The sequence below is a fragment of the Exiguobacterium sp. s152 genome (assembly GCF_018618335.1).
Taxonomy (GTDB): domain Bacteria; phylum Bacillota; class Bacilli; order Exiguobacteriales; family Exiguobacteriaceae; genus Exiguobacterium; species Exiguobacterium chiriqhucha.
In genome coordinates, this window is sequence record NZ_JACSLX010000001.1 from 685,797 (window position 1) to 740,400 (window position 54,604).

At 51.7% G+C, this 54,604-nt stretch carries 63 protein-coding genes, 1 pseudogene and 1 other annotated feature (2 of these 65 only partly in view); of the genes and pseudogenes, 22 read left to right on the forward strand and 42 right to left on the reverse strand.

All coding sequences use genetic code 11. The features are described from left to right. The 5 genes and pseudogenes from KNP72_RS03500 to KNP72_RS03520 all read right to left on the reverse strand — a co-directional run. On the reverse strand, positions 1–603 hold the 5' end (the start) of the coding sequence (locus tag KNP72_RS03500; protein ID WP_214718103.1) for a glycosyltransferase family 4 protein. 1,014 nt of this gene lie to the left of the window's left edge; the window shows 603 of its 1,617 coding nt (coding positions 1–603); it begins with the start codon at positions 601–603; the stop codon falls past the left edge of the window. After that, positions 596–2,248 (reverse strand): glycosyltransferase family 4 protein, encoded by a 1,653-nt coding sequence (locus tag KNP72_RS03505; protein ID WP_214832139.1) that lies wholly within the window; start codon positions 2,246–2,248, stop codon positions 596–598. Before KNP72_RS03505 ends, KNP72_RS03500 begins: the two co-directional genes overlap by 8 nt. A gap of 37 nt (positions 2,249–2,285) precedes the next feature. Next, a pseudogene (gene tagH, locus KNP72_RS03510) lies at positions 2,286–3,071 on the reverse strand (teichoic acids export ABC transporter ATP-binding subunit TagH); the annotation flags it as partial. 17 nt (positions 3,072–3,088) lie between these two features. Then, the gene (locus KNP72_RS03515) at positions 3,089–3,895 is read right to left on the reverse strand and encodes an ABC transporter permease (protein WP_214718109.1); all 807 of its coding nucleotides are present in this window, start codon (positions 3,893–3,895) and stop codon (positions 3,089–3,091) included. A gap of 94 nt (positions 3,896–3,989) precedes the next feature. Then, a complete protein-coding gene (locus tag KNP72_RS03520; protein WP_214832140.1) occupies positions 3,990–5,279 on the reverse strand; it encodes a nucleotide sugar dehydrogenase in 1,290 nt (429 codons plus the stop codon). A 353-nt stretch (positions 5,280–5,632) separates the two neighbouring features. Here KNP72_RS03520 and galU point away from each other — a divergent pair, with 353 nt between their 5' ends. Together galU and wecB are read left to right on the forward strand one after the other, a co-directional pair. After that, the gene (galU, locus tag KNP72_RS03525; protein WP_214718114.1) at positions 5,633–6,565 is read left to right on the forward strand and encodes a UTP--glucose-1-phosphate uridylyltransferase GalU; all 933 of its coding nucleotides are present in this window, start codon (positions 5,633–5,635) and stop codon (positions 6,563–6,565) included. A 4-nt stretch (positions 6,566–6,569) separates the two neighbouring features. Beyond that, positions 6,570–7,679, forward strand: a complete 1,110-nt coding sequence (gene wecB, locus KNP72_RS03530; RefSeq protein ID WP_214832141.1) for a non-hydrolyzing UDP-N-acetylglucosamine 2-epimerase — start codon at positions 6,570–6,572, stop codon at positions 7,677–7,679. Positions 7,680–7,723: 44 nt separating this feature from the next. Here the strand turns inward: wecB and KNP72_RS03535 are convergent, their stop codons facing one another. Next, positions 7,724–8,098, reverse strand: coding sequence for a nuclear transport factor 2 family protein (locus KNP72_RS03535; protein ID WP_214718118.1), 375 nt, complete (start codon positions 8,096–8,098; stop codon positions 7,724–7,726). Between the two features lie 199 nt (positions 8,099–8,297). Next, positions 8,298–8,520: a binding site (T-box leader), on the forward strand. Between the two features lie 54 nt (positions 8,521–8,574). Between KNP72_RS03535 and trpE the strand changes: the two genes are divergently transcribed. Both trpE and KNP72_RS03545 read left to right on the forward strand, forming a co-directional pair. Next, positions 8,575–9,906 (forward strand): anthranilate synthase component I, encoded by a 1,332-nt coding sequence (trpE, locus tag KNP72_RS03540; protein ID WP_214832143.1) that lies wholly within the window; start codon positions 8,575–8,577, stop codon positions 9,904–9,906. Then, positions 9,903–10,481 carry an anthranilate synthase component II gene (locus KNP72_RS03545; RefSeq protein ID WP_214718122.1) on the forward strand — a complete coding sequence of 193 codons (579 nt, stop codon included), beginning with the start codon at positions 9,903–9,905 and terminating at the stop codon, positions 10,479–10,481. The genes trpE and KNP72_RS03545 overlap by 4 nt, the downstream gene beginning before the upstream one ends. A gap of 3 nt (positions 10,482–10,484) precedes the next feature. Here the strand turns inward: KNP72_RS03545 and KNP72_RS03550 are convergent, their stop codons facing one another. The 7 genes from KNP72_RS03550 to KNP72_RS03580 form a co-directional block, all read right to left on the reverse strand. After that, positions 10,485–10,997: a dihydropteridine reductase gene (locus KNP72_RS03550; RefSeq protein ID WP_214832145.1), complete on the reverse strand. Its 513-nt coding sequence runs from the start codon at positions 10,995–10,997 to the stop codon at positions 10,485–10,487. Between the two features lie 17 nt (positions 10,998–11,014). Beyond that, a complete protein-coding gene (locus KNP72_RS03555) occupies positions 11,015–11,767 on the reverse strand; it encodes an iron ABC transporter ATP-binding protein (protein ID WP_021066414.1) in 753 nt (250 codons plus the stop codon). After that, positions 11,764–12,840 (reverse strand): iron chelate uptake ABC transporter family permease subunit, encoded by a 1,077-nt coding sequence (locus KNP72_RS03560; protein ID WP_214832146.1) that lies wholly within the window; start codon positions 12,838–12,840, stop codon positions 11,764–11,766. Before KNP72_RS03560 ends, KNP72_RS03555 begins: the two co-directional genes overlap by 4 nt. Further along, entirely contained in the window at positions 12,837–13,829 is a 993-nt protein-coding gene (locus KNP72_RS03565) for an ABC transporter permease (RefSeq protein WP_251128832.1), read from the reverse strand. Before KNP72_RS03565 ends, KNP72_RS03560 begins: the two co-directional genes overlap by 4 nt. 24 nt (positions 13,830–13,853) lie before the next feature. Continuing rightward, positions 13,854–14,855, reverse strand: coding sequence for a siderophore ABC transporter substrate-binding protein (locus KNP72_RS03570; RefSeq protein ID WP_214832148.1), 1,002 nt, complete (start codon positions 14,853–14,855; stop codon positions 13,854–13,856). Positions 14,856–15,148: 293 nt separating this feature from the next. Further along, positions 15,149–15,439 (reverse strand): hypothetical protein, encoded by a 291-nt coding sequence (locus tag KNP72_RS03575; protein ID WP_214832149.1) that lies wholly within the window; start codon positions 15,437–15,439, stop codon positions 15,149–15,151. Continuing rightward, positions 15,436–16,008 (reverse strand): zinc dependent phospholipase C family protein, encoded by a 573-nt coding sequence (locus tag KNP72_RS03580; protein WP_214832150.1) that lies wholly within the window; start codon positions 16,006–16,008, stop codon positions 15,436–15,438. The genes KNP72_RS03575 and KNP72_RS03580 overlap by 4 nt, the downstream gene beginning before the upstream one ends. 111 nt (positions 16,009–16,119) lie before the next feature. Here KNP72_RS03580 and KNP72_RS03585 point away from each other — a divergent pair, with 111 nt between their 5' ends. From KNP72_RS03585 to KNP72_RS03605, 5 genes are all read left to right on the forward strand, one after another. Further along, positions 16,120–16,647 carry a TetR/AcrR family transcriptional regulator gene (locus tag KNP72_RS03585; protein WP_214832151.1) on the forward strand — a complete coding sequence of 176 codons (528 nt, stop codon included), beginning with the start codon at positions 16,120–16,122 and terminating at the stop codon, positions 16,645–16,647. Position 16,648: 1 nt separating this feature from the next. Beyond that, complete coding sequence (locus KNP72_RS03590; RefSeq protein ID WP_214710875.1) at positions 16,649–16,957, forward strand: DMT family transporter; 309 nt, start codon at positions 16,649–16,651, stop codon at positions 16,955–16,957. An 11-nt stretch (positions 16,958–16,968) separates the two neighbouring features. Then, positions 16,969–17,310, forward strand: coding sequence for a DMT family transporter (locus tag KNP72_RS03595; protein ID WP_214826582.1), 342 nt, complete (start codon positions 16,969–16,971; stop codon positions 17,308–17,310). A gap of 111 nt (positions 17,311–17,421) precedes the next feature. Next, positions 17,422–17,646 carry a hypothetical protein gene (locus KNP72_RS15815; RefSeq protein ID WP_251128833.1) on the forward strand — a complete coding sequence of 75 codons (225 nt, stop codon included), beginning with the start codon at positions 17,422–17,424 and terminating at the stop codon, positions 17,644–17,646. 135 nt (positions 17,647–17,781) lie between these two features. After that, a complete protein-coding gene (locus tag KNP72_RS03605) occupies positions 17,782–18,291 on the forward strand; it encodes a hypothetical protein (RefSeq protein WP_214832153.1) in 510 nt (169 codons plus the stop codon). Positions 18,292–18,326: 35 nt separating this feature from the next. Here KNP72_RS03605 and KNP72_RS03610 read toward each other — a convergent pair whose 3' ends face one another. From KNP72_RS03610 to KNP72_RS03635, 6 genes are all read right to left on the reverse strand, one after another. After that, positions 18,327–18,689 (reverse strand): VOC family protein, encoded by a 363-nt coding sequence (locus KNP72_RS03610; protein WP_138858932.1) that lies wholly within the window; start codon positions 18,687–18,689, stop codon positions 18,327–18,329. After that, a complete protein-coding gene (locus KNP72_RS03615; RefSeq protein ID WP_214751501.1) occupies positions 18,686–19,459 on the reverse strand; it encodes an ABC transporter permease in 774 nt (257 codons plus the stop codon). The genes KNP72_RS03610 and KNP72_RS03615 overlap by 4 nt, the downstream gene beginning before the upstream one ends. Then, a complete protein-coding gene (locus KNP72_RS03620) occupies positions 19,456–20,160 on the reverse strand; it encodes an ABC transporter ATP-binding protein (protein ID WP_214718158.1) in 705 nt (234 codons plus the stop codon). Before KNP72_RS03620 ends, KNP72_RS03615 begins: the two co-directional genes overlap by 4 nt. A gap of 15 nt (positions 20,161–20,175) precedes the next feature. Further along, positions 20,176–20,709 carry a GNAT family N-acetyltransferase gene (locus KNP72_RS03625; RefSeq protein WP_214832274.1) on the reverse strand — a complete coding sequence of 178 codons (534 nt, stop codon included), beginning with the start codon at positions 20,707–20,709 and terminating at the stop codon, positions 20,176–20,178. Next, positions 20,709–20,927 carry a DUF6440 family protein gene (locus KNP72_RS03630; protein WP_058764442.1) on the reverse strand — a complete coding sequence of 73 codons (219 nt, stop codon included), beginning with the start codon at positions 20,925–20,927 and terminating at the stop codon, positions 20,709–20,711. Before KNP72_RS03630 ends, KNP72_RS03625 begins: the two co-directional genes overlap by 1 nt. 131 nt (positions 20,928–21,058) lie before the next feature. Next, on the reverse strand, positions 21,059–21,391 hold the full coding sequence (locus KNP72_RS03635) for a GntR family transcriptional regulator (protein WP_251128866.1): 333 nt from the start codon (positions 21,389–21,391) through the stop codon (positions 21,059–21,061). Positions 21,392–21,447: 56 nt separating this feature from the next. Between KNP72_RS03635 and KNP72_RS16010 the strand changes: the two genes are divergently transcribed. Both KNP72_RS16010 and KNP72_RS03645 read left to right on the forward strand, forming a co-directional pair. Next, entirely contained in the window at positions 21,448–21,609 is a 162-nt protein-coding gene (locus tag KNP72_RS16010) for a hypothetical protein (protein ID WP_215188179.1), read from the forward strand. Beyond that, positions 21,534–21,707: a family 4 glycosyl hydrolase gene (locus KNP72_RS03645; RefSeq protein WP_214832275.1), complete on the forward strand. Its 174-nt coding sequence runs from the start codon at positions 21,534–21,536 to the stop codon at positions 21,705–21,707. Before KNP72_RS16010 ends, KNP72_RS03645 begins: the two co-directional genes overlap by 76 nt. Positions 21,708–22,019: 312 nt before the next feature. Here KNP72_RS03645 and KNP72_RS03650 read toward each other — a convergent pair whose 3' ends face one another. Then, the gene (locus tag KNP72_RS03650; protein ID WP_214800989.1) at positions 22,020–22,580 is read right to left on the reverse strand and encodes an AAA family ATPase; all 561 of its coding nucleotides are present in this window, start codon (positions 22,578–22,580) and stop codon (positions 22,020–22,022) included. 260 nt (positions 22,581–22,840) lie between these two features. Here KNP72_RS03650 and KNP72_RS03655 point away from each other — a divergent pair, with 260 nt between their 5' ends. Beyond that, a complete protein-coding gene (locus KNP72_RS03655) occupies positions 22,841–24,070 on the forward strand; it encodes a hypothetical protein (RefSeq protein WP_214832155.1) in 1,230 nt (409 codons plus the stop codon). Positions 24,071–24,081: 11 nt separating this feature from the next. Here the strand turns inward: KNP72_RS03655 and KNP72_RS03660 are convergent, their stop codons facing one another. Together KNP72_RS03660 and KNP72_RS03665 are read right to left on the reverse strand one after the other, a co-directional pair. Beyond that, complete coding sequence (locus KNP72_RS03660) at positions 24,082–24,246, reverse strand: hypothetical protein (RefSeq protein ID WP_214718166.1); 165 nt, start codon at positions 24,244–24,246, stop codon at positions 24,082–24,084. 19 nt (positions 24,247–24,265) lie between these two features. Beyond that, entirely contained in the window at positions 24,266–24,493 is a 228-nt protein-coding gene (locus tag KNP72_RS03665) for a DUF3221 domain-containing protein (RefSeq protein ID WP_214832157.1), read from the reverse strand. 125 nt (positions 24,494–24,618) lie between these two features. On the opposite strand from KNP72_RS03665, the gene KNP72_RS03670 reads away from it, so the two are divergent. Further along, positions 24,619–25,503 carry a tetratricopeptide repeat protein gene (locus tag KNP72_RS03670; protein WP_021066381.1) on the forward strand — a complete coding sequence of 295 codons (885 nt, stop codon included), beginning with the start codon at positions 24,619–24,621 and terminating at the stop codon, positions 25,501–25,503. Positions 25,504–25,574: 71 nt separating this feature from the next. On the opposite strand, the gene KNP72_RS03675 is transcribed toward KNP72_RS03670, so the two are convergent. From KNP72_RS03675 to KNP72_RS03710, 8 genes are all read right to left on the reverse strand, one after another. Then, entirely contained in the window at positions 25,575–26,321 is a 747-nt protein-coding gene (locus tag KNP72_RS03675; protein ID WP_214832159.1) for an SDR family NAD(P)-dependent oxidoreductase, read from the reverse strand. Positions 26,322–26,445: 124 nt separating this feature from the next. Then, the gene (locus KNP72_RS03680; protein WP_214832161.1) at positions 26,446–28,149 is read right to left on the reverse strand and encodes a methyl-accepting chemotaxis protein; all 1,704 of its coding nucleotides are present in this window, start codon (positions 28,147–28,149) and stop codon (positions 26,446–26,448) included. A 188-nt stretch (positions 28,150–28,337) separates the two neighbouring features. Next, complete coding sequence (locus KNP72_RS03685) at positions 28,338–30,161, reverse strand: methyl-accepting chemotaxis protein (RefSeq protein ID WP_214832163.1); 1,824 nt, start codon at positions 30,159–30,161, stop codon at positions 28,338–28,340. 120 nt (positions 30,162–30,281) lie between these two features. Then, complete coding sequence (locus KNP72_RS03690) at positions 30,282–33,023, reverse strand: hypothetical protein (protein WP_214832165.1); 2,742 nt, start codon at positions 33,021–33,023, stop codon at positions 30,282–30,284. A gap of 114 nt (positions 33,024–33,137) precedes the next feature. Further along, positions 33,138–33,350, reverse strand: a complete 213-nt coding sequence (locus KNP72_RS03695; protein ID WP_021066376.1) for a DUF2922 domain-containing protein — start codon at positions 33,348–33,350, stop codon at positions 33,138–33,140. A 29-nt stretch (positions 33,351–33,379) separates the two neighbouring features. Next, positions 33,380–33,592 carry a hypothetical protein gene (locus KNP72_RS03700; protein WP_021066375.1) on the reverse strand — a complete coding sequence of 71 codons (213 nt, stop codon included), beginning with the start codon at positions 33,590–33,592 and terminating at the stop codon, positions 33,380–33,382. 26 nt (positions 33,593–33,618) lie between these two features. Then, positions 33,619–33,759, reverse strand: coding sequence for a YvrJ family protein (locus KNP72_RS03705; protein WP_021066374.1), 141 nt, complete (start codon positions 33,757–33,759; stop codon positions 33,619–33,621). Positions 33,760–33,827: 68 nt separating this feature from the next. Then, positions 33,828–34,040 carry a hypothetical protein gene (locus KNP72_RS03710; RefSeq protein ID WP_029594867.1) on the reverse strand — a complete coding sequence of 71 codons (213 nt, stop codon included), beginning with the start codon at positions 34,038–34,040 and terminating at the stop codon, positions 33,828–33,830. A 320-nt stretch (positions 34,041–34,360) separates the two neighbouring features. On the opposite strand from KNP72_RS03710, the gene KNP72_RS03715 reads away from it, so the two are divergent. Beyond that, positions 34,361–34,801 (forward strand): MerR family transcriptional regulator, encoded by a 441-nt coding sequence (locus KNP72_RS03715; protein ID WP_021066372.1) that lies wholly within the window; start codon positions 34,361–34,363, stop codon positions 34,799–34,801. Between the two features lie 29 nt (positions 34,802–34,830). Here KNP72_RS03715 and KNP72_RS03720 read toward each other — a convergent pair whose 3' ends face one another. From KNP72_RS03720 to KNP72_RS03735, 4 genes are all read right to left on the reverse strand, one after another. Continuing rightward, on the reverse strand, positions 34,831–35,586 hold the full coding sequence (locus KNP72_RS03720; RefSeq protein ID WP_214832168.1) for a Fic family protein: 756 nt from the start codon (positions 35,584–35,586) through the stop codon (positions 34,831–34,833). A gap of 153 nt (positions 35,587–35,739) precedes the next feature. After that, the gene (locus KNP72_RS03725) at positions 35,740–36,084 is read right to left on the reverse strand and encodes a YxeA family protein (protein WP_214832170.1); all 345 of its coding nucleotides are present in this window, start codon (positions 36,082–36,084) and stop codon (positions 35,740–35,742) included. Positions 36,085–36,097: 13 nt separating this feature from the next. After that, positions 36,098–37,885 carry an ABC transporter permease gene (locus KNP72_RS03730; protein WP_214832172.1) on the reverse strand — a complete coding sequence of 596 codons (1,788 nt, stop codon included), beginning with the start codon at positions 37,883–37,885 and terminating at the stop codon, positions 36,098–36,100. Continuing rightward, positions 37,872–38,495 (reverse strand): ABC transporter ATP-binding protein, encoded by a 624-nt coding sequence (locus KNP72_RS03735; RefSeq protein WP_214832174.1) that lies wholly within the window; start codon positions 38,493–38,495, stop codon positions 37,872–37,874. Before KNP72_RS03735 ends, KNP72_RS03730 begins: the two co-directional genes overlap by 14 nt. A gap of 124 nt (positions 38,496–38,619) precedes the next feature. On the opposite strand from KNP72_RS03735, the gene KNP72_RS15820 reads away from it, so the two are divergent. Beyond that, positions 38,620–38,811: a sensor histidine kinase gene (locus KNP72_RS15820; RefSeq protein WP_286038317.1), complete on the forward strand. Its 192-nt coding sequence runs from the start codon at positions 38,620–38,622 to the stop codon at positions 38,809–38,811. A 13-nt stretch (positions 38,812–38,824) separates the two neighbouring features. On the opposite strand, the gene KNP72_RS03745 is transcribed toward KNP72_RS15820, so the two are convergent. Next, the gene (locus KNP72_RS03745) at positions 38,825–40,678 is read right to left on the reverse strand and encodes a sensor domain-containing phosphodiesterase (RefSeq protein WP_214832176.1); all 1,854 of its coding nucleotides are present in this window, start codon (positions 40,676–40,678) and stop codon (positions 38,825–38,827) included. Between the two features lie 279 nt (positions 40,679–40,957). Between KNP72_RS03745 and KNP72_RS03750 the strand changes: the two genes are divergently transcribed. Both KNP72_RS03750 and KNP72_RS03755 read left to right on the forward strand, forming a co-directional pair. After that, positions 40,958–42,562 carry a C40 family peptidase gene (locus tag KNP72_RS03750; protein WP_251128834.1) on the forward strand — a complete coding sequence of 535 codons (1,605 nt, stop codon included), beginning with the start codon at positions 40,958–40,960 and terminating at the stop codon, positions 42,560–42,562. A gap of 115 nt (positions 42,563–42,677) precedes the next feature. Next, a complete protein-coding gene (locus tag KNP72_RS03755; RefSeq protein WP_214832178.1) occupies positions 42,678–45,386 on the forward strand; it encodes an EAL domain-containing protein in 2,709 nt (902 codons plus the stop codon). Between the two features lie 32 nt (positions 45,387–45,418). Here the strand turns inward: KNP72_RS03755 and KNP72_RS03760 are convergent, their stop codons facing one another. Together KNP72_RS03760 and KNP72_RS03765 are read right to left on the reverse strand one after the other, a co-directional pair. Continuing rightward, positions 45,419–45,685 (reverse strand): hypothetical protein, encoded by a 267-nt coding sequence (locus KNP72_RS03760; RefSeq protein ID WP_214718193.1) that lies wholly within the window; start codon positions 45,683–45,685, stop codon positions 45,419–45,421. Then, complete coding sequence (locus KNP72_RS03765; protein WP_214832179.1) at positions 45,682–46,410, reverse strand: DUF3784 domain-containing protein; 729 nt, start codon at positions 46,408–46,410, stop codon at positions 45,682–45,684. The genes KNP72_RS03760 and KNP72_RS03765 overlap by 4 nt, the downstream gene beginning before the upstream one ends. A gap of 107 nt (positions 46,411–46,517) precedes the next feature. On the opposite strand from KNP72_RS03765, the gene KNP72_RS03770 reads away from it, so the two are divergent. Further along, complete coding sequence (locus tag KNP72_RS03770; protein ID WP_214832182.1) at positions 46,518–46,991, forward strand: DinB family protein; 474 nt, start codon at positions 46,518–46,520, stop codon at positions 46,989–46,991. Positions 46,992–47,025: 34 nt separating this feature from the next. On the opposite strand, the gene KNP72_RS03775 is transcribed toward KNP72_RS03770, so the two are convergent. Beyond that, on the reverse strand, positions 47,026–48,267 hold the full coding sequence (locus KNP72_RS03775) for a UDP-glucose dehydrogenase family protein (protein WP_214832184.1): 1,242 nt from the start codon (positions 48,265–48,267) through the stop codon (positions 47,026–47,028). A gap of 126 nt (positions 48,268–48,393) precedes the next feature. Between KNP72_RS03775 and KNP72_RS03780 the strand changes: the two genes are divergently transcribed. The 4 genes from KNP72_RS03780 (at position 48,394) to KNP72_RS03795 (ending at position 51,309) form a co-directional block, all read left to right on the forward strand. Further along, positions 48,394–48,639, forward strand: a complete 246-nt coding sequence (locus KNP72_RS03780) for a hypothetical protein (RefSeq protein ID WP_214832186.1) — start codon at positions 48,394–48,396, stop codon at positions 48,637–48,639. A 119-nt stretch (positions 48,640–48,758) separates the two neighbouring features. Beyond that, the gene (gene pgaC / locus KNP72_RS03785) at positions 48,759–50,018 is read left to right on the forward strand and encodes a poly-beta-1,6-N-acetyl-D-glucosamine synthase (protein ID WP_214832188.1); all 1,260 of its coding nucleotides are present in this window, start codon (positions 48,759–48,761) and stop codon (positions 50,016–50,018) included. Next, entirely contained in the window at positions 49,976–50,455 is a 480-nt protein-coding gene (gene pgaD, locus KNP72_RS03790; RefSeq protein ID WP_214832190.1) for a poly-beta-1,6-N-acetyl-D-glucosamine biosynthesis protein PgaD, read from the forward strand. The genes pgaC and pgaD overlap by 43 nt, the downstream gene beginning before the upstream one ends. Beyond that, a complete protein-coding gene (locus KNP72_RS03795; protein ID WP_214832192.1) occupies positions 50,455–51,309 on the forward strand; it encodes a polysaccharide deacetylase family protein in 855 nt (284 codons plus the stop codon). The genes pgaD and KNP72_RS03795 overlap by 1 nt, the downstream gene beginning before the upstream one ends. Positions 51,310–51,343: 34 nt before the next feature. Here the strand turns inward: KNP72_RS03795 and KNP72_RS03800 are convergent, their stop codons facing one another. The 4 genes from KNP72_RS03800 to rfbA form a co-directional block, all read right to left on the reverse strand. Then, on the reverse strand, positions 51,344–51,988 hold the full coding sequence (locus KNP72_RS03800) for a thioredoxin domain-containing protein (protein ID WP_214832194.1): 645 nt from the start codon (positions 51,986–51,988) through the stop codon (positions 51,344–51,346). A gap of 138 nt (positions 51,989–52,126) precedes the next feature. Then, positions 52,127–52,753 carry a sugar transferase gene (locus tag KNP72_RS03805; protein WP_214832195.1) on the reverse strand — a complete coding sequence of 209 codons (627 nt, stop codon included), beginning with the start codon at positions 52,751–52,753 and terminating at the stop codon, positions 52,127–52,129. A gap of 11 nt (positions 52,754–52,764) precedes the next feature. Continuing rightward, positions 52,765–53,823 (reverse strand): dTDP-glucose 4,6-dehydratase, encoded by a 1,059-nt coding sequence (rfbB, locus tag KNP72_RS03810; RefSeq protein ID WP_214832196.1) that lies wholly within the window; start codon positions 53,821–53,823, stop codon positions 52,765–52,767. Further along, positions 53,729–54,604, reverse strand: the 3' portion of a protein-coding gene (gene rfbA, locus KNP72_RS03815) for a glucose-1-phosphate thymidylyltransferase RfbA (RefSeq protein WP_214718222.1). Its footprint extends 96 nt past the window's final position; the window shows 876 of its 972 coding nt (coding positions 97–972); the start codon falls outside the window, past its right edge; the stop codon is at positions 53,729–53,731. Before rfbA ends, rfbB begins: the two co-directional genes overlap by 95 nt.

The following is a 54,604-nucleotide window of genomic DNA, read 5'->3' on the forward strand; positions in this document are numbered from 1 at the left end:
GAAGGCAAATACATCTACCGGAAGTTGATCTTCTTGGTATGATTTCACACGGCGATGTACGAAGCCATTGCGATAAAGGTTTTCTGCATTCGGATAGATGTTCGTCAAAACTAGATAACGTTCTTCCGTATTACTCAAGTTCATTCGTTTTGGAATAACAAGTTGTTCATATTCTTTATAGTTTGCAATCCAACGCAATTCAAGATCTTCAATCGAAATCATACCTTGTCCGCTTACCCGCAAGGCCATCTTGATTTTGTTAGTCCAAACAGGAATATGAATAACACCAGTCTCACCAAATTTAATACGGCGCACATGTTTTTTTTCCCCAGCGTCGTTATAGAAAATGTACTGCATGGTCGCTTCAACATTTCCTTCTTTTCTACCCGTAAAAGTAACTAGAAGTTCACGCTGATTCTCAGGAGGTGTGATGGTCGCAGATTCATCTTCTTTAAAAGCTCCATATGCTTCAAAGTGAAGATAGCGATGTGGTACTTTATTCGAACAGTTAATATATACATTCAAAGAATCCGATTTAGAATTGTACATTTCGACTTCTGTTCCTTTGACAATCCAATTCGATGCGTTCTGATATTTATTCATGTAATCCACCCGTTCCATCTGTCATATGTTTCTCTCGTAACGCTTTTGTAAGTCGCGAGACTTCCTCTGACAAGAAAATAACGTCTTTCATATACATATCTAAATCTTCATAAGACTCAGAGTTATCGACTTTGTGAGCAGCGTTCATGATGGCTTCGTCCATTTCTATTTTCGATTCATCATTTCCTAACCGGTTAATCAAGAAGAGATATTCCTGTGATAAAACAGCCAATCTTGATTTATAAAAACGGATTTGCTCTCGAACTTCACGTGGGGTCATATAAAATAATGGTATTTTTTTCTCATTCCAAAGTTTATCACTCAATTGAACATACATCGATTCGAATGTAAAACGCTTAGCCACTTCAAACATTCGTTTTGCAGCCATCTCATAAATTTCAGGATTTTCGACTGCAAGCAAAATGTTTGCCACAACCTCTTCATCTGAATTCGCATAGAGTGGGTAGTCGTCTCCAAATAATCTTGTGTGCATATCAGACTTGTTAAAGATGACTGGCTTGCCTAAAATAGCGTACTCTAGCACTTTTGTAGATAATTCTAATGAGTCATCAAGCTCATGCGAACGATAACTAATTCCAATATCTGATTCTAAAATCAGCTTTTGTGACTCTTCGCGTGAAACGCCACCAATCCATTTGACACCCGGTGTTATTTCAAGCAATTGTGTAACGTCTTCTTTAAAGTTCTCATTTACTTTCGAATCATTAAATTTGTCACCCGCAATGTTAAATGTAATCTTTGGAAGACGCTGACGAATAGTTGGGAATAATTCCAACAGTTCTTGAGACATCCATAGATCAGCGAATTTACCGGCGTAAACAAGAGATGGTTGATTTGAAATTTTAAATGTAGGCTTCAATTCCTCATTCATTGGAATCATTGGATTCAACACATAAACCTTGTCTTTGGCAAAAGGGAACAATTCAATTAAGAATTCTCTCATCTCTTCTGTCTGACATAAAAATCGATTACAGTGCAACAAGACCGACTGTAAATCTTCAAACTCTTGAACTGAGAATTCCTCCATTGAATGTGGGAAGTCAGTCAAATATACCCACATTTTCTTCATTAAGTGTGGATGTTTCAAGAGCGCTTTAATAACAGGATAACCTCGAACAATACAGAAATCGTAATCTTTTTCATTGAAACAATGTTGAATTACCGTTGGTGCGTAACCAGGACTAATATCCTTACGCTTATACCATCTTGCAGTACCTAGCTGCTCACGATGCTTTTCAGCAAACGGATCAATAATTTGTACATTATCTAATTCATATAAAGGTTTTAGTAAACGATCATTATAAACGTGCGTTTTCAAAAGTAAATCTGTTTGAATATTTTCTCCTACCGAGAGCATCCGTGCGACAGACGTCGCCCATACTGCCGAACCGTCTAATAAGTTTAAGTTGACGTTTCCGTAAATTAAAACTTTTAGCTGTTTTGTATCAAGTGAATGATAATTCGTAAGATTCAATTCACCTGCATCTATTGTCATTTGCGCTGATCGCGAAGTCTCTAGCGCATATTTCATTACAGATTTATAATCAATATTTGGAATCAACTTTGCGTTGTTGCGAACACGCTGTGCCGTCTTTCTAATCTTATCGCTTGGAAACTTAAGCATTTACGCTACTCCCTTTATCCTTTGACTTTTTAACAGTTTGATATTGAGTTTGTAACATTTTCTCGCGATACTCTTTCCGTTCTTCCGGAGTCCATCGCTTATAACGAGTTAAAAAATTCCCGTAATTATCTAGCACTTCTTTCGAATCACCATATTCACGGATGACCCCATATTCTAACCACAATACTTTTGTACAGAAGCTTCGAACTTGTGCAATGGAGTGACTGACAAAGACGATTGTTTTGCCTTCTTCTTTAAACTCATTCATTTTATCTAAACACTTATCAGTAAATGTTTGGTCCCCTACGGATAAAGCTTCGTCGATTACCAAAATATTTGGATTGATATGAACTGAAATCGCAAAGCCGAGTCGAGATTTCATACCGCTCGAATAATTTTTAACAGGTTGATCAATAAATCTACCAATGTCAGCAAATTCGATAATATCAGGTTCAAGTTCTTTAATTCGTTTTGGAGTTAGACCTAACATCAGTCCTTTTAATTCAATGTTATCTCTACCGCTTAAGTTCCCATTCAGTCCAGATGAGATTGCAACTAGTGAAACATCTCCATCTGTTTTGATTTCTCCATAAGAAGGTTGTGTGACACCTGAAATGAGATTCGATAAAGTCGATTTCCCAGAACCGTTAACACCGACAAGACCTAATACTTCGCCTTTCGGAAGTTCAAATGAAATGTCATTAAGAGCCACAAATCGCTCTCCATACCCTCCTGGAATGACCAGGTCTAAAAATTTATCTTTCGAGTTTTTATATATTTTGAAATGCTTTGAAACATGCTCAACTTTAATTGCATAGCTCATTTAAATTCACCTTATCTTTACAAGTAGTCTGTAAACGAGTCACGGAACTTCACGTGTAACGCCGCCGCAATCAATAAAATGATTGCAACAAATGACCAAAAATACAACATGTATCCTGGATGTTCCCAGAACCAATGATGATAAAAGAACGTGTTTCTATATCCTTCAATGACGTAGTTGATTGGATTCAACTGTAAAATGGGTCTGATGACTTCCGGCATAGTCGTCAATGGCCATAAAATTGGAGTTACATAAAATAACATCCTCACCATCGACTGCAGAAGACTTTGAAAATCTCGCGCCAAGGTTGAAAATGTTGAAAAGAGTAGTGCAAATGCATAGCTCAATAAGAAGGTAGCCACCAAATAATATGGTAACTGCAAAATATAAATCGAAAATTGAATATCGTAACCAATCAAAACGACTGCGATAATCAATAAAATAAATGCGTGTTCAATAAAGAACGTCAACATCACGTAAGATGGGATAATACTCATAGGGAAGTTCATCTTTGATACTAAATTTAATCTTGCATAAATGGAGTTAGACCCTTGTACAAACGCTTTACTTACGAAGAACCAAAGCGAGATTCCGACAATCATCCAAGGTAAGAACGGGACACCATCCACGTCATTCCCCGAACGTAACCCAATTCCAAATACAAACCAGTATACAGCAATTTGGAACAATGGATTTAAAAACTCCCATACAATTCCTAAGTAGTGATTTGAGTACTGCGATTTTGTTTCATATCGCGCAAGTCTACCTACCATATATATGTTATCAACGTGTTCCTTTAACACTTTTTTAAATGATTGAAACATAATTCAACGAATCCTCTCCATAATCGAAGTAAAGTAGAAATGCCTCTATACAAATTAAAATTGTACAGAGGCACTCCTAACCGTCTTGAATTGATTAGATTAACTCCGCAACATTTGTGTACTTGTAAAGATTGCCGTAGTTAACCACTTCAACCTTACTATCTGTATCCTCTTTTACAATGTTTCGTGTATCGAAAATACGAGGTGTGTTCATAGTTGCCGTTAATTCATTAAAGTTAAGTTGTTTGAACTCGTTATGATCGACTAACACCAATACCAAATCCGCTCCCGTTAGTGCTTGTTCCGAAGACACAAGGTCAAACTTGTCAGAAATTGAGCGTTCAACATGCGGATCGTGAACTTCAACGTTCACACCACGCTCAATCAACAAGTCGATTATTTCGACCGCTGGACTTTCACGCATATCGTCGACGTTTCCTTTATATGTTACGCCAAATGCAGCAATTTTAGGATTCTCGATTCCTTCAACCAATTTTTGAGCGTGTGTTGCTACATAATCTGGCATTGAAACGTTCGTGTCACGTGACAGTTTGATGATTTTAGCAAGTTCAGGTTGCTTAGCAACGATGAAGTAAGGATCAACAGCTAGACAATGACCACCAACGCCCGGACCGGGACTATGAAGATTTACACGTGGATGTTTGTTAGCCATTTCAATAACATCCAATACGTTAATATCAAGAGCATTGCATACTTTTGCTAATTCGTTAGCTAAAGCAATGTTGACATCTCTAAATGTGTTTTCCATTAATTTTGACATTTCTGCAGTTTTCGCGTCTGTTTGAATAATCTCGCCTTCAACAAACGTACGATATATTTCAGCGCCTTTTTCTGCACATGTTGAAGTAATCCCTCCAACAATGCGGTTATTGTGAACAAGCTCATGCAAAATTTGACCTGGTAGTACGCGTTCAGGACAATGTACCAAATATACATCTTCCCCTACAACGAAACCGGCTTCTTCTACTAATGGTTTTACAAAGTCATCCATTGTTCGTGGAGCAATTGTAGATTCCACGATAATGACGTTCCCTTTTTGAACAACTGGTAGCACACGACGTGTTGCATCCAATACGTATGTCAGGTCACACGATTTATTTTCGTCGTCATTATTCGGTGTAGGTACCGCAATGATAAAAGCATCAGCCGGTTCAACATCGAGCGAGGCGCGGAATTTACCTGATGCTACCACTTCTTTAACAACTTCACCTAAACCAGGTTCTTCAATATGAATTTCCCCGCGGTTTAATTTATCTACAACTGATTGATGAATATCAATACCTACTACGTCTGTACCGTACTTCGCAAAAACAGCAGAAGTCGGTAAACCGATATATCCGAGTCCAATTGTACAGAGTTTCATGTTTTTTCCTCCACCTTAAACTTTACTCACTTACTTTTCATGATTATATATTATTACTAAACTAAGCCATTACTAAAGCACCCTAATCATTCTGTGTTAGGAAGATTGAAAAGATTTAGTAAAGACAAACAAGCAGAATTATACTATTGTTTGTGTACTAATTTCAAGCTTATCCATCTAGATCGACACTCACCCGGATGTTTACGAGCACAGACGTAAGTCTAATATGTTTTTATAATGTAGTCAAATTACATAATGACTACATTTTTATCAACTTCATGAATAATAAAATTGGTTTATGCTATGATGATTTGTGTTGAACATTTAATTCTTTGATTAAAAGGAGATTCTTTATGAAAAAGATTAGAAAAGCTATTATTCCGGCAGCCGGACTTGGCACACGCTTTCTACCAGCAACGAAAGCAACACCAAAAGAGATGCTTCCAATTCTCACAAAACCAACTATTCAATATATTGTCGAAGAAGCAGTCGCTTCAGGAATCGAACAAATCATTATCGTCACCGGTCGTAATAAACGTGCAATAGAAGATCACTTCGATTCTAATCCAGAACTTGAAAGTCAACTTCGCGCAAAAGAAAAGTATGATTTACTTGAAAAAGTACAAGCGTCTTCTCAACTAGCTGAAATTCATTATATTCGCCAACAAGAACCAAAAGGTTTAGGACATGCGATTTGGAGTGCACGTCACTTTATCGGGGACGAACCCTTTGCAGTATTACTTGGTGACGATTTAATCGTATCTGAAAAGCCAGGTCTTCAACAATTGATTGAGCAGTACGAGAAAACAGAATCTGCTGTCATCGGTGTTCAGGAAGTGCCTGATGATCAGACACATCGTTATGGAGTTATTAATCCACTAACGAGTGATGGTAGACTCTATGATGTTAAAGGATTTGTTGAGAAACCAGCTCCAGGAACTTCACCATCAAATTTAGCGATTGTGGGTCGATATGTACTAACTCCTCAAATTTTCCGATTCTTAGAAAGACAAGAGGTTGGCGCAGGCGGTGAAATTCAATTGACGGACGCAATCAATTACTTAAACGGTATTCAACGCGTATTCGCTTATAACTTTGAAGGGAAGCGCTTTGACGTTGGAGAAAAATTGGGCTACGTCGAAACAACACTCGCATTTGCTTTGCAAGATGAATCTATTCACGATGAACTTGCACCAATCCTTACAAAGTATTTAAAAGAAGAATTTTCACGTGAACAATTGGCAGATTTTATTAAAGAATTATCAGCGAACGAAGAGGGAGAATGAGAACATGATTAAAGTAATGACTGTTTTTGGTACGCGACCAGAAGCCATTAAAATGGCGCCTCTCGTGCTTGAACTAAAGAAACACCCTGAGATTGAGCCAATTGTGGTTGTAACTGCACAACATCGTCAAATGCTTGATCAAGTGCTTAAACTGTTTAAAATTACTCCTGACTATGACTTGAACATTATGCAGAGTGGCCAAACTTTATTTGACGTCACTGCAAAAGTATTAAAAGGAATGGGAGAAATTATCTCAGACGTGAAACCAGATATCGTTCTTGTTCATGGAGATACGACCACAACATTTGCCTCTTCACTCGCTGCCTTTTATAATCAGACGGCTGTCGGTCATGTTGAAGCTGGTTTAAGAACTAATAATAAATATTCTCCATTTCCAGAGGAACTAAATCGGCAGGCGACTGGAATAATGAGCGATTTACACTTTGCACCGACAGACGATTCAAAAAACAACCTTTTAAAAGAAGGGAAAGCAAATGAAGTTATTTTCGTAACGGGCAACACAGCCATCGATGCATTACAAACGACCGTTTCAGAAGACTACTCACATCCTCTACTAGATGCAATCAAACAATCTGAACGTAAACTAGTTCTTTTAACCGCTCACCGTCGTGAAAACTTAGGTGAACCTATGAAGAATATTTTTAGAGCGGTTAAGCGTCTAATCGAACGTCATGATGACATTGAAGTGGTTTACCCAGTTCATATGAATCCTATCGTGCGTGATGCAGCTAACGAAATCTTGCATGATGTCAATCGCGTTCATTTAATTGAACCATTAGATGTGTTTGACTTCCACAACTTTGCTGCCTCATCGCACATTATTTTGACGGATTCCGGCGGTGTTCAAGAAGAAGCACCTTCCCTTGGAGTGCCGGTTCTAGTACTTCGTGATACAACCGAACGACCAGAAGGGGTAGCAGCAGGTACATTGAAACTCGCTGGAACAGATGAAAATAACATTTTCAATCTCTCTCACCAATTATTAACGGATACTACTTTCTATGATTCTATGGCAAAAGCATCAAATCCATACGGTGATGGTACAGCTTCTAAACAAATTACGGAGCACATCGTCCGCTATTTTCCAAAGTAAACGTGAAATATAAAAACTTCCGCCAATAAAAACGGCGGAAGTTTTTATATTTCATTTATCATCGTCGCCTGGCCACCTTGCCAAAGCCACGTATCTTCTTGTTTCACATAGACATGCAGCACCCAGAACCGGCCTTCGTAAGCGTTCGTTCCAAGAATGAAATGCTCTTCAAGCAACAGTTGCACGAGGGCGATTTCGCCCGCCACCGTCTCGTCGAAAGTGACCGTATCCTGTGCGATCCACTGGACCGACGCTGGGTCGACGAACTGGTCTAAAAATGTTTCTTTATCGAACTGACGTCCGCTCGAGTCGACGTAACGAAACTCGTCATTCATGATGCCGCGCATCGCGTCAAGGTCTCCCTTGACTTGAAGTGCGGCCCGTTCGTCAGAAAGTTGTTTTAAGTTGATGGTTTCCATTGATTGATGTACCTACCTTTCGCGTCCATCATATCATACTCATAGGCCAGAGTCGTCCGCTTCGATATCCAATAGAAATAAGTTTCCATCCTCATTTTGATGAAACCATATTATTAACTAATTCTCTCTTTACTCCGATTCACAGTTCGCATCTTGACATTCTGACTTCAGCCCGTTAAAGTAACGATAACATTCATACGAACTCGCGATGAGAAAGAAGAGTAGCGTGAAGATTCGTCTCCAGAAAGCCGGTGGTCGATGCGAACCGGTGACGTGTCTCACGTGAATGGGCTTTTGAGCGTTCAGACCGATACGTAGGCTCTGACGGGTCCTCCCGTTACCGAGGATAGTGAATGATTGTTCGCGATGAGTGGGGGGAGCTCCCCCAACGAAGGTGGCACCACGGGTCCCCCGTCCTTCATGTCTTTTTAGACATGTCGGGCGGGGGACTTTTTTTATTTCAAGGAGGAGATCACATGAAACAACTTATCATCAACGGCGACGAACTGACGCCAGTGGCCATCTTTCATCGATTAGAGGGCGAACGGAAAGTACTGCTCGAGAGCCGCGCCGAAGGGAAGCATGGCCGTTACTCGATTATCGCCTCTAGTCCGGTCGAGACGATTCGCGCCAACGGCAACGAAGTGACCGACGCATCCGGCACGATGCACACGGACGACCCGCTTGCCTTGTTATCAGAACTGGTTTCGCGAGACACGCCGGATGCCCCCTATCCGTTCATCGGTGGTGCCGTCGGTTATATCGGTTATGACATGCAACGCGTCTATGAACCGATCCCGAACACACCTAGCGAGACTCGCGGTTTGCCGGACGCCTTGTTCCAACGATATGAGACGGTCGTTCTCTATGATCACGTCGAGGAGCAGGTCATCGTGATCGACACCGGGGATGATGATGCTGAGAAGCGACTCCACCACGTCAAACTGGCACTCGAGACGGCGAAGACACACGAGCTCGCCCCTGTCGTCCGCACGAGTGAACGCGTATTGACTGGCAAGGATGAGTTCGTCGAACGCGTCTTGCAGGCGAAAGAAGCCATCCTCGCCGGTGAGGTGTTCCAGCTCGTCTTGTCCCAACGGATCGATGCGACGTTCACCGGCGACCCGTTCCACTTCTATCGGACGCTCCGGAAACAGAACCCGAGTCCGTACTTGTTCTATATCGATCTGGGCGAGGCAATCGTCCTCGGGGCGTCCCCGGAGAGTCTCGTTCGCGTCGAGGGCAATCGCGTCTCGACGAATCCTATTGCGGGCACGCGCCCCCGCGGCAAGACAATCGAAGAAGACGTGAGTCACGCCGCTGATCTCATTCAAGACGAGAAAGAACTCGCCGAGCACCGGATGCTGCTCGATCTCGGCCGCAACGACATCGGCCGGGTCGCCAAAGTCGGCTCGGTCACAATTCCGAAACAGATGGAAATCGAACGCTTCAAAAACGTCATGCATCTCGTCTCCGAGGTCGAAGGCGAGCTCCGTGACGACTTGAATCCGATTGATGCGTTACGCGCCTGTCTCCCGGCCGGTACCGTCTCCGGCGCCCCGAAGATTCGGGCGATGCAGCTGATTGACGAATTGGAGACGGTGAAACGCGAAGTATATGCCGGGGCCGTCGGCTATCTCGACGTCCGGGGCGGCTATGATTTCGCTCTCGCTATCCGGACTATGGTCGTACAAGGGGATACGGCCTACGTCCAAGCGGGCGCCGGTATCGTCTACGATTCGGACCCGGTGTCAGAATATGAAGAGACGTTGCATAAAGCCAAATCTCTTTTGGAGGTGTTCGCATGATTCTACTCATCGATAATTACGACTCGTTCACGTACAACGTGTATCAAGATGTCGCCCGGTTCAGCGACGTCTTGGTCGTCCGCAATGATGAACTGACAATCGAGGCGATACGCGCCCTCAACCCAGCCGGCATCATTATTTCCCCAGGTCCAGGTGGTCCGGCCGACGCCGGTGTCTCGCTCGACGTCGTCCGCTCTTTGTCTGGCACCATCCCCATCCTCGGTGTCTGTCTCGGACATCAAGTCATCGCCGAAGCGTTCGGGGGGACAGTCGGACGGGCCGAACAAGTCATGCATGGGAAGACGTCCGTGATCGAGACAATACCGAGCGTCTTGTTCGATGGGAATCCGAGCGAGGTCATGCGCTATCATTCGCTCGTCGTCTTGGAGACGGATCTCATCGTGACCGCTCGCACGACGGACGGTGTCATCATGGCACTCGAGCATCCCGAACACCCGACATATGGCGTCCAGTACCATCCCGAGTCGATTGGTACACCGGACGGACGCGACCTGTTCGAGCGCTTCGTTGAGATTTGCCATACAAAAAGACCGAGGAACGTATCCTCGGTCTGAGTGTCAGGCTTTCAGGAAATCTTCAAATTGAAAGTCATGCTTGTCGAGCATGATTTGATCGGGCGTGACACCGCTTTGACGCAACGCGGCAATCGTCGCATGCAAGAAATCATCGCTGCCGACCACATAAAACAGCCCATTCCGGTCTGCCGCTAGTGCCTCGACCTTCTGGTAATAGTCTGGACGACTGTCGACAAACTCAGCCGTAAAGGCGTCTGTTGACGCGAATACATCGTTAAACAGATATTCTTTCGACGAGTCGACGTTCAACGAGTGGAGGTGCGGCACACCTTCCCCGTTCGCCAAATACGCGAGCACGAGCGGGCGGAACGTCGAAATCGACATATGGCGAATCAACGTCCGGTTCGGTCGATCTTCCTTGTTAAATCCCTCGAGCGCGAAGTGTGTGTGCGCCCCTTCTTCCCATGTGAAGCCAGCCGGTAGCTCAAGCTTGAACGTGTAGGTGTCTTTTGATTCCTCCACGACTTGTTGAATCGGTGTCCAGTAAATCTGCATCGAATCCCACCCTTTCTTTAATAGACTGCGATTGGCCCATATGGCCCTTGAATAATCTCCAGTTTCGTCTCGAATATGTCAGATAGGATGTCTGCATCCATAATCTCCTCGACCGTACCGAAGGCGGCGATGTTCCCGTCTTTCATCGCACAGATGCGGTCCGAATATTTCGCTGCGAAGTTGATGTCATGGAGCACCGTGACGATTGTCCGTCCGAACTCGTCAGCGACGTGGCGCAAGTACTCCATCATCTGGACCGATCGAGCGATATCGAGGTTATTGAGTGGCTCATCGAGGAGCACGTATTCCGTCTCCTGACAGAGCACCATCGCGACGTACGCCCGTTGGCGCTGTCCACCCGACAATTCATCGAGATAGCGATGCTCGAGCGACGTCAAGTCGAGGAAGTCGATATATTTCGAGATAATCCGTTCATCCTCTTGCGTCAACCGCCCTTTTGAGTACGGGAAGCGTCCGAAGCCCGCGAGCTGACGGACGGTGAGACGCGTCACGAAATGGTTCTCTTGCCGTAAGATTGTGACGATTTTCGCCAAGTCTTTCGATTTCGCGCTCGACACGTCCAGGCCGGCGACATGGATTTGACCTTCATCCAAGTCGAGTAAACGGCCAATCATCATGAGCGTCGTCGATTTCCCAGCCCCGTTCGGTCCAATCAACGACGTGAATCCAGCTTTCGGGATGTCGAGATTGATCGGTCCGATTTGGACGTCATCCGTATATGTTTTTTGTACTTGTTCAAGTTGAATCATAATGACCTCTTCCGTAAAATCACCGCTAAGAAAATCACGCCGCCGAACAGTTCGATGATGACGGACACGACACTCGGTGTATTGAGAATGTGATACATAAAGAAATACGCGCTCGTCAGAACGAAGAAACCAAGCGCGAACGCCAGCGGAAACACGTACTTATGATCGTACGTCGCCGCCACTTGATAGCTGAGCGTCGCCACCAAGAATCCGAAGAACGTCAACGGTCCAATCAGCGCCGTCGATACCGACATGAGGAGCGAGATTAAGACGAGCGTAAAGATGACGCTCCGGCGATGGTTCACTCCGAACGATGTCGCCACGTCTTTCCCGAGTGCGACGACGTTCAAGCGATTGGAGAAGCTATACAATAAGATCCCGACGACAATCACGATCGGGATGACAATCGGGAAGTAGGCGGCATCGGCATTCATCACCGAACCGAACAGACGGGCCTGCAGAACGTCGAACTCGGACGGCGCGAGCATGCGGCGCATGAACGAGGACACCGAGTTCAAGCCGGTCCCGATGATAATGCCGATGAGAAGCATGAGTTGCAGATTGCCATATTTCCCTGACAAGAGCCAGCCATACAAGAGCAGACTCATGAGCACCATGAGGCCCACCTGAGTCAAAAAGGCACCGGTTCCCGAAAAACCGATTAACGCCCCTGCACCGAAGAAGAAAATCATGCTTGTCTGAATCGTCGAGTAGAGTGCGTCGAACCCGAGTAACGATGGCGTGATGATCCGGTTGTTCGTCACCGAATGAAACGCGACTGTCGCCATGCTTTGACAGAGCGCGGCAATCGCCATCGTGATGACGGCGACGACCCGACGCTCGACGACCGGGACGAACGACGGCGAGTCGAACGGGACCGGATTGTTATAGACGAGCAATCCGAACGCACAGAGCAATCCTCCGATGATGAAGAAGGCAAGGAATAGCCAGTAGCGGCGCTGTTCTCGTTTCGAACGGAACGCCGTCGCACACCGTTCTTCTGTATGCACGGATCGACCATCGACATCATACGCTTCCCGTGGCTTCGTCTTATTTTCAATAAGTGTGCTCATCGTACCCCTCCCGTCTTCCGTTGTCTCATGAGAATCGCGATGAACACGATTGATCCGACCGTCCCGAGAATGAGTGATACCGGCAATTCGAACGGCATGATGATCGTCCGCGAAATCAAATCGCTGACGAGGACCGTTCCCATCCCGATGACGCATACCCACGGCAAGTTGCTGCGCAGGTCATCCCCGCGAAACATCGAAACGATGTTCGGAACGATGAGCCCGAGAAACGGCAGATTGCCGATGACCGTCGCCACGACCCCGACCGCGAGTGCAATCAGTCCCGTCGCAATCAAGATGAGGCGGTTGTAGTTGACGCCGAGGCTCGTCGCGATGTCTTCTCCGAGTCCAGCGAGCGTCAAGCGATTCGCAAGGATGAAAATGAAGAACGTGACGAGGATGATGAGCCACAAGTATTCATAACGTCCGATCTGCACCGATGCGTACGACCCGACGAACCAACCTTCAATCGTCTGGCTTGCTTGAAAGAATAGACCGAGAAACGTTGACACGGCCGAGACGACCGCCCCGAGCATGAGTCCGATAATCGGGACAATCAACGACGATCGAAGTTTGACCGAGCGCAGAAACCAGAAGAAGACCATCGTTCCGATGAACGAAAAGACGATCGCCCCCGTCATCCGCATCATGAGCGTCGGAGCCGGGACGAGCAGATACACAGCGAGCAGGCCGAGTCCCGCCCATTCGAGTGTCCCGGTCGTCGTCGGTTCGACGAGACGGTTTTGCGTGATCAGTTGCATGACCAGTCCCGACATCGCCATGGCGGCACCGGTTAACATGATTGCAATCGTACGCGGGACGCGGGTGATCCAAAACATGTCCGACCCACCTTCTTGACGAATGTCATAGACGCCGGTCACGAGCGAAAGGCCCGCCAATATGAACACCACAAGCATTGCTACGATAAAGGACTTCGTCCATATGTTAGAAAAGGAGGGCTGAGACATTGTCTCAACCCTTGCTGTCATTGGTTTTTGCACAACGTGACTCCCTTATTTCGAAAGCGCGGCTGCGATGTCGTTGAATAGTTCAGAATAAGTTTGAATCGACTCGTTGATGTACGTATCGTTCGGCGCATACACGATTTTTTCGTCTGTCACGGCTTTCGTTTTTTGGAGTGCCGGTGCGTTATCAATCACGTCCGCTGCAGGTACAGCGTCTTCCATGCTTGAAATCGCCGCATCACGGTCGAGGACGAGCAACCAGTCCGGGTCACTCTCAGCAATCGCTTCGACCGAAACCTCATCCCCTTGGTGGTCACCTGTCGTTTTCGCTACTTCGAGGGCAGGTGTCCAGCCAAAGATGTCATACATCGGTCCGAAGACACGACCTGTGTTCGGCGCCGAGAAGCCGATATCGCCACCTGAAACGATGACTGACATCACTTTATCTTCACCGTTGTATGCTGTTTTCACACTGTCGATCGATGCTTCGAAGCTCGCGATGAGCTCATCTGCTTCTGTTTCTTTTTCAAAGATTTGGCCGAGTGAACGTGTCGTCGTCTCAAAGCCTTCCACCAAGATTTCTCCTGGCGTGCCCGCATCTTCGGGAAGTTCGATGTCCAAGTTGATGACGGCTGCTTCTGGGACTAATTTTTTAATGTCTTCGTAGTAGTCGGCGAATCGTTGTCCGACGATGACGACATCCGGATCCACACCGGCGATCGCTTCTAAGTTCGGCTCATTGTGCATCCCGACGTCTACGATGTCTTTATCATTTTTATAAGGCAAGTCCGCTGGAATCAATCCGATTGGTGCCGCGACCAAGTCGATTCCCCAATCTGAGAGCGTCTCGAACGTTCGGTTGTCGAGCGCGACGACCTTCTCCGGATTGACCGGTACGTCGATTGTTCCATGTGCGTCTGTGATTTCAACTGTCTTCGGTGCCGTCTCGGCTTCCGCACTTCCTGCGTCTTTCGTTTCGTCCGTGCTACCGCATGCGGCTAGCGTCAAGACGAGTGATGTGAGCATAACTGCTGCTTTCCATTTCCCCATTCTTTCCATCTCCCTATGTATCTGTTTTTGAATGACGACCTTCTCAGTGAGTCCGCGACTAGTCCACGTTTCTGCTCTATGTAAGGAATACTGATGCTTTCTCACTGATAATGATTATCATTGTCGTTTTCATTGAGAAGCATAACAAACAAAAATAGGTTGCGCAATGCCAAATTTTCAAATTGGAAATGGAAATATTATTCTTTCTATCTAATGCCAACAAAAAAAGAAAGCGGAACGCCTGTCCACTTTCTAAGCAAATAGAGTTCATTCGGTCACTCTCATTTGTCCGATTACGCTTCCGAAATCCCGTTAGCGAGCACCAACAAAAAAATCCAAATCGATAGCGGCACAATCAATCCAAGATTCCCGACGAGACTGAACACACGCACCGTCTTGTCTTTTGAGAACAGGCCCCAAATCAATGTGGCAATCAGGGCGACATCTAGGACAATGTAGACCCATATGGCCGTAATCAAGTTCAAATCCGGGAAAAAGCGGCCGTTCACAGTGAACAGCGCCATGATTGTCAAAATAGAAAGTCCAAACGTCACGTAAAGCGGTGCATAACGTCGTTGAATCATATAATCACCCCACTCTTCTGTTGGACCATCTGTCGACATCGAAGGATGCACGTCTCGACGTAGCCATCGAACTGGTGTGGCAAAAACATCGTGTACGTCCCTTCCTCTTTCGCCTTCGCATCTTGCTTGATTTTGAGGATGAGTGCCAGCAGCTCGCCTTGTGCGGCATTGGTTAACACGTCGAAATCGAAGGCGTCCAATCGCTGGACTAAACGAGCGTTATATGAATCAAAATCGGCATAATACATCGCCTGCTTTTCTGGGTCTTTCGTAATGACTTGCTTGAGCCAGGCTTTATAAAACCCCTGCAACCAAATCTCGTCCGCGACGAGATGGCAATAATAGCCGAGGCGGAACGATTGATTCTCGTCCGCACTGTCCACCCAATATTGATCAAGGTCGATCCGTCTTGTCATATCCTCATGCTGTCCCGCGTAATAGTGGGTGTTTTGTTTAGACGTCGTCGCATCGGGCGCAAGATTTCCCAACAAAAAAGCCGTGCGATCGACATCTGTCAAATGCGCCAACACCTCATTCGCGATGACAAGATGCATCAAATGTGAACCCATCATCCCTTCCCCCTTTTCCTAATTATCCCATTCATGTATTCATCTCGACAACCCAACTCTAGTCTGATACGCTCACTATACTGACCGTTCAGTATAGCAAGGAGGGCACACATGAGTAAAAAACAATTGTTACTGCGGACCGCCGCACAAATCATTCAAACCGAGGGCATTCAACAACTGTCGATGGACCACTTAGCCAAACGCGCCGGTATCACGAAAGGTGGCGTCTTATACCACTTTGAAAGCAAGGCCAACCTGTTGCAGCAGATGAATAGAATGGCGCTCGATGAATTTGAAAATCGGATCGTCCATCATCAAACCGGGTTAGATGGTCCTTATCCGTTCACACGCGCCTACGCCCTCGCGACGCTCGATTATAGCGATGGTGATGCCGACTTGATTGCCGTCTTCATCTCATCACAAGAAGATGCGAGCGGAAAGCTTTGGAACGACGCCGCCAAACGTTGGGATAAACAGTTCGCCGCGGATGGTCCTGACGCTAATCGCGTGCTCGAGCTTCGACTGCTCTGTGACGGGTTTTGGTTCGCGTTGACATATGGCTATAGCGCTGCGTTCAAAAATCGGGCTGCCCGCATCATCCGACAAAAGTGCGACGCGCTGTCAAAAGGAGAATCGTAATATGGGCTTCGTCTATCTCGTCGGTGCCATCGTCTCTGAACTGTTCGGTTCGAGCATGTTGAAGCTGAACGCGACGACTACGAGCCGCCTGCCCGTCCTTGGTGTCGCCTTCGGTTACGTGACGGCATTTTACTTGTTGTCGCTCGCCCTTCTTTCCATCCCACTCAGTTTCGCCTATGCGTTTTGGAGCGGGGTCGGCACGGCAGCGACGGCGCTGATCGGCTTCCTCGTCTTCAAGGAACAAGTCCGGATTCAGACCGTCATGGGCATCGGGCTTGTCATCATCGGGCTCGTCTTGATGAAACTATGAGGAGGGAAATCATGAAATCCTATGGAATCTTACTAGTATCGATTGCATTCGAAGTGCTCGGGACGTCGATGTTGAAGCTGTCGGACGGATTTACCAATCTGTTCCCGAGTCTTGTTCTCTTAATCAGCTTCGCCATCTCGTTCACGTTGATGGGCATCGTCTTGAAGACCATCCCGCTCAGCATTGCCTATAGCGTCTGGGCCGGGCTCGGTACGGTCGCGACCGGGCTGATTGGGGTGTTCGTGTACGGGGAAGTGCTGTCGACCTTGAACAGCATCGGCCTGATTGTCATCGTGCTCGGCGTCATCGTCATGAATCTTGGAAAACGGGAGGAGCAACCACATGCTGGCTGACTTAATCGAACAACAGGAACGGGCATTACTGACGACCGACGTGCGCACATCGTCTGAGCATTTGCGCCGTCTACTCACGGATGTTTTTTTGAAATCGGCAGTTCCGGACGCATGTTATATCGGACGGCATCTGCCGCCACGATGGACCTCGGCGAGATTCAAATCACCCTATCCGACTTCTCACTGGAGACCGTTCAAGACGACGTCGTCCTGGCCACGTATCGGACCGAAGACCACTCCACCGGACGCATCGCCTTGCGCAGTTCGATTTGGGTGAACGTTGATGGCCAATGGAAGATGCGTTTCCATCAAGGGACAATCGTTCCGCCTTCTTGAAACTAAATCGTCACCTCAAAAGGGAGTGTCCCAATCGACACTCCCTTTCGTCGTACCTGATTCATTTTTGTACACACCCATCATGTTCATTTTGCTTATAATCAACCCATCCGATGAGATGAAAGGATGATGAACATGGATCAACAAACAAAAAAGCAATGGCTTCAATCCGTACGTCCGAGGCGTTCCGTAGACGAACAGCTGGCCATCAAGGCATCCCGGGAAGCGAAATTGACGTTCGAGCCGACCATCCCGCTCGATGCCATCCGTAAAAAACGACCAACCATCACCGTCACGTTCACGGTCGGCGGCTTCGGCGTCCATAACGAGTCCACCATCACGTTTTTTGAAGATGGCGCGGTCAAACGAGAAGTCATCTGGCGTGAAGAGTTCGACTTAAGCACGGCGATTCCCCATTCCGGTTGGTACAACGAAACAGATGCTTTCCGCGTCCATGAGCGATTCGTGTCGCTCGTCTCACATCGCTGGCCTGAAGTATTCGAGGAAAAAGGGTACTTCACGATGGACGGGACACAATGGAACTTCACTGTGAACCGTCACGGCAAACTGTTGCATCAGCATGGGGGTAGCAACGCCTATCCTTCCAATTGGAAAGCTGTCATCGAACTGTTCGGCATCTCTTGAACGAAAAAAGAGCACCCACAGCGGGCACTCTCCATTCAGAGGGCTTGAATCATCTCGACTCGATTGCCGAACGGGTCGCGGAACTCGAACCGGTCGAATCCAGGAATCGGGATACCCGTGAGCCGCTCAATCCCTTCCGCCTCGAGCTTCTGTCCCCATTCCGCCAAATCGGTCACGGCGTAGGCGACGTGTCCTTTCGTCGACAGTCGGTCAACCCCGTCCTCGGTCCCGACGTGGACGCTACGGTCGCCGACCTCGAGCCAAAACCCGCCCCGTCCTTGAAGTGACACCGGCTTCTCGATTTCTGGAAGACCGAGCACGCCGCAATAAAATGCACGGGCACGGGCTTCCTCCCCTTTCGGAATCGTGATTTGCACGTGATGGATGCCTTGAATCATGTCGTTTTCCCCTTTCGATACGTCAACCCGACGAACTGAAGTTTTTGGTTGAACAGGCGCGGATACGCGAGATAGCCGACCATGACCGCCGAGATGGATGCGGTCGTCAAGATGAGGAACAAGATGAGCAATTGATAGAGCACCGCCTCCATCGGGTCGGCCCCGCCGATGATGAGACCGCTCATCATACCCGGGAGTTGGACGAGCCCCATCGTCTTCTGCGCCTCGACCGTCGGAATCATGCTCGTGCGGATAGCGCTCTTCAAACTGCGCTCGATCGCTGCTTTCGGTGTGCCGCCGAACGACAAGATGAGCTCAATCACTTCATCGCTCCGCTCGACCTCGTCTTTGAACTTGTTCAAGAACAGGAGCGACAACACCATACAGTTCCCGATGACCATGCCGCTGATCGGGATGACTTTCTCCGGCTCGAACGGGATGATGCCGAGCCCGAGCATGAGGCCCATCGTCAGCGTCTCGACCGTGACGAGCGTGAGCAGAATCATCCATGTGATGCCGGGGATGCCGTCCCCTTTCTTGATAATGTTCTGCGTCGCCGCCCCAATCATCAACAGAATCATGAGCAGCATGAACACCGGACTGTCGCTCTCGAAGACGAACGTCAAAATGTAGCCGATGATGAGCAACTGAACAATCGACCGCACCGTCGCAATCAAGATGTCGCGTTCGAGCCCGAGTTTTAAGAACAGTGCCAAACCGAGCGGGATGGCGACAAAAATCAATGAGGTCATCAGTTCGATGAACGTCATAGCTCTTCCCCCCTCACGAAACGACCAATCATCGGGTTGTCGGACTCGTCGATGAACGTCGCGTCGCCGAATTCAATCAATTCCCCGTTTCGCAAGAACCACATGTCATCACTGACTCGCCGGGCCTGATCCAAGTCGTGCGTGATCCAGACGACAGTGACCCCGAAGTCTTTTTGCAGTCTCACAATCAACCGCTCAATCTCTTTCACGGTCCGATAGTCGAGGCTCGCCGTAATCTCGTCCAACAACAGCACGTCCGGCTTGTTGACGAGCGTCCGGGCAATGGCGACACGACTCCGTTCCCCGCCCGACAACGTTTTGATCGGTTGGTCGAGCGAGATGCCACCCAAGTCGACTTTCTGCAACAGGTCCGCCGCCCGCTCCCGTTCGAGCGTCTCGCCGAAGATGGCTTTCGGTAGGTTCATGTTGTCATACACCGTCCCGTCAATCATCGGCGCGCTTTGGAACGCCATGCCGATTCGTTGGCGTAGCTCGATGACGTCGATCGAATCGATATTCTCCCCTTTGAAATAAATCGCGCCGGCGTCCGGTGATAACAGACCGTTGATGTGCTTCAGGCACGTCGTCTTGCCGGCACCACTCGGGCCGACGAACGTCGTGATGCGTCCTTCCCGGAAATAACCGGACACGTTATGTAAAATGTCCCCATGACTCACGTTCTTGAATTCGATAATCTGCATCGGTGTCCTCCCCCATCATGTCATGCTGTCTGTCTCAAGAAATGAATACATATATAAATCGTCGTACTTACCACGTGTGAACTCATACCCCCGCAGCAACCCTTCTCGCGTAAATCCGACCCGCTCGAGGAGCTGTTGTGACGCGGTATTCGCCGGCTCGACGAGCGCCTCGATACGATGGAACCCGAGTTGTGCGAACCCATGACGAACGACCGCGCGGAGCGCCTCACCGGCAATACCTCTTCCCCAATAATCCGAGCTGAGCTCAAACCCAATTTCGGCTCGCTGGTGCTTCGCTGACACGTTCAAAAATCCGCAACTGCCGATGACCTCGTTTTGCCCGGTCAACGTGATTCCCCAGCGGACACCTGTCCCTTCCTCGAGAATCGAATCGTACCAGGCAATCTCTTCTAACGCATCCTCTAACGACGTGAACGGGTCGAGTCCCATATGGCGGACGACCTCAGGTTTCGATAAATATGCCAACAGGTGTGGCGCATCGTCCGCTGTCACCCTCCGTAACGTCAGCCGATTGGTGCTGAGTGACATCACGATCGGTACCCTTCCTCGACCACAACATCACCATTCGCATCGAGTAGCGGAGTGATGCCTCCACCTGTCCCGACCCACGTCTGGATATAGTTCACGCCGGTGTCCGTATCGACGAGGATGGTGATTTGTCCAAGTTCCGGCAGTTGTTCCGTCAACTTGACGTGAAACCGTTTCGATCCTGCCGCTTCTTCTGCTATTTTCTTTTTGAATAACATCCTACCCCCACCTTTCTACTTCTAACTGTACGCAACATATCTTCTCGTTTCAATGAATGAGACGCATCCATGACTGCCGGATGTGAAACCCCTTTAATCCATACAAAAAAACACGCCCGATTGTGGCGTGTTCATGAATAGCTTCGCTCGATGACGAAGCTCGTCTTATCCCCTCTAAAGTAGGACCGTGAATATTCAATCGTACGTCCCGAGGCGTCCTCGGTCACCGTCTCGATATAGAAACACGGCGTACCGAGTGGACAGTCGAGCAGCCCACTCACTTTCTCATCAGCGAGGGCAATCTCGAGCGCCTCCGTCGTCTTGGCGACATGGACGTCATGGACTTGTGACAACGTCTGAAAGAGCGAGTGCTCGGCCTGGTTTTTCGTGATGCCCGGTGCGACCTGCCATGGGATGAACGATACTCGACCGCGCTTCCCTTGTACGGCGATGAACGGTGCCAGCCGGCTTGGTAAAAGCGTTCCGTACGATTCTGGTCTTGATTGAGCTCGCCAATGAGATGGCCGTAATTTGCCCGGACGCTTGGCTCGTTAACTTCACGAATCTTGCCCGTATCGTCATCAAAATTCACCTGACGACGCCGTCATCACGAAGTCAGGTTCGCTTCCAATCACCATCGGGTCACTCCCGCTGCCAATCAAAGGATTCATCACAAATTTGAAGACGTTTGAACAACTCGCGATTCAAGAGATTATCTCAGGTTCGCACCACGACGCCTATCCCGCCGGCTTGATGAATCCACTCATCCAAGATGAGTAAAGATTGATTCAGCTATTCGATGCGTATGAAGCGCGTTTACCACAATTCAACTTATTTAGGCGATGTTTTTCGCATCTCTAAGCGTCTCAGGACGCGTTCTACGGTGACGGCGTCACACGAGAGACGCTCGATGCGATTCAACCTGGAGACTCGATTGAGGTCATGGTCCACCCGGCCGATCTCGATCCCATACTCCCGAGCGTCACGTCTTACCTCGATGCACATCTCGTCGAGAAAGACCTGCTCACCTCCTATCACCGCCCCGATTGGTGGGCATAACAAAAGCGAGTCCTTATGCGGGACTCGCTTTTGTCATAGCTGGAAATGTTGTTTGATTCGTTCAGCGACCGTCGCCGCATCGAGATGCGTGTTGTTGATGCGCAAATAGTTGTCGACGTCGAGTTCCCCGTGCTGTGAGTTCAATCGATAGAGCGTCGCCGTCTGCTTCAACTCACCTTCCGACCAGGCGATATCCCGCTTCGTCGGCTTATGTGTCAGCCGGTTCTCCGTTTGGTTGCGGATCAGCCGCTCTTCGATGTCCGCCTCGAGCTCGACGTAGTAGATATCGGCCCCGTTCGACTCGAACAGGTCGGTCACTTGTTTGATATACGCCCAGTCCTCTACTAAATCAAACGCCCAGACGTACGTGAAAATCATTCCGTCCAAGTCACTTTTCGCGACCGCTTCGAACAGCTCATGGCGGAACAGCTGGACGAGGCGGCGGCCTTCGTCCGTCCCATAACTGAAGAACGGACTGACGAGATCAATCGTCATATGGTTATGGAACAGCTTTAAATCCGTGATGCTGGCGAGCTCTTGTCCGACCGTCATCTTACCGACGGCTTGTGGACCGAATAATACGACGAACTTCATATCTAATCCCATCCCTACTGTCATTTTCAACAGCATATCATATTGCTCGACTCATCGAATAGGAACGGAAGGCACGGGTCGTCCAAAAGGGCTGCATGTCGGTTTCCCCTTTCTGAAACGTTACTCTAACCCATTCCCGTTTTAAAAAAAGTCAGTCCAAATCCAGATAAATGTGTGTGCCCCCAACAAATATTTGTTTACCCCTGCTTCATATGAGGAATAGGCATATCATCTATGTGTATGAAGGAAGGTGTCATCCCGTGACTTGTCCACGCTGCGGAGCGAAGACCCGCTCGAAAACCACTGTTTGTCCGACGTGTGGCCATCGCCCACGTCGCTTGAAATGGATTGCTGTCCCCATCGTCATTGCACTCATCGCATTCGTCTCTTTCTTAACGAACGCCTATTTGACCGACAGCCCGCGCTCGAGTGATTCGCTCGCCGACAAAGTCGATTTAAATATCACGGAAGACACGGTCTCGGCCGATGGTGCCACCACTGTTGACCTCGAGACGTTGCAAGATAGCCTGTATACCGTCGGCACAGGTACCGGGTTTTTGATTAGCCCGCAAGACGTTTTGACGGCGGCCCATAACGTCGCCGGCATCACTCGCGTCACGATGAAACATGGTGACAAGACGGTGAACGGAACCGTCATCGGTCGGACCGATGCCATCGCCGTCATCCGAATCGAAAAAGTGAAAGCGACCCCTTTCTCGTTCAGCCATGCGATTGTCGGACCGGACGAATCGGTGTTGACACTCGCACCGGATGAACAGATTGAAGGAACGCTCACGTTCGAAGAAGACAGCTACCGCCGAGAGTTTGATTTGCCGAACCGCGCCATCGGCAGCCCAATCGTCACGGCCAATGGACGGGTGCTCGGCCTTCACTTGGTGACGAAGACGCTTCCGGTCGCCTTGTTCGAACAAGACGTACTGTCGTTCCTCGAGTCGGACACACCGGCACCGCCACCGACGACAAAATACGATACTCCGGCTTCCGAACTCGCACCGGTCGCACCGATCACACCGGTCCCGAAACGTGAAGATCCGGTCGAACCTGCTCCGGCTCCTGAACCGGAACCAGCGCCCGAACCGGCACCAGCACCGGAAACCGAGGCAGCGCCAGAAACACTGGAACCGACCGAGCCGCCAGTTGAAGAACCGGGACCGGTCGAGGAAGAGCCGCCAGCCGAACCGGAACAACCAGCTGAAGAAGCCGAGGCGCCTCCCGTCACAGAACAACCGACCGAGCCCGACGTTCCCGTGACCGAACCGGCGGAACCTGTCGAGCCGGAACAACCGGCCGCTCAGGAGAAAGAAGCGGAGGCGGCACCGGTCAAGAAACAAGACAAGCCGAAGGCCACCGCTAAGCCTGACAAGAACGAGACACCGCCCGCCGACAAAGAGAAACCGGTCGCCGATGATGCGACCGAAGAAGCTCTGGACGAGCCGGCTGAAGACGAAGAAAGCACGCTATCTGAATGATGACGTGCTTTTTACGTGTCTTTTCGCGTGCGCCGCTGCAAGTTGCCTACCGCCGCCCCGAATAGGAGCAGGATGATGGACAACATCCAAAATGGCATCACGTCCTGCAACAACCAGACAATCAGCGCACTGATGGCGATGACGACACCCATCCATAAGAAATTCGACTGTCCCATTTCGTTCACCTCGGTCTCATCATAGCACATCGACCCGATACGCCGTCGCCTGAGGCGGCAGCGAGCGGGTCATCTTCTCATCGTGCTCGACGCGCACCTGTTGCCCGACGGCGAGCGGTGTCTCATCCTCTCGAAGCGGCTCTTCCCAGTGAAACACGATACCATCGAACGGCTCGGCATCTAGATTCGGCGCGACCCGCATCCGCGTCGGTTCGAGCTCGACAATATAACCCGTGAACGTGACCATCTCCATCCCTCCATTTCCTCGGAAATCCTTCCCTATTCTTTTCCCATTTTTTGAAATAACTCTACTCGTCCGTCCGAATGCTCGGTATAATGAAGCAACACTCATTTACGCCGGGAGGGACCTTCATGAAACACACCATCGATTTACACCATCCAGACTTTCAACGCACCTTCCTCGAGATGATGCTCCTTGAAGAAATGATTGACGACTATAACGCCGAAGCAATCGAATCGCTCGTCGTCCGCGGCGAGACGAACTTTCCGGACGACCCGTTCTTTCCGGCGATGCGGGCGTATCCGCTCATCCGTGAAGGTGAGTTCGGCCGGGCCCGCGACGTGCTCGAAGCCGCGAGCGCAAAAGGCGACCATTACATGATCCACTGTCTCCATGGCATCTTGAGCGACGATACGAATTTCTTGTTCGAGGCCGAGCAGCATTTCCTTCGGGCCGTCGAACGCTATCCGAACGTGCCGATCGTCCAACGCACCATCGCCGTCCATTACTTCAATCGTAAGTTTTATGGGGAGGCCGGTCTCCACTTGATGCATTACGTCCGGCTCGCCGGATTCAACGAAGAGACGGTGCCGATGTTACTCGAATTCTTCCAAGTATATGATGAGATTCCACTCGAGATGAACGATGAGCTCCTCAAGGTGGCCATCGGATACTTGAACGCCAACCCGCGCAACCCGCGCGCCCACTCGCTTTATGCATCCATCTGCAGCCATCGGGTCGAGATGCTCGTCAAACGGTTGCCGGAAGACAACCATCAGCTCGATGACGAGACAATCGCGATGTTGCTCGAGGTCGAAGAGCACGGCATGTGGAGTGCGACGTATGACGACAGTGAGGACCACATGTTCCGCGCCATGTTCGCCGATTATATCGACAACGTCGTCTTGCCGAACACGTCCAAACTGTATGTATACCGTTTGCGTCTCCGCTATTGGTATCACCGGCTCACGCACCGGTTGACCGGAGGCTACGGGGATTCGATGCGCTCGTCTTGATTGAATATGAACAGGGGTCCTGCCACCACATGTTGGTGACGGGACCCCTGTTTGTTTCTTATTTGACTTGATCACATATACGGATGAATCGGTCCGCGCAACTCGAACGAGTAATCCTCGTGGTTGACGATTCCGACGACTTGATCGCTCTCGAGCAATTGGACTAAGAACTCAGCCATCTCTTCGGCCGTATGATACTTCTCGACGTTTTGACTATAGTCAAAGTTGTCCTCTTCGCGGGCGCGGTTCGCAAAGCCGGTCTCCGTCGCGGCCGGGGCAAGCACTTTCGCCCGCAGTTTGTCCCCGTCGTTCATGAGCTCGCGAGCGAGCCCTTCCGTATACGCACTGACGAAGAATTTCGACGCGCTATAGGTGACGCCTTTTTTGGCGATATGATATCCGACGACCGACGCGACGTTCAACAGTGTCGCCCCTTCGACATTGTGATAGTCCCGGACGTATAGGCTCGACAGCACCGTCAACGCCTCGACGTTCAAACGGATCATGTTCTCGATTTTTCCGACCTCGACGTCCTTCACGAGATTCGAGTCCCCGAACCCGGCGTTGTTAATCCACGTCTCGATGTCGAGATCGGCGAGCGACTCATACAGCCCGTATACGTTCTCGCTGTACGACAAGTCTTTCGCCTTGATGATGACATCGCTCTTCGGCGCGATCGTCTTAATCTCACTTCGTAACTTCTCGAGCTCGTCGTGGCGGCGTGCCACGAGCACGAGTGACTTCCCTTTCTTGGCGAGCAATTTCGCCGCTTCATAGCCAATGCCTGAACTTGCTCCAGTGATGACGGTATATTTCATGATCTGTCTCCTTTTCGATGGAATCGAGATTTTGTCTCTCTCCCGCAATTCCCGAAACACTATCCCGTCAATCCTGACAACACGCAAAAAACGTCCTCGCCTGTTCAGGCAAGGACGGTTCATCTTATGTTTGGAAGCGCCCGATGAGCGTCTGCAAGTCACCAGTCATATTGCCGAGCGACTCGGCGACACCGTTCAACTCTTGAATCATCGCGAGCTGGGCGTCGGCCGTCTCGCCGACGCTACGCATCGTCTCGGCCGTGCCTTCACTGTCACTCGCCATATGAATCGCCGCTGTCGCGACTTGTTTCGTCGTGATCGCAATCTCGCTCGAGGCGACACGAATCTGTTCCGTGTTCTCTACCGAGGCGTGCAACTGCCCGACAATTTGTTGGAACGACGCCGTCGCTTCTTCGAGCAACGCCGTGTTCGTCTCGACGCGGCGGGCGCTGATGGCGTGACGCTCGAGCACCGCGTTCGACTGGACTTGAATCGATTCGATTAAGCCGGCGATTTGGGACGCCGATTGTTTCGACTGTTCTGCAAGCTTCCGCACTTCCTCGGCGACGACCGCGAAGCCTTTCCCTTGTTCCCCAGCCCGAGCCGCTTCGATGGCCGCGTTCAAGGCGAGCAGGTTCGTCTGGTCGGTGATGGATTGGATGACCTCGGTGATGAGGGCGATCTCATCCGACTGTTGTTTCAACGCTGTGATTGATTGTCCGGTCGTGACCGTCTCCGATTCGAGCGCGAGCACTTCTTGCTTCGCCTGTTGAATCGTCTGTTCGCCGCGTTCGGCGAGCCTTAGACTCGTCTGGACGTCTTGGCTAATCGTCCCGATCGATGTGGCGATTCGTTCGACACCTTCATCAGCCGCTGCGACCGCTTGCCCGCTCTTCGAAGCCGCTGCCGCCTGGTTGACCGTCTCGCCGACAACTTGTTCAATCATCCGCGTCGTTTCCTCTGTTTGCGAAGACATCTCTTCCGTGCTCGCGTACAGTTCTTCCGACTGGGCCGTAATCTCTTGGGCGTTCCGGCTCACTTCGTCGATGAGTTCGCGAAGGTTGCCTTTCATCTGGTTGAAACCAATCATGAGCTCACCGATTTCATCGCGCGTGAGCGCTTGAAGATCGACGCGCGTCAAATCGCCGTCGGCGACGATGCCGACCTCGTCCGATAATTGACGGAGCGGTACCGTCACCATGCGCTGGAGCATATAGCCGGCCCCGAGCGTGAGCAGCACGATGAGGAGGGCAATCCCTGTCGAGTAAAGGAACGCCTGTCCGCCAAGCCGCTCGAGCTCCTGTTGTTTCTCGACGATCGTCGCTTCGGTCTCGGCTTGCAACCGTTCGCCCGTCTCCGAAATCGATGCCGTCACATCCGGCATGAGGCGGAGCGTCAATCGGTCGATGTTGTCCTGATCGTTATTATCGGCCGCGACGATGACTTCTTGCGCCAAATCGTCATAGCCAGTGGCGTAGGAAAGCATGCTCTCGAGTTCTTTCGTCTCGGCATCCGTGTTCGACAGCGCGAGCAATTGTTCAAGCGCCTCTTTCTTTTCTTTGGCGCCGCGTTCGATTTGGGCGCGTCGCTCGTCATCTTGTACGAGAATATATCCTCGTACACCGTACGCTTGGCGCGTCATCCCGAGCGACAAGTCGTCGGCCGCTTTCATCTTCATGACGTCGTCACGAATCATGTCTTCGTATTGGCTTGTCATATTTTGCAGCGTCCATAGGTTATAGCCCATGCCGAGCGTGACGAACAGCAAAATCAATCCGATGCCGCTAAACAGTTTTTGTGTCAATGACAGTTGATTGAATCGTTTCATAATCCTTCGAGGACTGTGTCCTCTCCCACCTCTATTTCTCTTTTTTTGGAACTACATGGGTTTTATCGGATGTCGGAACCGGTTTTCCAATTTTCTCGCACATTTATTTCAACATTGACCTCATTTCCTAGTTTCCACTCCACATTTTTGCCACAAAAAAGACCGCAGCATGGGGCTACGGTCTAGCTTCATAACTTGAACTGTGACACGCGATTCGATAGTTCGACCGCACGTTGTTCGGTCTCCTGCATCCGTACCTGCACGTCATTGAACCGCTCGACGGACAGTTGGACTTTCTCCGAAATCGATTGGGTCCCGTCCGCCCCTTCGGTCACGGTCGTCGCGACTTCTTGGATGACGTGGAGGATGCTATCGGTCATATGACGGAGTTGGAGCGCGTTCGTCTCGAACGTCTCTGCCGTTTGTCCGAACACGGTCGCATCTGCCTCATATTGAGTGGCCGACTCCTCGAGTCGGTCGTAATCGGTGAGCACTTTCGTGTCGAGGAACGTCAGCATATCGGCCGAGCTTGTATTGAGCCGGGCGACCGAATCGATGACCGTGTGCGATACCGCTTGAATCTCGTTCACCGTCTGCCGCGAGTTCTCGGCAAGCTTTCGAATCTCCGAAGCGACAACCGCGAAACCACGGCCGGCATCTCCGGCCCGAGCCGCCTCAATCGATGCGTTCAAGGCAAGCAAGTTCGTCTGGTCCGCGATGGTCAAGATGGCGCTCGTCAGGACACGAATCTGTTCGACCGACTGCGCCCCTTTGATCGCCTCGTCAAGTTCGATGCGTTTCTGTTCGATGATGGCGTTCGCTTCCGTCTTCGATGCAACGGCTTGTTCACGCATGGCGTGAGCGCGACGTTCGACGTCGCCCGCTGTCGTCGCGCTGTCGTTCGACAAGTCGACGATGGAATCGATGGAACTGCCCATCTCGGTCGTCGACGCACTCATCTCTTGCGAGGACGCGGCCGTCTCTTCCATACCGGCCGTCAATTCCTCGACCGTGCCTGACGTCTCTTCCATGTAACGGCTCAGTTCAATGACTTCCGCTGCCACTTCTTTTGAGGAGACGAGGACGACTTTTGCCGTCTTGTCGACGTCGATCATGATGTCGCGTAGCGTAGCGAGGAACGTGTTGAACGAGCGGCTCACTTGCGCGATCTCGTCGTTCGATGTGACCGGGATGGCCATCGTCAAGTCGCCACCTTGTGAGGCCAACTCGTCAAACTTCTCTTGGAGCACCCGCATCGGTTTGATGATGGAACGCAATAAGCTCAGTCCGAGGAACAACAGGAGTACGACCGCCCCGATTGTCACCGCGAGTAGTGCGATGAGCGACTGTTGAAACTCACGTTCCATGTCGGCGCCGACACGTTGTGAACCTTCCGAGTTGTAGTCGACGAGCTCGGTCAGGCGCTGCGTGAAATTATCGTATGTCGATTGGGACTGGGCGTCGTAATACGAGCGGGCCATGCCGTTGTTGCCAGACGTACTGAAGATGAGCATATTGTCCGACACGCGTTGATACATCTCCCACTGCTTGCTGAAGTTGGCGAACAGTTCTTTGTCCGTTTCACCCGTCGCCGTCTGTTCATATTTCGGGGCGATCTCATTGATGCGTGTCCGAATCTCTTTCATCGCGGTCATCAATTCTTCTTTCGCGGCCGCGTCGTCCGTCACGATGTGTTCAAGCTCGAGCGCGCGATAGTTCGCCGCGAGCGTGTTCAACTCGTGGGCGTAGTCGAGCCCTTTGTTCCAGTTGTTGACGATGTCATCGCCTTGACGGTTCGCATCGGCGAGCGACAAGAGCGAGTAGCCACCGACACCTGCGACCATGAGGAGCGCGAGAATGACGAGTCCCCACAGCTTTTGACGGATGGTCAGGTTCGTGCCGGTCACTCGTTTTCCTTCACGCGTGCTTGGCTTTCGTCGTTTCGGTTTCCATTGAAAGCGCCGGACGTTTAAACGGTTCCGTAGCGCTGTCCACTTCTGTTTCACTGACATATGTATATTCCCCTCTCGCATGCAACGTTTCTTCCTATATCGTCTTGACGTCGAGGAATCTAAAGCGGATTGACCAAAATAAAAAAAGATGACTGAAAAATCAGTCACCTTTTCTCTACATTATAATACGGACTTTACAGTCTGGCCGCTTCGGTTGGCCGGCGTCACGACTTTAATCGTCAACTTCGAGCCGCGTTTTTGCGGTTTGATGGACACGTTCGTCGAAGTCGATGTGATCGTCTTCTTCGCGACGAGCGTCTTTCCGTTATAAATCGTCACCGTGCCGTACGGGACATTCGTGCGAACAGCAATCGATTTCGTCGTCGAGCGGATTGTGCCGGTGCTCACCGTCGGACGAACGCCTGCTTTGACGATCGCGCTCTTCGCGTCACGGGCCACTCCGACTTTCGTCTCGAATACGAGCTTCGTGCCCGCACGCTGACGGGCGAACTTCACTTGATAGCTGCCGGTCGAGTTCGCCTTCGTCCGTCCGATCACTTTCGTCCCCGCCTTCACGGTGACGGTGGCGTTCGGGAGTGTCTTCCCTTTCCACGTGCTCACTTCGTCAGACGGCGCGAACGACGTCAACGAAGCCGTCGGGACTTTGTACGTCGTCCGCTTCTTCTTCGACCCAATCGTCGACTCGACGACGACCGACGTGCCTGGTTTCACCGAGATCCGGTAGCGGTCTTTTCCAACCTCAGTGTATGAGATTGGCTTCCCATTCACGATGAAGTTCAAGTATGCCGGTGTATCTTTCAACACTGTAAACGTTGAAGTAGACGATGTGACGAGCACATCTTTGATGCTGAGTGTCTTCGGTGCGTCACTCGTCACTGTTTGTTCGAACGTTTTACTGAGTTCAGGGCGGAAACTCGCGATGAGTCGAATCGTCTGTCCTTCCCAGAGTGGTCCTTTCAACGCGATGACGTTCGTTCCAGGAACGAGACGTTTTGCTGATTCATCTCGGCCATTTCGCGCTACCGTGAGCAGTGGAGAGAGTGTCCCGTTATAATGAACAGTCACAGTCGTATCACCTGTCTTCGGTGGTTTTGTCCACGTGACGTCAGGCACCGGATAATCTGTTGATACGTAAAGATTCGCATACTGACTGTTCGTGTCGAGAATGCGATAAATGACACGGTAGTACATCGGCTTGTCTCGATTGTACTCCGTTAACTTCGCGACTCCCGATGCGTCTGCTTGGACTTCACGAACTTCATAGTTTGTCGGTGAGAACAATTGACGCACCTCGACTCGGGCATTTGGTTTTGTCCGAATCGTCACACCTTCCATCGCCGTCTCGCTCAACACTTCGGCAATGTTCGTATCGGTCGGTTCATTCATTTGGAACGTCTGTTTGACCGATGCTGTTGTGGCTTGGTTATACGTCGCGTTGTCTGCTACCCAAACCGTGATGGTTTGATTTCCCCAGAGAATACCGCGTGAGAACGTAAAACGTCCTGTCTCATCGGCCGTGACCGAACCGTCACAGCTCGCGTATTTGTTGTTTTCACAAGTCACATACACCGTCATGTTTGGGGCTGTCGTACCGACGATATCCCCTACCGGCCCGTTATCAAATGATGTTTCGATTTGAAGCGGCACTTTCGTCACCGGATTCAAGGTGACTCTGTTGCTTGTGAGGTTTCCGAATCGAACGGCATAACTGAACGACTCGTCGAACGATGGAACGATGTATCCATCCTCGAATGAGCGTGTCGCATCGACCACTTCCGCGTCTGATCCCAAGTCGGCGACAGGGATTTCATGGTAGACGCGATCGATTGTCACGACGGTCGCCATCAGTTGATAGGACTCGCCTAACCAGGTGTTGCCGGCTCCAGACGGTTTTGTAGCTTTCGGCGAGGTGTACAGCTGACCTGGAATGAGGTGGGCACGCTCTGCCGCCAGTAAGCGCTGGTCGTTTCGAAGCAAGTAGCCTCCGTGCAACAGTTTGTAGTCAAGCCGTGAATTGAATGAATCCAGTCGCAGTTTGTTCAATGTCTTCGTGGCTAAATCGATGGTGAGCAAATAATCGAACTCCGTCATCGCGTAGTACGTGCCGTTGTGATAGGTAAACGACTCGATTTCATAGAACGACTGATTTTTCAAATCAAGCGTCGTGATGGTACGTTGCTTCCAATCATACACGTGTAAGTCACTAACCCCTTCTAACAGAAGGTGATCTGTCGTAGGTTCAGCAAATACCGCTGTCACCGTATTCGGCATCTTGATTGTCTCGATTATCTCGCCTGTATCTGGATTCAGATGGAGCAGGACGTCCGAGTACGTGTCCGCAACGATGAGTTCGTTCGCGTTTGTCGCCAATATCACTTGTTCACGATCGGAGAGAGTACGCTCCCACTTCGTGACGCCATCCGAATCAGTCATTACGAGTTGCTTCGAGCCTTTGTTCTCCCACAACATCATGTCGCGACTCGCATCGTACGTGATAAGTCGAATCGATTCTGTGTCGAATGGCGGGCTGAATGTACGCGTCGACCCGTCTCGGTTAACGTGAATCATATCCCCTGTCCGATGATGCGTCGCCATGAACGCTTCACCATCTAGGCTCGGTTTGAACGTGTAGAAATCTCCATACGCCCCATCTTCATCATACGACCGATCCGCCGTCAGATTGCCGTTGAAATCGATCGGTACGACGGTTTGTCGTTTTACATCATGAAGCCGCGTGGCTCCGTCTTGATAGTCCAAATAGAAGGGAGACCCTTCAATCGTCTTCACTTCTTGTTCGAGCAGTGTGCCCAGCTCGAACTTCGGTGTCGCACTCGCTTGATCCATCGGGAACATCACGAATAACAGTGCGACGAATAAGAGTAAATAGTGCCATTTCTTCATTTACAATACCTGCCTTTTATTCAATATATTTTAAATATACCTTCAATTTGTGATTTTTAGAAGAATAACAGGAAAAAAGCACCGTCTCTTTTTTTAGAGACGATGCCTTTTGGATTATTGAACGTTCAACACGGTCTGTGTACCTTCGATCATCTTGATCTCTGTCCATTTGACGACACTCTTGCCGAGCGGATCGTTGGCGACCATGAAGTCGGCGAGCGCTTGTACTTTCAACGCGTCGACCGGCTGTTTCACGTTATTCAAACGGAAGCGCGATACTTTATTGAACATGTCCAAAAATGCGATTTCTACTTTAGTCTCAGTCATGGGTTAGTCCTCCTTGGATGTGGGTGTGATTAGACGACGTCGTATTCGCGAACGACCGATACGGTGAAATCTTCTTGCTCGGTCAAGTCGAGCATGAGGTGACCGAACGCCTCGGCATTGTCAGCCGTGAGCGCCGCCCGGATCGGACCGAAGCGCTGCGTTTTCTTCGTCGGTTTCAAGCTGTTCAAATCGTGGTGCGTCGTCAAGACGAGCGTGGCTTTCTTTTCAGTCAATACGGCCATGGGGGATGGCTCCTTTCGGGGATGGATTACAATTCAGACGGATAGGTCGAGTCGAGACGTTCGAGCAGTTGAATCATGCGCTCAAGGCGCGTCTCGATTCGGTGGAGCAGATAGAGCGAGACGACGATCGGGAAGCCGAGGTTCGAGATGAGTTCGGGCCAGCTCATGGGCCCACCCGCTCATCGGACACGGTTCCGGCGGGACGCTTCGGTACACGCATCAGGGGTTCCTCCAATTAGAACGTCACGTGGAATTCACGCGACACGACGTATGCGGCGGATTCGACCGCGAGAAGCGGAATCAACAGATCACCGAACTGCTTGATCTCCTCGGTCTCCATCCGCGCACCGAGTGGACCGAATCGGACGAGCTGACGCTTTTCCTTGCCGTCAACGAGCCGCTTCGTGTCGAGATAAAAGACGCTTGCGTATTCTCGATACACTGCCATATGTCTCACCTCCTTCGCCCCTATTAACCGAAGTTGGTGAATGTTTGCTCATATTTCCTCGTAACCTTTTCGTAACGACTATAGACCTATTCTGAATGAAGACGCATTCATCGGTCGAAATCGGCTTTATTCCTTGAATTCTCATACCAATTAGGGTATCTTAATAGACGTCAATCGAATTTCGAAAATACGCCTATAGTCCCACGAATTCATTTCCCCACTTTGAAAAAACTGGCAGTTAATTGCTTAGAAATGGGTTACTATACGGAGGAGGGCATTTTCGAAATGACCAGTTTGACTTGAAGAAGGAGATACTCTAGATGAACAGCTTAGACTTCGCACTCAACACTTCTATTCCTTCCGCTCAACTCGACTTCGACCACACCGACCTGACGTTTTATGCGACTGACTGGGATGCTTATCGCCCGGAAAACGCGAAGCCGTTCCTGTACAACGAACGCCCATTGACCGTCTATCCACTCAAAGAACTGAGCCGTGCGTTTCATGTCGCCGGGATTCCCCGTAGCCAGCAACAGCTGATCAAATGGGAAACCGACGGCGTCTTGCCACCGACCCCGTTCACGATGGGACGCAAGCGCTTCTATACGGAAAATCAGATTCGGACAATCGTCGACATCGCATTGGAATGCGGACTACGGCCCCGGACACACGTCAAAAAGACGAACTTCTCCGAGCTAGCCCATAAAGAATTGGCGTACATACTCCAACTGGAATTGAAAACCGAACTCCCGCTTGGATAAGCGGACATGAGACAGCCCTTCCTGAATCGTCAGGAAGGGCTGTTTTTGGATGGATGAGGGGCAATCGCGCTCAAGTATAAATCCAGTGATGTTTCGACCTCGGTCGCGACAAGGGCGATAAAGTCGTCGTACATTCCTGTCGTATGCGCTCGATCTAACGCATTGTAATAACTCAGGCGATTTTCGACTTTGATGACAATCGGCGGATAACCGGACTTCATCAACTCTAAATTGAGCAACAACCGAGATGTACGACCATTTCCATCAATGAACGGGTGAATTCCCACAAACTTAGCATGCAATAAAGAACCCCGTTCAACTGGATGCATCGTATCCGTCTCAGTTTCATACCACCGCATCAGCTGCCCCATTTGATCTTTAATGAGATACGGGGGCGGCGGTGTATGGACCGCCCCCGCAATAAACACTTGCTGATCCCGATAGACGCCTGCATACGAATCGTCAATGCCTTTCAAGACGAGACGGTGCAAATTTTTAATTTGCCACTCCGTCAGCGGCTCTTCACGTCGGACAATCTCTTCGACGTAGGAAATAGCATCTTGATGGTTAATCACTTCTAGATGTTCTCGCATCGTCTTCCCGCCAACCGTTATACCTTCCAGCACCACTTTGGTCTCGTTGATTGTCAACGTATTTCCTTCAATGGCATTCGAGTTGTATGTCCATTCTAAAAAGAGTTTTGCTCTCAAACTTTGAAGCGTATACGTCGGCAGCGGTCGGTTTTGATCCAGTTGCTCTTTTTTCATCGTCAGTTGCTCAAACATATAACCCGCTTCCTTTCTCTCAAGTGTTCGTGATTTCATTATACGCTTGTTTCCCTGAGCAAGTCGATTTCGATGGAGCGCCTTACTTCGTGACATATGCGAAAAAGCACGATACATCATTCCCACACATGTGTGATACATCGTGCTTTATTTTCATAAATTCTCCCGTGCCGCCTCGGGGACGTCCGCGACCGACACTTCGTCGTATGACGTGACCTCATCCTTATTTTTGACGTACAGTTTCAAGTACGCCCCGCTCCGAAGCTCTTTCGCCGCCGTGAACGTGACCGTTTGCGGATCGCCGTCCTTCGTCAGCCCCTCGGTCGAGTAGACGTAGCGGCGGACGACGTCACCCGAATCGAGCGTCGTCTCTTCCACTTCCGTGACCTCCCCGACCTGCACGTAGACATGATCCTTCCCAATCCGTTGCCAATCGATATTGATGAGACCGATGACAACAATGACGAGCGCGATGCTCGCAATGATTCCTTTTTTCATCATTCTCTCTCCTTCATAAAATTTGTTTCGTGAACCGACGTACGGTCAGCACGTAGTAGAGCGCATAAATCGCGCTGTACAAAGCCATCCAGACGAGCACCGGCACCGTGAAATTCATTCCGAGCAACCTCGAGAATGCGACGAGCGCGACCGAGGCGTGCACGATGCCGAGCGAGAATGGCGCTAGGAACACGACAGCGATCTGTTGGCGAATCGTTCGTTTCACGTCACGTTTCGAGATGCCGACTTTTCGGAGTACCGCGTATTTGGCCCGGTCCTCTTCCGCTTCGGTCATCGTCTTGAAGTAGATGATACTGCCGGTGGCGACGAGGAAGACGAGTCCGAGGAAGCTGCCGACGAACAACAGTGCGCCGTGCACGGCCATCGCTTCGCTATATAAGGCCGTCGCGCTCGAGAAATTCGTTTCGTTCGACAACGACTCCGACAAGGCGGTTTGTTCTTTATAATCGGCGACGGAGACGGCTTGATACGTCGTTGCCGGTTCCGACAGTGCCGTGAACACGTCATCCGGTGTCACGAGAAGCAAGCCGCCGAACGTCATGACGTTGAGCGGTGTCTCGTCGTAGCGAGAAGCGACTTCATGTGTCACACCATCGAGCCCGACCTCGGTCACATTTTCTGAGAATCGCTCGTCATAGAACGGATCAATCAAATAGACCTGATTTTGTGTCAGTGCCGGTGGTGTATCCCAGCCCAGATCGGTCGCGACGGCTCGGAACGTCGACTCATCGATGACGCCATATTCGCGTTCCCCCATCTCCCCAGCGACCCGAACCGTCTTCTCGAGAACGGTCGTCTGACGAAGCACATCGGCATCGATATCACGCGCCTCACCTTGCCAGGCGAACGTGTACGGTGCGTACGATGTGACTTGTTGCTCGGCGTAATAATAGACGCTGAAGATGGCGCCGCCGGCCGTGATTGCCGTCGCACTGATGATGCTGATGAGCGTGAGCGTCTTGGCGTTACCACGGATTCGGTATAACAACTGTGACGTCGTCAACAAGTTGAGCCGGCGCCATGACCAGCGCTCATTCGCTTTCAAGCGGCCGAGAATGAAGATGAGGACACTATGGAACAACAGACCCGATCCGACAATCGTGAGCCCGATGATAAGGAGCGGCATCGCCGCCGTGAGATATCCCCAGAGCGGTGACGTCGCTAAGTCTTGCAAGGCGAGCCAATAGGCCGCACCGAGGACGAACACTCCAAGGAGTGCCATGAATGGGCTCGCTTCCGGGACGTCCTCACCTTTCTTGTCAGCATGGAACAGTTCAATCAGCTTGAAGCGATAGATGACCCGATAACCTTGAAACGACGTGAACAAGAAGATGGCCACGAACACGAGCGTCGTCTCGATGAGGGCCGATGTCGCGACCGTGAAGCCGATTGACAAGTCGCTGTTCATCAAGCGGAGCAATAGCTGTAACAGCGCATTCGAACCGAGCAAACCGAGCCCGATTCCGACGATGAGCGACACCGCGCCGATGACGAGGTTCTCGAACAACAAAAGTGTCCCGATTTGTTTCTTGCGTACCCCGAGGAGCGAATAGAGCCCGACCTCTCGTTTACGCCCTTTCAAAAAGAAGGCGTTCGAGTAGGCGCTCATTAAACTTCGAATCTGTCCTGACGTCTCGGCCATGCCGCTAATCTCATCGCTATGTTTGAGCGTCGCGAACGTGAAATAGATGATGATTGAGAAGATGGTCGTCCCGACGTAGAGCGCATAGCGCGACAAGTTGCGGGCGACGTTCTTCTTCGCGAGATCAAATAGCGTCATCGGACGCACCGCCTTTTAGCTCGTCGAGGATCGTCTGATAGAAGGCGTCGCGCGATGTCGTGCCGCGAATCAGTTCTTTCGACAACCGTCCGTCCTGAATGTAGAGCACCCGACGGCAAAAACTCGCGGCGTAGGCATCATGCGTCACCATCATGATCGTCGTCTCGGCCTCGTTCAACCCGGCGAGCGTCTGGAGCAGATCTGTCGCCGACTTCGAGTCGAGCGCCCCCGTCGGCTCGTCGGCAAAGATGAGCTTCGGATTGGAGATGAGCGCGCGACACACCGCCGTCCGCTGCTTCTGACCACCCGAGATTTGGTACGGGTATTGGTCGAGGATCGCCGTAATCCCGAACCGATGTGCGAGCGCATCGACGCGTGATCGTGTCTCATCGATTGGCGTCTTCGTGACGGCGAGCGGGAGCAGGATGTTCTCGCGGACCGTGAGCGAATCGAGCAGGTTATAGTCTTGGAAAATAAAACCGAGATGGTCGCGTCGGAAGTCCGAAAGCGCCTCTTCTTCGAGCTTGGCGATATTCTCTCCGTCGACGAAGATGCCTCCGTCCGTCGGTGTGTCGATCGTCGCGAACACGGACGCCGAGCCGCGCGCCATCGACCAGCATTTTATGAAACGGGCACTGCTCAACTTTTTGTATAACGCCCTGCTCCATAACGATGAGACGGTCACCGTCCACGTGACCGTCGCGCAGGATGTAATCACGATTTAAGACGATGGCATCGGCATCGATGCGAGCGAACTGCCGTATATCTTCGAGCGCTACTATCGGGGCACGAACACGACCGACGCGCTCGGCAGCGGCCTCGGCATGGCCATTTCCCGGGACATCATCAAAGCGCACGGCGGCACCGTTTCCGTGACGAGCGAGCGTGGGTCCGGGACGACGATTCGCATCGAGTTACCGGCATAACAAAAGGATTCGCTCAGCGGAGCGAATCCTTTTTCGTCGTGTCATAGTCATCAATCCACGTCTCGAGCTCATCAATCGGGAGCGGACGCGAGAACAAGTAGCCTTGCATCTCGTCACAGCCGAGCGAGCGGAGCGTGTCGCGCTGGTCCGTCGTCTCAATCCCCTCGCACACCGTCTTCAAACCGAGCCCGCGGGCGAGCTCAATAATCGACTGGACGATGACGTTGCCGGTCGGATCGTTGTCCGTCACTTGGATGAACTGCCGGTCGATTTTAATCTCATGAATCGGATAATGCTTCAAATAGACGAACGCCGAGAAGCCGGTCCCGAAGTCGTCAATCGAGATCGAGAAGCCTTGTTCCCGGAATGCGACGAACCGCTCGATGACGTGCTGCTGATTCTCCATCCCGACGCTCTCGGTGATCTCGAACGTCAAATAGTTCGGGCAGACGCCCATCTCCTTGACGATGTGGGCCAACTTTTCGACGACCCCGTCCGACAGGAAATGACGGGCCGACAAGTTTAAGGCGAGCTGATACATCCGGCCCGCGTCGTGCCACGTCTTCAATTGGCGACATGCCGCCTCGAGCGCCCACTCTTCGAGCGCGATGATGACGCCGGTCGATTCGGCGAGCGGGATGAAGTCGAGCGGTGGAATCAATCCTTGTTTCGGATGAATCCAGCGCATCAGCCCTTCAAATCCTTTTAACTTGCCAGTCGACGCTTCAATCTTCGGTTGGTAATAGAGCGTGAACTCGTTCAAAGCGAGCCCTTTCCGCAAATTCATCTCGAGCGTCAGTCGGGCCGTCGCCTTCTCGCCCATCTCTTCCTCGTAGAAGGCGATCCCCCCGCGCTGCACGTGGCGATCATTGGCCGTGATTCGGGTCGTGTCCATCATCTCGAGCGTCGAGCGTGACTTGTCCTCGATCGAGATGAAGGCGCTCATCGTCAAGACGACGTCGAGTTCCCCGACCGCGAACGGCTCGCTTGTCACCGTCTCACAAATCAAATCGGCGAGCGTCTTCACTTTGATGCGGTCGCCGTAAGGCGTCCACAGTAGAAAGCCAGATTGAGAGACGCGCGCCAAGAGCGACGCATCGACGACTTGTTGGAGACGTTCCGCTAGTTCGATGACGATGTCGTCCGCGCGCTGGATGCCGATTGCCGTCTCGACGGAACGGAATTCGTCCGCCCGGAGATAAATCAATGAGCCGAGCTGGTGCGGTGCCTCTTCGCGGAGCGCGTCCACCCGCTCGACGAACCCGTTCAAGTTCATGAGCCCGGTCTGTTCATCCGTATAGGCGAGCTTCGCGATGTGTTCATCAATCTCGCGGCGGTCGAGCCGGAGATAGAGGATGGCGATAAAGTCGGACAGCGTGCTGACGATCAGCTCCTCGATGAACGTCCATTGCCGCGGTGCGAACGTCTCGCAACAGATGACCCCTTTCGCCTGATTGTTCGCATAAATCGGGGCGTCGAGCATCGAATAAATCCGTTGCCCTTCCACGAAGTACTGTTGATACAGATCCTTCACCCACTCGTGCGTCCGCACGTCCTCGAACGGGAGCACCCGGTTCGTCCGCAACGCGTCGAAATAGACAGGTGCGTCCCCACGCATGACCGTCAACACCGGTTCGCTCGGCCCGTTCTCTTTCGAATAGGCGACTTGGCAGGAAATCGAGGCGTACGATTCGTCAAAATGCCAAATCGAGACCGTGTCGACGTCGAGCATATCCGAAACGACCTCACACATGTAGGAGAGCGCTTGTCGCACCGCCGCCTCCGTCACCTCAGGCATGCGGACGAGTTCGAACAGTTTCTCTTGATGTTTGCGATATGATTGTGTTGAAAAGTTCCCCTCGTTCATAAGTCCCCTACTCTCGTTCATACGTTTTGCATTCATGATAGCATGAAAAGATATATGTATAGGTTTCCAAAATTCAACAGAAAGTCAATTTTCGATTCCCCTGTTTCTTTAGTACAGTTGATCCGTCCGTGACGAAAAATATTGACCTCATTTTTAACGGAATCCAAGGATTGAGCCATTTCCACCATTGCTTGCCGTTTCTGTAAACCCTACAATAAACATGTATTGCTTCACCTGTCGATAATTGTCAAAAGCACTCATAGAGAAGGAAGTGACCCAATGTCCCCTAAGTCCGGCCTCATGTACTCATTCGCAGCCATCGCCGCCGTAACGATCGTCGCCCAGGCCGACGAAGCCGCCGCAGCCAGCTCACACGTCGTCCGTGCCGGTGACACGCTTTGGTCGATCAGCCAACAGCACAACGTGTCACTCGCTAATTTAAAAGCTTTCAACAACTTGAATTCAGACCGTCTCGCCATCGGGCAGACGCTTAAATTGAACGGGAACGCCCCAAGCGCGCTCAAACCAGCGACGACATCGAACCGCTCTCACGTCACGTCAGCTAACTTGAATTTGCGCTTCGCTGCCGGCACATCACATAAAGTACTCGCGACAATCCCGAAAGGCAAAACGCTTAACGTGATTCAAACGAGTGGCGCCTGGTCAAAAGTCACGTATAACGGCAAGACTGGTTGGGTGCATAACGACTACTTGACGACAACCGCTACCCCGGTCGCACCGAACACGTCGACGCCGCCTACCGTATCGGCAACGTTATCGAAAACGACCGCCAATTTGAACCTTCGGGCCTCGAAATCGACGAATTCAAGTGTTCTCGTCACAATTCCGAAAGGTCAAACGGTCACCGTATTAAAAGTCGAGGGCAACTGGTCCCACGTCAAGTTCGGCTCGAGAACCGGCTTTGTTGCCAATACATATTTACAGAAAGCGGCCTCGACACCCACACCGGCTCCAAGTCAACCGACGACGCCGGCAGTACCGAGTGCGCCAAAAGAACAGAGCATCAACCAGTCGTACGTCACGACGGCCAACTTGAACGTTCGTCGAGGTCCGGGGATCGGCTACGCCCTCGTCACGAGCATCCCGAACGGCACAACTGTCAAAGCGACGAAGCAGAGCGGCACGTGGGTATACATCACGTATAACGGCAAGAGCGGTTACGTCAGCACCGGTTACTTGAAACAGACGACGACGGCACCGAGCGCGCCGGTCACACCGAACGCCGGAGACGGCGGTGCCGGCAACGCCTCGTTCGACTACGTCGTGAATACGCCATCGTTGAACGTCCGCACGTCGGCCTCGACGAGCTCGGCCATCATCGGCCGTGTCACGGCCGGGCAGACGCTCCGCATCGTCCAGACGTCGAACGGATGGCATCAAATCTATATCGGGAATACGACCGGTTTCGTCGCGGCGTCTTACGTCAAAGCGGTGCCGAAAGGGTCTACGGTAAACCCGACTCCGACTCCGTCACAAGGTGCCGGCCTCGCTGCCATCGCGGTCGCCAAGAAGTATGTCGGCACCCCGTACATCTGGGCGTCATCGAACCCGGCCAACGGCGGATTCGACTGCTCTGGACTCATCCATTACGCCTTCAACCAGGCAGGCTACAGCGTCCCACGAACGAACGTCGCCACATACTGGGCCGGGTCTTATTTCGGAACACAGCTCAGCAAGACGTTCGTCCCGCAAGCGGGCGACCTCGTCTTCTTTGAGAACACGTATACGGCCGGCCCGTCACACATGGGCATCATGATCAATTCAGACACGTTCATCCACGCCGGGACGTACGGCCTCGGCTATAACACGATCAGTAAAGAGCCATACTGGAAGTCACGCGTCATCGGCTACAAACGACCGTGACCTTTGGCGCATTCATTGACCCGACCTTTGTCGGGTTTTTTTTCGTGGGGCAGGATTTCCCTCGAAAGACTCGAACACGAAAGATAGAATGGGAAGAGAAAGAAGGAGGTGTCCGATGGGAAGCAATCGATTCGCTAAAATTCCGTACCGGATTTACACGATGGCCCTCGCCGTCGCTTGTCTCATCGGCGTATTGTTGTTCGGGCTCGGCCTGAGCTATTACTGGAAAGAAAAGCACGTCGCCGTCGACGAGACGGTGCGCGACTTGAACCACGCCTCCGACTTGGCCGGCGTCGAGTCGTATCTCGTCTTGCACCACGCGGCCAAACTCTACGAGACGAACTCCGAGCAACCGACGGCGCTGCTGTCGGCCCCATACCGCGAACGGGCGCTCCAATATAACGCGCAACTGCTCGACGACTTCGAGACCGGGGTCGACGAGCGCGAACGGGAGGCGTTGCTACGCTTCTCGGAAGAACTTGAAGACACATTGAACGAGGACGGATCGAGCCGCTTCCAAGCCGTGCCGTTCGACGTCATCGAGTCGATCAACCGGCGCTGGCTCTATCAAGGGCTCGAACGGACCGCCCAAGAGAACACGGCCTATGAATTGACCGATGCCATCATGCGCATGCAGATGGCGTTCGTCGAAGGTGTCACGAACCTGCTCGCCGAGACACCGGATCAAGACCAGCTCGAGTTCGAGGTCTCGACGATTGCGAACGAGGCACGTCTGATTGAGGACATCGTCGCGACCGACCCGTCTCTCGGGACGAAATCGGTCGACGACTTGATTGAGAGCGCGCTCGCCCTCGGTCGGGTGACGGCCGCCAATTCGACGCTCGAGGCCCGTTACGTCAACGGAACGAGCTTCTATGAGGATTCGCACGCCGCGCTGCAAGCGGTACGCTCGGCGGCTGACGACACGCTCATGACCGAGCGTGACCGTTACGGCACACTCGCCATCGCCGTCCTGCTCATCACGCTCCTCTTATCAGGCGCGCTCTTGTTCGCCCTATGCTCGACACGCAAGATGTACGCCCACGACTTGAGCCATTTGAAGGCACGCGCCCTCGCCATCGACCCGAGCACGGAACCGGTCGAGGATTCGTTCCCTCCGAGCCACGACTTCCGTGGCATCGAGGACGAGCTCCGCGAGATTGCCTCCAGTGTCCATTCGACGGTACACACGCTCGAGACAAAATCGAACGACTTGCTCCGCTATCACGAGCGCTGGTCGTCCTTGTTCTCCGAGACAGGGCTCGCCATCGCCTTGATCGACGACACATACAACTTCATCGAACGAAACGATGTGTTCCGCCAATTTTTTGGCGAACGGAACCTGTATGAGATCAACCAGCTGTTCACCGACACGGGCCGCCGCCTGTTGCGCGAGGCGCTCGCCGGGGTGACGGAGAATGGTACGAGCGCTCAGTTCATCCTGCATTTGAAAGGTGAACACGTCCGTTTCTTGAACGTCAAAATCATCCCACTCAAGCGCGGCGAGACGCTCACGTATTACCTCATCCTCGAAGATGAGACCGAGCGCGTCGAACGCGAGCGTAAGGTCGACCGGCTCGTCCGGTTCGACCTCGCCACCGAGCTATATAACGAGTACGGCTTCCTGCGGGCGTGGGAGAAACAGGATATCGATGGGACGTTCCTCTTGATTAAATTGAACGACTTCCATCACCTCGTTGACTGGTACGATCCGACGTACGCCGACCTGCTCATGACCGAGTTCGCCCGTCACGTCGAGGACCGGCTCGAGAAGTACGCGCACCACTTGTTCGGCCGTTACCGGGACGACACGCTCATGCTGTATGTGAAAGGGCTTCGCAACGTCGACGAGACCGAATTGTTGGAGCTGTTCCCGACCGAGCTATTGATTAACCAGAAACGCCAGACCGTCCACCTTCAAATCGGGGCGACGCATACGACGCCGAGCTTTAACGATTGTCTGTTCGAGGCGACGAAGGCGTTGCAACACGCCAAAGAGACGCGGAACCCGTTCGTCTGGTACGACTCGAGCATCCTCGCCCAGCTCCAATGGGCCGCCTTGATTGAACAGGCGCTCCCAGAGGCGATCGAGCAAGGACATATCACCGTCGCCTATCAGCCGCAAGTCGAGTTGAAGACGGGCCGGGTCGTCGGGGCCGAGGCGCTCGCCCGCTGGCAACACCCGGACATCGGCAACGTGCCACCGAACGAGTTCATCCGCATCGCCGAACGCTCGGACCAGATTCTCTGGCTGTCGCACTCGATTCTCGATTTGGTCGTCGAACAGCTCGTCGCCTGGCGCGACACGCCGTTCGCCGATATCTCGTTGTCGTATAACTTGTCGGCCCATTCGGTCGACCCGTCCATCGTCACCAAGCTGCGCGACTTGATCGCGACGTATCCATGGCTGCCCGACCGGTTGAAAATCGAACTGACCGAGTCGGCGGACATCATGTCGCACACGAACGAGCTCGAGCGGCTCGAAGACATCGCCGATCTCGGCTATTGCCTCTCGATTGACGACTTCGGCACCGGCTACGCCTCGTTCGAAGCGATTTGGCACTTGCCGATTCAAGAAGTGAAAATCGACCGCATGTACGTCAGCGGCAAAGCGAAGGACAGCACATCATTCCTCCGCGCCGTCTCCCGCTTCGCGAGTGAACAGAAATTGACCTCGCTCGCCGAGGGCATCGAGACGAAACAGGACCTCGAGCGGATTATCGCGGAAGGGGTCGAACTCGGGCAAGGCTATTATTACGCCCCGGCCCTCGACGCGACAGCTTTTGAGACGTGGGTGAACGACAAAAGAGGGCATTTCGCCTGAGCGAGCGCCCCCATTCGACCGGTTGACACATGTCAGCCGGTCTTTTGTTTGATAAGATTGAGGACGAGCTTCAACGCGATCAACAGTCCGATGACCGGCAAGATGACCGGTAACGACCCGCGCGGCAACAGCCCGAACACGATGAACGCCGTCATCCCGATGGCGAAGAACAGCTTGACGCCCCGCTCATGACCTTCAAATCGTTCCCAGCGCCAAACGAGCAAAAGCAGCGTCAACGGCGCGAACAAGAACGTCAAGAAGAAGAACGGCATATGCCGTGTATACCAAGGTTGTGTCATTTCAGTCGTACCTCCTCATATAACGCTTCCGTCGCCTCGTTCGACTCCACGTTCACATAAATCGGTTTGCCGCTCCAGTCGATGCGTACAGCGGCCTCAATGTCTTGGTCGAGGTAGACGAGCACGTCCTCCCCATCCGTCGTCCGGAAGTGGCCGGTCAATCGTGAACCGACGGCGGCACCGTTCGTTCGGCGGTCGAGGCTCGGCCGATACGTCAATGTCACGGTCTCGATTTCATCATACGGCACCGTCTCGCCGTAGCTGCCCTCGATGACGAGTGCCGAGTCGGTGAGCGTCACCTCGGTCGGCTGACTGAACCAGAACAGAAGACCACCGACAAAGCCCAAGATGAGCGTCAGGAAGAGAACGAGCGGGATGAGTTTCTTCTTGCCCCCAGGCCGAAGTTTCCCATGTTCATCAAAGATATTCCCGTCATACTTTTGGGCGCGCCAAAGCGTGACGACAACGAGCACGACGATGAGCAGAAAGAACGGCTCGAGCGGAATGTCGAGATGAGACGCATCGATGGCGACGATGACGAGAAAAATCGTTGCGATGCCGTAACACATGAAGCCGAGCAACCGCGCCACTGCCTTGACGTTGACGCGTTCCTTATCCTCGCGCTTCATCGTGTTATAGCCAGAGATGAGGAAGTGCCAGCCTAACCGATGGACGGCAAAGCCGAGCACGAACAAAATGAATGCTGCAATCACGAGTCCCCACATAGTGGTGTCCCCCTTTCTTCTATAGTCTACGTGAAAACGAGACCGAACGTTTCAAAATCGTGAATCTGCGTCGTATACTCAGGTTAGAACGTTCAAGGAGGAATTCGATGTATCGCACGAAAGCAGATTTTTTACAAGATTGGACCAAATCATCGACCGGCACGCTCGACGTGCTCCGCGCCGTCACCGACGAAGCGCTCGGACAGGAGATTGTGCCTGGCCACAATTCGCTCGGCTGGATCGGTTGGCACATGACGACCGCGCTCGGCTATTTCACGAACTTGCTCGGCTTCCGCTTGTCCGCACTGAAAAGCTTGACGCAACCGGCTGACGCTTCAGCAATCGCCGACCAATACGCGCGCTACGCCGATGAGATTGCACAGGCGGCCGAACAGTTCTCGGACGACTACTTGTTAGAAGAAGTCGACGTCCACGGCGCGAAACAACCGCGTGGCGCCGTCTTGCGCATGATGATCGACCATCAGACGCACCACCGCGGCCAGATGACGGTGCTCCTCCGTCAGGCGGGACTCACGGTCCCGGGCGTCATGGGACCGACGAAAGAACAGATGAAGGCGTGAAAAAAGGCGAGGCCCCGTGGGGTCTCGCCTTTCGTCACATCGATGACGGTGTATTCTCCTTGTTTTGCATCCGACCGACCCCTTCGTACTGGACGGTACCCGGGTCGCGTGCATACTTCCACGCGTTGCGCGCATCGATCAACCGCTTCGTCCGCATCCCGTCGAACGCTTCCGGCGGCAACGCGACGAGCTCGTCCCATTCCGTGACGAGGATGGCGACGTCCGCTCCTTCGAGCGCCGCTTCGACTGTCTCGGCTTGCGGGAAGTCCCACTTGGCGAGCGGGTCGTAACCGATCACGTCGACTCCACGCACCGTCAACAGTTGAGCGAGTGTGAGCGAAGGCGCGTCGCGCATGTCGTCCGTCCCCGGTTTGAAGGCGAGGCCGAGGAAGGCGACTTTGAGGTCGCTCGTCGGTTCGACTTTCGAGGCGACGTACGCCATCTGGGCGTCGTTCGCGTGCATGGCGGCTCTGATGACCGGCAAGTCGAGCTCATTCTCGCTCGCGACGTTCAAGAGCGCGTGCATGTCTTTCGGGAAGCACGATCCCCCGTAGCCGAGACCGGCGTTCAAGAACGAACGTCCGATGCGCGGGTCGAGCCCCATCCCGTCGGCGATTGTTGTGATGTCCGCCCCTGCCTTGTCGGCGAGACGCGCCAAATCGTTGATGAAACTGATCTTCGTGGCGAGGAACGCGTTCGAGGCGTACTTGATGAACTCGGCGTCAATCGGCGACGTACAGACGATCGGGACACCGAGGCGTCCGTAGATGCCTGCCAGTTCCTCACACATCTCGAGGTTGTCACTGCCGATGACGACGCGGTGTGGTTTCAACACGTCGGCGAGGGCGCGCCCCTCTTGGAGAAACTCTGGTACGACAGCGAACGTGTGGGCCGGATACATGACCGACAGCATGTCAGTCGTCCCCGGCAGCACCGTGCTGCGGATGATGATTTTATGTTTCGAGTTGACCTCGGACAAGGCCGCGTCGACGAACGTTAAGTCACAACTTCCGTCTTGTTTGCTTGGCGTCCCGACGGCGAGGACGAGATAGTCGGCCGTTTCCGTATCGGCAATCGAGTCCGTGAACGTGATTGATCCGTGATGGTCGCGTAACACGTCTGCCATGCCTGGTTCGTGGAACGGGACGTCCCCGTTCATGAGGCGGAGCAGTCTCGGTTGATCTTTCTCGACACCGATGACTTCATGCCCCGCTTTTGCTAGCCCGCATAAGGTGGCCAGCCCGACATAGCCAAGGCCGATGATTCCAAATTTCACGATAGTTCCTCCTTCAATAGTCTTCTATTAACAGTACCGAAAAGCGGCGAGCAAGGGAAGGCTCTAACACTCTCTGAATATTCTCTGCTATAATGAGTCAAAATGAGGCTAGAAAGGAATAACCGCATGGGATTGCTCGCTTTCTTTTTGATTACGCTCTTCGTGTTCTACTGGTTTCCTATTCGAGGTGGACTCAAGACTTTCCTGCTGATTCTCATCATGATCAGCGGATGGCTCTCGATTTTCGAGCTCGTCTCCATCATCGAAGCCCGCCCTTGGGTTGCGGCCCCTGTCCTCGCGCTAATCGGTTTGTTCGTTTGGAAATGGCGCAAAGACAGACGGACGAAACTGAACAAGCACCAAGACATTTGACACGCGTCGAATGTCTTTTTCAATTTCTGTACAAGTTTTTTGATAAATATGGGAAAACATTTTTTTGATGCTATCATACTGTCAGTACATGGTTTTTTGAAAATAAGGGGAGACTACTTATGAATTTTTACGGGCTCGACATCGCACCTTGGATCGAACCACTGGCCCAATTTGTGTTTTGGTATCCGTTCTTCATGGCGCTGTTTTGGATTGCTGGCGCTCTCTTATTCAGCTTGACACGGGAAAAAGAGGAGGACCTCGATTTGAAGGAGCGGGAATGGCCGCTCATCAGTATCTTGATTCCTTGTTATAACGAAGAAGAGACGATTGCCGAGACGATTGAGTATTTGGACCGTCTCACCTATCCGAACTTTGAGATTATCGCCGTCAACGATGGCAGCCGTGACAAGACCGGCGACATTCTCGTTGGACTCGCCGACGAGTACGAGCGCTTGCGTGTCATCGACTGTCATGAGAACCGAGGCAAGGCGAACGCGCTACATATGGCCGCCCACGCCGCCCGTTCGGAGTACTTGCTTTGCGTCGACTCGGACGCCTTCCTCAGTGAAGAGGCACCGTACTATCTCGTCCGTCACTTCTTGAACCGCGGTGAGCGCGTCGGTGCCGTCACCGGCAATCCTCGCATCCGCAACCGCGACACGCTCCTCAGCCGGATGCAACTCGTCGAGTACTCGTCGATTATCGGGTCGATCAAACGGACGCAGCGCGTCATGGGTAAAATTATGACCGTCTCCGGCGTCATCGTCATGTTCCGCAAGAAAGCGTTACTATCGGTCGGTCTTTGGGACCGCGACATGATCACCGAGGATATCGCCGTCTCATGGAAGCTCCAGAAGAACTTCTGGGACATCCGCTATGAGCCGCGCGCCCTCTGCTGGATGCTCGTTCCGGAGTCCATCTCAGGCATTTGGAAACAACGTGTGCGCTGGTCACAAGGCGGACAAGAGGTCGTCTTGCGTCACTTCGATATCTTCAAGGACTGGCGCCAGCGCCGGATTTGGCCCGTCTATATCGAACAAGTCATCAGCGTCCTTTGGGCATACGCGTGGCTCATCGTCACCGTGTATCTGTTCGCGACAGCCGACACGTGGCAGGATATGTTGATTTGGTTCACGTACAACTCGTTCGCGCTCGTCCTCGTCAGCCACGTCCAGCTGATCATCTCGCTCTGGAACGACGCCCGTTATGATAAAGTATTCAAATATTACGTCTGGGCCGCTTGGTATCCGGTCATCTACTGGATGCTCAACACGTTCGTCGTCATCGCGGCGACGCCAAAAGCGATTAGAGCCCGTGTGAAAGGAGGCTATGCGACATGGAGTTCACCAGACCGGGGGACACGGAGAAGCAGCCTGTAAGTGATTTATATGATTACGAGCAAGAGATTCTCGTTAAAACGAAACAGAACGTGTTCCGCAAAGGGATCGAGCTGTTGCTCACGGTCGTGTTCTGGTTGTATACGTTCATCGTCACGTGGTTCTTCCTTAGCGCCGTCATCGACGTGAACGACCGTTATATCGCCATCCTCAAGACCGCCTTGAACGTCACGAACGCCGACATCCGCGAGCTGCTCTACTTCGGGCTCGTCTCGTCGTTCGTTGCCGCCCTCTTGCTCTTCCTTTGGCGGACGTACAACAGGCGGAAGTACGGCCCACTCAACCGCCGGCAGATGCCGACAGACACGACGCTCGACGATTGGCTCAAACTCGACTTGATGGAACCGGAAGATATCGCCCGGCTTCAATCCGATAAGGTTATCGTGTTTACAGAAAACCCAGTGAAAGAGTTGAAATGATGCGCTACGTGAAATGGTTTGTCGTTCTGATGATTATTGGTGGCATCGCCTGGAAGGTATACGACGTGTCCTCGACGTCGCATGAGGACGTCCCTGATGCGGCGCTCCTCCCGACCGAGAACGTCTGTATCGGCCTCAACTATCACCGCGTCAAGCGGCCGAATATTTGGAACAAATTTGTCGAGAACGTGACCGACTCGTCCGAACTGGTCCGCTACAATGTGTATGCCGACGAATTCGAGCAACAGATGACGTGGCTCCAAGAGGAGGGCGTTCACTTCGCGACACAGGCCGACCTGCTCGCCTATCGCGCCGGGGAGCCGATTCCAGACAAATGTGTATGGATCTCGTTCGATGACGTCGACCATACCGTCTACGAGAACGCGTTCCCAATTTTAAAAGCCAAGCAAATCCCGTTCACGCTGTTCATCATCACCGGTCACGTCGGCGAGGCGTTCCAAAACTTGGACCTCGCCCCATGGAGCGAATTGAAGGACATGCAGGCGAGCGGACTCGCCGACTTCGGGACGCATACGCACGACATGCACTACGTCAAAGACGGAGGCGCCGTGTTCTTGCCGGAAGACATGCAAGACGAACTCCGGCAAGATTTGGAGACCAGTATCGCCGCCATCGAGAAGCACCTCGGCACACGTGTCACGACGATTGCTTACCCGTTCGGCAACACGAACGACGCTGTCACGGCGACGGTGCAGGAGCTCGGTTTCGAGCAGGCGTTCATCTTGAGCCCGAACCCGATTACACCCGACAACGCCCCGTTCTTCACGAACCGTTACCTGCTCGACGCCGAACTGTTCGAGTTATTCGTCAAACCGTATTTCGAGCGTCTATGAGATAACCCCTCGTCACTGCGACGGAGGGGTTATTTTAGTCTTCCGGGAGTTCGACTTCGTCGCCTGCTTGAATAGTGCCGTCCATGATTTTCTCCATCTCTTCTAAACTGAACGCATCGACGAGCTGGATGCCGTCGACGTACACCGTCGGCACATAGGCCACACCGAAGTCGCGCGTGAACAGCCGTGAGTTCTGGATGCCGATATCGACGTGGTTCTCAAGCAGTTCGTCCACATTCAGGTTGAACTCAGAGGCGATTTTTTGGACATGGGCTTCCGTCCCGAAGCCGTCCGACCCCGAGTCGTGTCCGATGGCGCGCTGCACTTCATAGTAACGGTCCGGGATGAGCCGTTCCACATTATAATCCACGTTCGCGAGCAGTTGTGACTGTTCGTTCAACAGGACAAGCGGCTGTCCTTTGAACGTCGCCTCGCCCGTGTCAATCCAGCGCTCCTCGATCTCCGGTAGTACCTCTTCCATCCACTTCTTGCACCACGGGCAACTGTAGTCGAAGACGAACACGATCTCGTGCTCTCCTTCCCCGAGCGCGACCTTGTCCTCGAGCGGGAGCTCGTACTTCGTGTATGTATGCTGTTTCGTCGAGTCGACGGCCTCACTTTGGCTGCAGGCAGAAAGAATCAGGATGAGTCCGACGAATAGTAGATAAAATCGTTTCATATATAAACCTCCATATGCTCAATTGTTCACATTTTTAGTTATATCATGTCTGACTATCAGACTCGAGTGACGTTCTGGTGAAGTTCATCAAAAGAAATGACACACAAAAAAACGAGCGGACCGCATGGCCTGCTCGCTCTATTTGACGATGTTTGTTACCTTCTCATTCCCCATAAACGCCTCCATCGTCACCGCCGTATCGGACGAAATCCCATCCTTCTTCACGACTTTAAGGACCGTTTGCAAGATAATCTTCCAGTCATTAAAGAACGTGACGTTGTCGACATATTGCACGTCGAGGGCGAATCGGTCCTGCCAGGACAGCCGGTTGCGGCCGTTCACTTGGGCAAGTCCCGTCAGTCCAGGACGTACATCGTGACGTCGGCGCTGCTCCTCGTTGTATCGGGGCAAATATTCGACGAGCAACGGACGCGGTCCGACAATCGCAATGTCGCCTTTGACGATATTGAGTAAGCTCGGTAACTCATCCAGACTGAGCGATCGAAGCGTCTGCCCGAATGGAGTCAAGCGCACCTCGTCCGGCAACAGTTCACCATGCTCATCCCGCGCGTCGGTCATCGTCCGAAATTTCACCATCTCGAAGATAACGCCGTCCTTGCCGGGACGTTTCTGCTTGAATAACACCGGCCCACCGATTTTCCACTTGATGAGACCAGCGATCGTCAGAAGAACAGGACTTAAAACGAGTAAAGAAACCGTCGCAAGAATTGCGTCTTGTGGACGCTTCATCAAACGTTCGTACATGGTAACCCCTCCTATCGGAACGAAGAATACATCGAATCGTAATAGGTTCGATACGCACCAGATACGATTCGTTCAATCCATTCAGGATGCTCCACGTACCACTGAATCGTTTCGGCGATTCCCTCTTCGAATTGATATCGTGGGGTCCACCCTAATTCATCGGCCATCTTGGTCGCATCGATGGCATAGCGTCGATCATGCCCCGGACGATCTTTGACGAATTGAATCAATTCTTCTGACTGACCGAACGCGTTGATGATGATTTGCACGAGCTCCAAGTTCGTCTTTTCATTATGACCGCCGATATTGTACACTTCGCCGAAGTACCCATGTTCTCGAACGACATCGATGGCTTCACAATGATCGCTTACATGAAGCCAGTCTCGAATCTGTTGCCCGTCTCCATAGACTGGCAATGGCAGATTCGACATACATTTATGAATCATGAGCGGGATGAGTTTTTCCGGGAATTGATACGGCCCGTAGTTATTGCTGCATCGGGTCGTCTTGACCGGCAATCCATACGTCTCGTAATAGGCTCGAACGAGTAAATCAGAGCTTGCTTTCGAGGCGGAATATGGACTATTCGGGGCGATAGGTGAGTCTTCTGTGAAATAACCGGTCGCTCCGAGGGATCCGTACACTTCGTCGGTCGAGACATGGACGAAACAGACGGATGGTTTATAGTCACGACTATATTTATTGTCAGGTTCACGTTTCCAATGTCGCATCGCCGTGTCGAGCAACACTTGCGTCCCTAGAATGTTTGTCGTCAAAAACAGCTCCGGCTCGGTGATACTCCGGTCCACATGTGATTCTGCAGCAAAGTGAACGACTTCATCCACATCATATGTTCGAAACAACCGTTCAATTGCTTGACGGTCACGGATATCAACCTTTTCGAAATGATAGAGCGAATCGGCTTCGAACTCGCGCAAATTCTCCAAGTTCCCTGCATAGGTGAGCACATCGACGTTAAGAATGCGGTACGTCGGATGTTTTGCCCGTAAGTGTTTTATGAAATTTGAACCGATGAACCCGGCTCCGCCAGTCACTAGAATCGTTCGCATCCGTTCTCTCCCCTTCCTCGACGAGTGATAAGAGATATTGTCCATAATCCGTCATCTTGAGCGTCAAACCAATATCTTTCAACTCATCTCGTGAAATGAACCCGCGGCGCCATGCAATTTCCTCGAGACAGGCAATGTAATAGCCTTGACGTTCTTGAACCGTTTGAACGAACACAGCCGCTTTAATCATGCCTTCTGGTGTGCCGGTATCGAGCCACGCCATCCCGCGGCCGAACAAAACGACATTCAACTCTCCGCGTTCCAGATACATATTATTGATTGACGTGATTTCGAGCTCTCCTCGTGCAGAAGGCTCAACACGTTTGGCGAACTCAACGACTTGATTGTCGTAAAAATATAGACCTGGGACCGCATAATTCGATTTTGGTTCGGCCGGTTTCTCTTCAATCGAGACCACTCGATTTTGTGAATCAAATTCAACGACACCAAATGCTCGTGGATCTTTTACCGGATAGCCAAAGACCGTCGCTCCTTGTTTTTTCGATTGTGCATGTTTCAAGAATCGCGTTAAATCCGGTCCATAAAACACGTTGTCGCCCAAGATGAGACAGACCGAGTCGTCCCCGATGAAGTCAGCTCCTAAAATAAATGCATCTGCCAGCCCAACCGGCTTGGTCTGTACTTTATACGAGATGTCGATACCGAGTTGATGCCCGTCCCCGAATAATCGCTCGTATCCGCCGATATCTTGTGGAGTCGAAATGAGTAGAATCTCCCGAATTCCCGCCAGCATCAGGACGGACATCGGGTAATAAATCAA

What these genes read in the sequence shown, in the direction of transcription:
- KNP72_RS03505 (WP_214832139.1), bottom strand. Translation starts at nt 2,248, where the DNA reads ATGCTTAAGTTTCCAAGCGATAAGATTAGAAAGACGGCACAGCGTGTT.
- KNP72_RS03515 (WP_214718109.1), bottom strand. Translation starts at nt 3,895, where the DNA reads ATGTTTCAATCATTTAAAAAAGTGTTAAAGGAACACGTTGATAACATA.
- KNP72_RS03520 (WP_214832140.1), bottom strand. Translation starts at nt 5,279, where the DNA reads ATGAAACTCTGTACAATTGGACTCGGATATATCGGTTTACCGACTTCT.
- galU (WP_214718114.1), top strand. Translation starts at nt 5,633, where the DNA reads ATGAAAAAGATTAGAAAAGCTATTATTCCGGCAGCCGGACTTGGCACA.
- wecB (WP_214832141.1), top strand. Translation starts at nt 6,570, where the DNA reads ATGATTAAAGTAATGACTGTTTTTGGTACGCGACCAGAAGCCATTAAA.
- KNP72_RS03535 (WP_214718118.1), bottom strand. Translation starts at nt 8,098, where the DNA reads ATGGAAACCATCAACTTAAAACAACTTTCTGACGAACGGGCCGCACTT.
- trpE (WP_214832143.1), top strand. Translation starts at nt 8,575, where the DNA reads ATGAAACAACTTATCATCAACGGCGACGAACTGACGCCAGTGGCCATC.
- KNP72_RS03545 (WP_214718122.1), top strand. Translation starts at nt 9,903, where the DNA reads ATGATTCTACTCATCGATAATTACGACTCGTTCACGTACAACGTGTAT.
- KNP72_RS03550 (WP_214832145.1), bottom strand. Translation starts at nt 10,997, where the DNA reads ATGCAGATTTACTGGACACCGATTCAACAAGTCGTGGAGGAATCAAAA.
- KNP72_RS03555 (WP_021066414.1), bottom strand. Translation starts at nt 11,767, where the DNA reads ATGATTCAACTTGAACAAGTACAAAAAACATATACGGATGACGTCCAA.
- KNP72_RS03560 (WP_214832146.1), bottom strand. Translation starts at nt 12,840, where the DNA reads ATGAGCACACTTATTGAAAATAAGACGAAGCCACGGGAAGCGTATGAT.
- KNP72_RS03565 (WP_251128832.1), bottom strand. Translation starts at nt 13,829, where the DNA reads ATGACAGCAAGGGTTGAGACAATGTCTCAGCCCTCCTTTTCTAACATA.
- KNP72_RS03570 (WP_214832148.1), bottom strand. Translation starts at nt 14,855, where the DNA reads ATGGGGAAATGGAAAGCAGCAGTTATGCTCACATCACTCGTCTTGACG.
- KNP72_RS03575 (WP_214832149.1), bottom strand. Translation starts at nt 15,439, where the DNA reads ATGATTCAACGACGTTATGCACCGCTTTACGTGACGTTTGGACTTTCT.
- KNP72_RS03580 (WP_214832150.1), bottom strand. Translation starts at nt 16,008, where the DNA reads ATGGGTTCACATTTGATGCATCTTGTCATCGCGAATGAGGTGTTGGCG.
- KNP72_RS03585 (WP_214832151.1), top strand. Translation starts at nt 16,120, where the DNA reads ATGAGTAAAAAACAATTGTTACTGCGGACCGCCGCACAAATCATTCAA.
- KNP72_RS03590 (WP_214710875.1), top strand. Translation starts at nt 16,649, where the DNA reads ATGGGCTTCGTCTATCTCGTCGGTGCCATCGTCTCTGAACTGTTCGGT.
- KNP72_RS03595 (WP_214826582.1), top strand. Translation starts at nt 16,969, where the DNA reads ATGAAATCCTATGGAATCTTACTAGTATCGATTGCATTCGAAGTGCTC.
- KNP72_RS15815 (WP_251128833.1), top strand. Translation starts at nt 17,422, where the DNA reads ATGTTATATCGGACGGCATCTGCCGCCACGATGGACCTCGGCGAGATT.
- KNP72_RS03605 (WP_214832153.1), top strand. Translation starts at nt 17,782, where the DNA reads ATGGATCAACAAACAAAAAAGCAATGGCTTCAATCCGTACGTCCGAGG.
- KNP72_RS03610 (WP_138858932.1), bottom strand. Translation starts at nt 18,689, where the DNA reads ATGATTCAAGGCATCCATCACGTGCAAATCACGATTCCGAAAGGGGAG.
- KNP72_RS03615 (WP_214751501.1), bottom strand. Translation starts at nt 19,459, where the DNA reads ATGACGTTCATCGAACTGATGACCTCATTGATTTTTGTCGCCATCCCG.
- KNP72_RS03620 (WP_214718158.1), bottom strand. Translation starts at nt 20,160, where the DNA reads ATGCAGATTATCGAATTCAAGAACGTGAGTCATGGGGACATTTTACAT.
- KNP72_RS03625 (WP_214832274.1), bottom strand. Translation starts at nt 20,709, where the DNA reads ATGTCACTCAGCACCAATCGGCTGACGTTACGGAGGGTGACAGCGGAC.
- KNP72_RS03630 (WP_058764442.1), bottom strand. Translation starts at nt 20,927, where the DNA reads ATGTTATTCAAAAAGAAAATAGCAGAAGAAGCGGCAGGATCGAAACGG.
- KNP72_RS16010 (WP_215188179.1), top strand. Translation starts at nt 21,448, where the DNA reads ATGGCCGTAATTTGCCCGGACGCTTGGCTCGTTAACTTCACGAATCTT.
- KNP72_RS03650 (WP_214800989.1), bottom strand. Translation starts at nt 22,580, where the DNA reads ATGAAGTTCGTCGTATTATTCGGTCCACAAGCCGTCGGTAAGATGACG.
- KNP72_RS03660 (WP_214718166.1), bottom strand. Translation starts at nt 24,246, where the DNA reads ATGGGACAGTCGAATTTCTTATGGATGGGTGTCGTCATCGCCATCAGT.
- KNP72_RS03665 (WP_214832157.1), bottom strand. Translation starts at nt 24,493, where the DNA reads ATGGTCACGTTCACGGGTTATATTGTCGAGCTCGAACCGACGCGGATG.
- KNP72_RS03670 (WP_021066381.1), top strand. Translation starts at nt 24,619, where the DNA reads ATGAAACACACCATCGATTTACACCATCCAGACTTTCAACGCACCTTC.
- KNP72_RS03675 (WP_214832159.1), bottom strand. Translation starts at nt 26,321, where the DNA reads ATGAAATATACCGTCATCACTGGAGCAAGTTCAGGCATTGGCTATGAA.
- KNP72_RS03680 (WP_214832161.1), bottom strand. Translation starts at nt 28,149, where the DNA reads ATGAAACGATTCAATCAACTGTCATTGACACAAAAACTGTTTAGCGGC.
- KNP72_RS03685 (WP_214832163.1), bottom strand. Translation starts at nt 30,161, where the DNA reads ATGTCAGTGAAACAGAAGTGGACAGCGCTACGGAACCGTTTAAACGTC.
- KNP72_RS03690 (WP_214832165.1), bottom strand. Translation starts at nt 33,023, where the DNA reads ATGAAGAAATGGCACTATTTACTCTTATTCGTCGCACTGTTATTCGTG.
- KNP72_RS03695 (WP_021066376.1), bottom strand. Translation starts at nt 33,350, where the DNA reads ATGACTGAGACTAAAGTAGAAATCGCATTTTTGGACATGTTCAATAAA.
- KNP72_RS03700 (WP_021066375.1), bottom strand. Translation starts at nt 33,592, where the DNA reads ATGGCCGTATTGACTGAAAAGAAAGCCACGCTCGTCTTGACGACGCAC.
- KNP72_RS03705 (WP_021066374.1), bottom strand. Translation starts at nt 33,759, where the DNA reads ATGAGCTGGCCCGAACTCATCTCGAACCTCGGCTTCCCGATCGTCGTC.
- KNP72_RS03710 (WP_029594867.1), bottom strand. Translation starts at nt 34,040, where the DNA reads ATGGCAGTGTATCGAGAATACGCAAGCGTCTTTTATCTCGACACGAAG.
- KNP72_RS03715 (WP_021066372.1), top strand. Translation starts at nt 34,361, where the DNA reads ATGAACAGCTTAGACTTCGCACTCAACACTTCTATTCCTTCCGCTCAA.
- KNP72_RS03720 (WP_214832168.1), bottom strand. Translation starts at nt 35,586, where the DNA reads ATGTTTGAGCAACTGACGATGAAAAAAGAGCAACTGGATCAAAACCGA.
- KNP72_RS03725 (WP_214832170.1), bottom strand. Translation starts at nt 36,084, where the DNA reads ATGAAAAAAGGAATCATTGCGAGCATCGCGCTCGTCATTGTTGTCATC.
- KNP72_RS03730 (WP_214832172.1), bottom strand. Translation starts at nt 37,885, where the DNA reads ATGACGCTATTTGATCTCGCGAAGAAGAACGTCGCCCGCAACTTGTCG.
- KNP72_RS03735 (WP_214832174.1), bottom strand. Translation starts at nt 38,495, where the DNA reads ATGGCGCGCGGCTCGGCGTCCGTGTTCGCGACGATCGACACACCGACG.
- KNP72_RS03745 (WP_214832176.1), bottom strand. Translation starts at nt 40,678, where the DNA reads ATGAACGAGGGGAACTTTTCAACACAATCATATCGCAAACATCAAGAG.
- KNP72_RS03750 (WP_251128834.1), top strand. Translation starts at nt 40,958, where the DNA reads ATGTCCCCTAAGTCCGGCCTCATGTACTCATTCGCAGCCATCGCCGCC.
- KNP72_RS03755 (WP_214832178.1), top strand. Translation starts at nt 42,678, where the DNA reads ATGGGAAGCAATCGATTCGCTAAAATTCCGTACCGGATTTACACGATG.
- KNP72_RS03760 (WP_214718193.1), bottom strand. Translation starts at nt 45,685, where the DNA reads ATGACACAACCTTGGTATACACGGCATATGCCGTTCTTCTTCTTGACG.
- KNP72_RS03765 (WP_214832179.1), bottom strand. Translation starts at nt 46,410, where the DNA reads ATGTGGGGACTCGTGATTGCAGCATTCATTTTGTTCGTGCTCGGCTTT.
- KNP72_RS03770 (WP_214832182.1), top strand. Translation starts at nt 46,518, where the DNA reads ATGTATCGCACGAAAGCAGATTTTTTACAAGATTGGACCAAATCATCG.
- KNP72_RS03780 (WP_214832186.1), top strand. Translation starts at nt 48,394, where the DNA reads ATGGGATTGCTCGCTTTCTTTTTGATTACGCTCTTCGTGTTCTACTGG.
- pgaC (WP_214832188.1), top strand. Translation starts at nt 48,759, where the DNA reads ATGAATTTTTACGGGCTCGACATCGCACCTTGGATCGAACCACTGGCC.
- pgaD (WP_214832190.1), top strand. Translation starts at nt 49,976, where the DNA reads ATGGAGTTCACCAGACCGGGGGACACGGAGAAGCAGCCTGTAAGTGAT.
- KNP72_RS03795 (WP_214832192.1), top strand. Translation starts at nt 50,455, where the DNA reads ATGCGCTACGTGAAATGGTTTGTCGTTCTGATGATTATTGGTGGCATC.
- KNP72_RS03800 (WP_214832194.1), bottom strand. Translation starts at nt 51,988, where the DNA reads ATGAAACGATTTTATCTACTATTCGTCGGACTCATCCTGATTCTTTCT.
- KNP72_RS03805 (WP_214832195.1), bottom strand. Translation starts at nt 52,753, where the DNA reads ATGTACGAACGTTTGATGAAGCGTCCACAAGACGCAATTCTTGCGACG.
- rfbB (WP_214832196.1), bottom strand. Translation starts at nt 53,823, where the DNA reads ATGCGAACGATTCTAGTGACTGGCGGAGCCGGGTTCATCGGTTCAAAT.